General features: G+C 43.1%; 64 protein-coding genes, 5 tRNA genes, 4 rRNA genes and 1 pseudogene (1 of these 74 cut by a window edge). 22 read left to right on the top strand and 52 right to left on the bottom strand.

Annotation, left to right across the window (positions count from 1 at the left end; genetic code table 11):
• From MBUR_RS12505 to MBUR_RS12495, 3 genes are all read left to right on the top strand, one after another.
• Positions 1–81 carry the final stretch of a UDP-N-acetylglucosamine--N-acetylmuramyl-(pentapeptide) pyrophosphoryl-undecaprenol N-acetylglucosamine transferase gene (locus MBUR_RS12505; RefSeq protein ID WP_011500393.1) on the top strand. The gene continues 1,071 nt to the left of window position 1, outside the view, so 81 of the gene's 1,152 nt are visible here — the last part of the coding sequence; its start codon lies off the left edge, out of view; the stop codon is at positions 79–81.
• Positions 82–148: 67 nt separating this feature from the next.
• A complete protein-coding gene (locus tag MBUR_RS12500) occupies positions 149–748 on the top strand; it encodes a CTP--2,3-di-O-geranylgeranyl-sn-glycero-1-phosphate cytidyltransferase (RefSeq protein WP_011500392.1) in 600 nt (199 codons plus the stop codon).
• A 143-nt stretch (positions 749–891) separates the two neighbouring features.
• On the top strand, positions 892–1,224 hold the full coding sequence (locus MBUR_RS12495) for an ArsR/SmtB family transcription factor (RefSeq protein WP_011500391.1): 333 nt from the start codon (positions 892–894) through the stop codon (positions 1,222–1,224).
• A gap of 188 nt (positions 1,225–1,412) precedes the next feature.
• On the opposite strand, the gene MBUR_RS12490 is transcribed toward MBUR_RS12495, so the two are convergent.
• The 3 genes from MBUR_RS12490 to amrS all read right to left on the bottom strand — a co-directional run bounded on the left by MBUR_RS12490 (position 1,413) and on the right by amrS (position 2,778).
• Positions 1,413–1,487 (bottom strand) — tRNA-Ile (locus MBUR_RS12490).
• A gap of 21 nt (positions 1,488–1,508) precedes the next feature.
• Positions 1,509–1,581 (bottom strand) — tRNA-Asn (locus tag MBUR_RS12485).
• Between the two features lie 135 nt (positions 1,582–1,716).
• Positions 1,717–2,778: an AmmeMemoRadiSam system radical SAM enzyme gene (gene amrS, locus MBUR_RS12480; RefSeq protein WP_011500390.1), complete on the bottom strand. Its 1,062-nt coding sequence runs from the start codon at positions 2,776–2,778 to the stop codon at positions 1,717–1,719.
• A gap of 235 nt (positions 2,779–3,013) precedes the next feature.
• On the opposite strand from amrS, the gene MBUR_RS12475 reads away from it, so the two are divergent.
• Positions 3,014–4,129 carry a sensor histidine kinase gene (locus MBUR_RS12475; RefSeq protein WP_011500389.1) on the top strand — a complete coding sequence of 372 codons (1,116 nt, stop codon included), beginning with the start codon at positions 3,014–3,016 and terminating at the stop codon, positions 4,127–4,129.
• Positions 4,130–4,160: 31 nt separating this feature from the next.
• On the opposite strand, the gene MBUR_RS12470 is transcribed toward MBUR_RS12475, so the two are convergent.
• From MBUR_RS12470 to MBUR_RS13620, 22 genes are all read right to left on the bottom strand, one after another.
• The gene (locus MBUR_RS12470; protein WP_011500388.1) at positions 4,161–5,066 is read right to left on the bottom strand and encodes a hypothetical protein; all 906 of its coding nucleotides are present in this window, start codon (positions 5,064–5,066) and stop codon (positions 4,161–4,163) included.
• Between the two features lie 21 nt (positions 5,067–5,087).
• Entirely contained in the window at positions 5,088–7,031 is a 1,944-nt protein-coding gene (locus MBUR_RS12465) for a type II secretion system F family protein (RefSeq protein WP_011500387.1), read from the bottom strand.
• 6 nt (positions 7,032–7,037) lie between these two features.
• Positions 7,038–8,687: a type II/IV secretion system ATPase subunit gene (locus MBUR_RS12460; RefSeq protein WP_011500386.1), complete on the bottom strand. Its 1,650-nt coding sequence runs from the start codon at positions 8,685–8,687 to the stop codon at positions 7,038–7,040.
• Between the two features lie 274 nt (positions 8,688–8,961).
• Positions 8,962–9,930 (bottom strand): polyprenyl synthetase family protein, encoded by a 969-nt coding sequence (locus MBUR_RS12455; protein ID WP_011500385.1) that lies wholly within the window; start codon positions 9,928–9,930, stop codon positions 8,962–8,964.
• A 28-nt stretch (positions 9,931–9,958) separates the two neighbouring features.
• A complete protein-coding gene (locus MBUR_RS12450; protein WP_011500384.1) occupies positions 9,959–11,302 on the bottom strand; it encodes an RNase J family beta-CASP ribonuclease in 1,344 nt (447 codons plus the stop codon).
• A gap of 96 nt (positions 11,303–11,398) precedes the next feature.
• Entirely contained in the window at positions 11,399–12,487 is a 1,089-nt protein-coding gene (gene fni, locus MBUR_RS12445; RefSeq protein ID WP_011500383.1) for a type 2 isopentenyl-diphosphate Delta-isomerase, read from the bottom strand.
• A 25-nt stretch (positions 12,488–12,512) separates the two neighbouring features.
• Positions 12,513–13,286 carry an isopentenyl phosphate kinase gene (locus MBUR_RS12440; protein ID WP_011500382.1) on the bottom strand — a complete coding sequence of 258 codons (774 nt, stop codon included), beginning with the start codon at positions 13,284–13,286 and terminating at the stop codon, positions 12,513–12,515.
• Positions 13,283–14,194, bottom strand: coding sequence for a mevalonate kinase (locus MBUR_RS12435; protein ID WP_011500381.1), 912 nt, complete (start codon positions 14,192–14,194; stop codon positions 13,283–13,285). The genes MBUR_RS12440 and MBUR_RS12435 overlap by 4 nt, the downstream gene beginning before the upstream one ends.
• A gap of 21 nt (positions 14,195–14,215) precedes the next feature.
• The gene (locus MBUR_RS12430; protein ID WP_011500380.1) at positions 14,216–15,010 is read right to left on the bottom strand and encodes an MEMO1 family protein; all 795 of its coding nucleotides are present in this window, start codon (positions 15,008–15,010) and stop codon (positions 14,216–14,218) included.
• Between the two features lie 72 nt (positions 15,011–15,082).
• On the bottom strand, positions 15,083–15,727 hold the full coding sequence (rpsB, locus tag MBUR_RS12425) for a 30S ribosomal protein S2 (protein ID WP_011500379.1): 645 nt from the start codon (positions 15,725–15,727) through the stop codon (positions 15,083–15,085).
• Positions 15,728–15,740: 13 nt separating this feature from the next.
• Complete coding sequence (locus tag MBUR_RS12420) at positions 15,741–15,932, bottom strand: DNA-directed RNA polymerase subunit K (protein ID WP_011500378.1); 192 nt, start codon at positions 15,930–15,932, stop codon at positions 15,741–15,743.
• Between the two features lie 203 nt (positions 15,933–16,135).
• Positions 16,136–16,239 (bottom strand) — tRNA-Pro (locus tag MBUR_RS14000).
• A 1-nt stretch (position 16,240) separates the two neighbouring features.
• Complete coding sequence (locus MBUR_RS12415; protein WP_011500377.1) at positions 16,241–16,429, bottom strand: DNA-directed RNA polymerase subunit N; 189 nt, start codon at positions 16,427–16,429, stop codon at positions 16,241–16,243.
• A gap of 14 nt (positions 16,430–16,443) precedes the next feature.
• The gene (locus tag MBUR_RS12410; RefSeq protein ID WP_011500376.1) at positions 16,444–16,848 is read right to left on the bottom strand and encodes a 30S ribosomal protein S9; all 405 of its coding nucleotides are present in this window, start codon (positions 16,846–16,848) and stop codon (positions 16,444–16,446) included.
• A 13-nt stretch (positions 16,849–16,861) separates the two neighbouring features.
• Positions 16,862–17,281, bottom strand: a complete 420-nt coding sequence (locus tag MBUR_RS12405) for a 50S ribosomal protein L13 (protein WP_011500375.1) — start codon at positions 17,279–17,281, stop codon at positions 16,862–16,864.
• 10 nt (positions 17,282–17,291) lie between these two features.
• The gene (locus MBUR_RS12400; RefSeq protein ID WP_011500374.1) at positions 17,292–17,672 is read right to left on the bottom strand and encodes a 50S ribosomal protein L18e; all 381 of its coding nucleotides are present in this window, start codon (positions 17,670–17,672) and stop codon (positions 17,292–17,294) included.
• Positions 17,673–17,804: 132 nt separating this feature from the next.
• Entirely contained in the window at positions 17,805–18,275 is a 471-nt protein-coding gene (locus tag MBUR_RS12395) for a DUF2240 family protein (protein ID WP_232221913.1), read from the bottom strand.
• Complete coding sequence (locus tag MBUR_RS12390) at positions 18,272–18,655, bottom strand: hypothetical protein (protein ID WP_232221912.1); 384 nt, start codon at positions 18,653–18,655, stop codon at positions 18,272–18,274. Before MBUR_RS12390 ends, MBUR_RS12395 begins: the two co-directional genes overlap by 4 nt.
• 170 nt (positions 18,656–18,825) lie before the next feature.
• On the bottom strand, positions 18,826–20,397 hold the full coding sequence (gene serA, locus MBUR_RS12385) for a phosphoglycerate dehydrogenase (protein ID WP_011500371.1): 1,572 nt from the start codon (positions 20,395–20,397) through the stop codon (positions 18,826–18,828).
• A 242-nt stretch (positions 20,398–20,639) separates the two neighbouring features.
• Positions 20,640–20,915 carry a ferredoxin-thioredoxin reductase catalytic domain-containing protein gene (locus MBUR_RS12380; protein ID WP_011500370.1) on the bottom strand — a complete coding sequence of 92 codons (276 nt, stop codon included), beginning with the start codon at positions 20,913–20,915 and terminating at the stop codon, positions 20,640–20,642.
• A 36-nt stretch (positions 20,916–20,951) separates the two neighbouring features.
• Positions 20,952–22,166, bottom strand: coding sequence for an FprA family A-type flavoprotein (locus tag MBUR_RS12375; protein WP_011500369.1), 1,215 nt, complete (start codon positions 22,164–22,166; stop codon positions 20,952–20,954).
• An 18-nt stretch (positions 22,167–22,184) separates the two neighbouring features.
• Positions 22,185–22,601, bottom strand: coding sequence for a ferritin family protein (locus MBUR_RS13620; protein WP_232222167.1), 417 nt, complete (start codon positions 22,599–22,601; stop codon positions 22,185–22,187).
• Positions 22,602–22,946: 345 nt separating this feature from the next.
• On the opposite strand from MBUR_RS13620, the gene MBUR_RS12365 reads away from it, so the two are divergent.
• Entirely contained in the window at positions 22,947–24,050 is a 1,104-nt protein-coding gene (locus tag MBUR_RS12365) for an inositol-3-phosphate synthase (protein ID WP_011500368.1), read from the top strand.
• A gap of 97 nt (positions 24,051–24,147) precedes the next feature.
• On the opposite strand, the gene afpA is transcribed toward MBUR_RS12365, so the two are convergent.
• From afpA to MBUR_RS12325, 8 genes are all read right to left on the bottom strand, one after another.
• Positions 24,148–24,690, bottom strand: a complete 543-nt coding sequence (afpA, locus tag MBUR_RS12360) for an archaeoflavoprotein AfpA (RefSeq protein WP_011500367.1) — start codon at positions 24,688–24,690, stop codon at positions 24,148–24,150.
• A gap of 14 nt (positions 24,691–24,704) precedes the next feature.
• The gene (gene rbr, locus MBUR_RS12355) at positions 24,705–25,280 is read right to left on the bottom strand and encodes a rubrerythrin (RefSeq protein WP_011500366.1); all 576 of its coding nucleotides are present in this window, start codon (positions 25,278–25,280) and stop codon (positions 24,705–24,707) included.
• A 49-nt stretch (positions 25,281–25,329) separates the two neighbouring features.
• A complete protein-coding gene (locus tag MBUR_RS12350) occupies positions 25,330–26,028 on the bottom strand; it encodes a ferredoxin--NADP reductase (protein WP_011500365.1) in 699 nt (232 codons plus the stop codon).
• Entirely contained in the window at positions 26,029–26,658 is a 630-nt protein-coding gene (locus MBUR_RS12345; RefSeq protein WP_011500364.1) for a flavodoxin family protein, read from the bottom strand.
• Positions 26,659–26,673: 15 nt separating this feature from the next.
• Positions 26,674–28,047 carry a multiheme c-type cytochrome gene (locus tag MBUR_RS12340; protein WP_011500363.1) on the bottom strand — a complete coding sequence of 458 codons (1,374 nt, stop codon included), beginning with the start codon at positions 28,045–28,047 and terminating at the stop codon, positions 26,674–26,676.
• Between the two features lie 150 nt (positions 28,048–28,197).
• Positions 28,198–28,548, bottom strand: a complete 351-nt coding sequence (locus tag MBUR_RS12335) for a carboxymuconolactone decarboxylase family protein (RefSeq protein WP_011500362.1) — start codon at positions 28,546–28,548, stop codon at positions 28,198–28,200.
• 51 nt (positions 28,549–28,599) lie between these two features.
• Positions 28,600–28,818: a DUF2180 family protein gene (locus MBUR_RS12330; RefSeq protein ID WP_048063426.1), complete on the bottom strand. Its 219-nt coding sequence runs from the start codon at positions 28,816–28,818 to the stop codon at positions 28,600–28,602.
• A gap of 10 nt (positions 28,819–28,828) precedes the next feature.
• Complete coding sequence (locus tag MBUR_RS12325; RefSeq protein ID WP_011500360.1) at positions 28,829–29,065, bottom strand: DUF2180 family protein; 237 nt, start codon at positions 29,063–29,065, stop codon at positions 28,829–28,831.
• Between the two features lie 575 nt (positions 29,066–29,640).
• Between MBUR_RS12325 and mer the strand changes: the two genes are divergently transcribed.
• From mer to MBUR_RS12310, 3 genes are read left to right on the top strand one after another with little or no spacing between them, the layout of a single operon-like run.
• Positions 29,641–30,627 carry a 5,10-methylenetetrahydromethanopterin reductase gene (gene mer / locus MBUR_RS12320; RefSeq protein ID WP_011500359.1) on the top strand — a complete coding sequence of 329 codons (987 nt, stop codon included), beginning with the start codon at positions 29,641–29,643 and terminating at the stop codon, positions 30,625–30,627.
• A complete protein-coding gene (gene fpoF, locus MBUR_RS12315; protein WP_011500358.1) occupies positions 30,627–31,658 on the top strand; it encodes a F420H2 dehydrogenase subunit FpoF in 1,032 nt (343 codons plus the stop codon). The genes mer and fpoF overlap by 1 nt, the downstream gene beginning before the upstream one ends.
• Positions 31,659–31,669: 11 nt before the next feature.
• A complete protein-coding gene (locus MBUR_RS12310; protein ID WP_011500357.1) occupies positions 31,670–32,182 on the top strand; it encodes a nicotinamide-nucleotide adenylyltransferase in 513 nt (170 codons plus the stop codon).
• Positions 32,183–32,278: 96 nt separating this feature from the next.
• Here the strand turns inward: MBUR_RS12310 and MBUR_RS12305 are convergent, their stop codons facing one another.
• The gene (locus MBUR_RS12305; protein ID WP_011500356.1) at positions 32,279–32,734 is read right to left on the bottom strand and encodes an OB-fold protein; all 456 of its coding nucleotides are present in this window, start codon (positions 32,732–32,734) and stop codon (positions 32,279–32,281) included.
• A 112-nt stretch (positions 32,735–32,846) separates the two neighbouring features.
• Here MBUR_RS12305 and MBUR_RS12300 point away from each other — a divergent pair, with 112 nt between their 5' ends.
• A complete protein-coding gene (locus MBUR_RS12300) occupies positions 32,847–33,041 on the top strand; it encodes a hypothetical protein (protein ID WP_011500355.1) in 195 nt (64 codons plus the stop codon).
• A gap of 3 nt (positions 33,042–33,044) precedes the next feature.
• Here the strand turns inward: MBUR_RS12300 and MBUR_RS12295 are convergent, their stop codons facing one another.
• The 5 genes from MBUR_RS12295 to trpD are packed head-to-tail and all read right to left on the bottom strand — an operon-like array spanning position 33,045 to position 37,455.
• Positions 33,045–33,590: an adenylate kinase family protein gene (locus tag MBUR_RS12295; protein ID WP_048063688.1), complete on the bottom strand. Its 546-nt coding sequence runs from the start codon at positions 33,588–33,590 to the stop codon at positions 33,045–33,047.
• 26 nt (positions 33,591–33,616) lie between these two features.
• Positions 33,617–34,207 (bottom strand): aminodeoxychorismate/anthranilate synthase component II, encoded by a 591-nt coding sequence (locus tag MBUR_RS12290; protein ID WP_011500353.1) that lies wholly within the window; start codon positions 34,205–34,207, stop codon positions 33,617–33,619.
• A complete protein-coding gene (gene trpE / locus MBUR_RS12285) occupies positions 34,204–35,775 on the bottom strand; it encodes an anthranilate synthase component I (RefSeq protein WP_011500352.1) in 1,572 nt (523 codons plus the stop codon). The genes MBUR_RS12290 and trpE overlap by 4 nt, the downstream gene beginning before the upstream one ends.
• Entirely contained in the window at positions 35,772–36,440 is a 669-nt protein-coding gene (locus tag MBUR_RS12280) for a phosphoribosylanthranilate isomerase (protein ID WP_011500351.1), read from the bottom strand. The genes trpE and MBUR_RS12280 overlap by 4 nt, the downstream gene beginning before the upstream one ends.
• Positions 36,394–37,455: an anthranilate phosphoribosyltransferase gene (gene trpD, locus MBUR_RS12275; protein WP_011500350.1), complete on the bottom strand. Its 1,062-nt coding sequence runs from the start codon at positions 37,453–37,455 to the stop codon at positions 36,394–36,396. The genes MBUR_RS12280 and trpD overlap by 47 nt, the downstream gene beginning before the upstream one ends.
• 46 nt (positions 37,456–37,501) lie before the next feature.
• On the opposite strand from trpD, the gene MBUR_RS12270 reads away from it, so the two are divergent.
• On the top strand, positions 37,502–37,714 hold the full coding sequence (locus MBUR_RS12270) for an ATP-binding protein (protein WP_048063425.1): 213 nt from the start codon (positions 37,502–37,504) through the stop codon (positions 37,712–37,714).
• Positions 37,715–37,753: 39 nt separating this feature from the next.
• On the opposite strand, the gene MBUR_RS12265 is transcribed toward MBUR_RS12270, so the two are convergent.
• Complete coding sequence (locus MBUR_RS12265; protein WP_011500349.1) at positions 37,754–39,241, bottom strand: cobyric acid synthase; 1,488 nt, start codon at positions 39,239–39,241, stop codon at positions 37,754–37,756.
• 76 nt (positions 39,242–39,317) lie between these two features.
• Between MBUR_RS12265 and cbiT the strand changes: the two genes are divergently transcribed.
• From cbiT to MBUR_RS12230, 7 genes are read left to right on the top strand one after another with little or no spacing between them, the layout of a single operon-like run.
• Complete coding sequence (gene cbiT, locus MBUR_RS12260; RefSeq protein ID WP_011500348.1) at positions 39,318–39,869, top strand: precorrin-6Y C5,15-methyltransferase (decarboxylating) subunit CbiT; 552 nt, start codon at positions 39,318–39,320, stop codon at positions 39,867–39,869.
• A 54-nt stretch (positions 39,870–39,923) separates the two neighbouring features.
• The gene (locus MBUR_RS12255) at positions 39,924–40,535 is read left to right on the top strand and encodes a cobalt-factor II C(20)-methyltransferase (RefSeq protein WP_011500347.1); all 612 of its coding nucleotides are present in this window, start codon (positions 39,924–39,926) and stop codon (positions 40,533–40,535) included.
• A 13-nt stretch (positions 40,536–40,548) separates the two neighbouring features.
• A complete protein-coding gene (gene cobM / locus MBUR_RS12250) occupies positions 40,549–41,280 on the top strand; it encodes a precorrin-4 C(11)-methyltransferase (RefSeq protein ID WP_011500346.1) in 732 nt (243 codons plus the stop codon).
• 23 nt (positions 41,281–41,303) lie between these two features.
• Positions 41,304–41,786, top strand: a complete 483-nt coding sequence (locus tag MBUR_RS12245; RefSeq protein WP_232221911.1) for a cobalamin biosynthesis protein CbiG — start codon at positions 41,304–41,306, stop codon at positions 41,784–41,786.
• Positions 41,786–42,139: a cobalamin biosynthesis protein gene (locus MBUR_RS12240; RefSeq protein WP_048063424.1), complete on the top strand. Its 354-nt coding sequence runs from the start codon at positions 41,786–41,788 to the stop codon at positions 42,137–42,139. Before MBUR_RS12245 ends, MBUR_RS12240 begins: the two co-directional genes overlap by 1 nt.
• Positions 42,108–42,911: a precorrin-3B C(17)-methyltransferase gene (cobJ, locus tag MBUR_RS12235; protein ID WP_011500345.1), complete on the top strand. Its 804-nt coding sequence runs from the start codon at positions 42,108–42,110 to the stop codon at positions 42,909–42,911. The genes MBUR_RS12240 and cobJ overlap by 32 nt, the downstream gene beginning before the upstream one ends.
• Positions 42,901–43,650, top strand: coding sequence for a precorrin-8X methylmutase (locus tag MBUR_RS12230; RefSeq protein WP_011500344.1), 750 nt, complete (start codon positions 42,901–42,903; stop codon positions 43,648–43,650). Before cobJ ends, MBUR_RS12230 begins: the two co-directional genes overlap by 11 nt.
• A 111-nt stretch (positions 43,651–43,761) precedes the next feature.
• Here the strand turns inward: MBUR_RS12230 and MBUR_RS12225 are convergent, their stop codons facing one another.
• The 12 genes from MBUR_RS12225 to MBUR_RS12170 form a co-directional block, all read right to left on the bottom strand.
• Positions 43,762–44,406 carry a cytochrome c biogenesis CcdA family protein gene (locus MBUR_RS12225; RefSeq protein WP_011500343.1) on the bottom strand — a complete coding sequence of 215 codons (645 nt, stop codon included), beginning with the start codon at positions 44,404–44,406 and terminating at the stop codon, positions 43,762–43,764.
• Positions 44,407–44,454: 48 nt separating this feature from the next.
• Positions 44,455–44,952, bottom strand: a complete 498-nt coding sequence (locus tag MBUR_RS12220) for a thioredoxin family protein (RefSeq protein ID WP_011500342.1) — start codon at positions 44,950–44,952, stop codon at positions 44,455–44,457.
• 149 nt (positions 44,953–45,101) lie between these two features.
• Positions 45,102–45,782, bottom strand: coding sequence for a 2,5-diamino-6-(ribosylamino)-4(3H)-pyrimidinone 5'-phosphate reductase (locus MBUR_RS12215; protein ID WP_011500341.1), 681 nt, complete (start codon positions 45,780–45,782; stop codon positions 45,102–45,104).
• A gap of 70 nt (positions 45,783–45,852) precedes the next feature.
• Entirely contained in the window at positions 45,853–46,704 is an 852-nt protein-coding gene (locus MBUR_RS12210) for a CBS domain-containing protein (protein ID WP_011500340.1), read from the bottom strand.
• A gap of 23 nt (positions 46,705–46,727) precedes the next feature.
• On the bottom strand, positions 46,728–47,180 hold the full coding sequence (locus MBUR_RS12205; RefSeq protein ID WP_011500339.1) for a universal stress protein: 453 nt from the start codon (positions 47,178–47,180) through the stop codon (positions 46,728–46,730).
• 12 nt (positions 47,181–47,192) lie between these two features.
• A complete protein-coding gene (locus MBUR_RS12200) occupies positions 47,193–48,305 on the bottom strand; it encodes an amidohydrolase family protein (RefSeq protein WP_048063423.1) in 1,113 nt (370 codons plus the stop codon).
• 155 nt (positions 48,306–48,460) lie between these two features.
• Positions 48,461–48,581, bottom strand: a 5S ribosomal RNA gene (gene rrf / locus MBUR_RS12195).
• Positions 48,582–48,703: 122 nt separating this feature from the next.
• Positions 48,704–48,775 (bottom strand) — tRNA-Cys (locus MBUR_RS12190).
• Positions 48,776–48,967: 192 nt separating this feature from the next.
• Positions 48,968–49,088 (bottom strand): 5S ribosomal RNA (gene rrf / locus MBUR_RS12185).
• Positions 49,089–49,158: 70 nt separating this feature from the next.
• A 23S ribosomal RNA gene (locus tag MBUR_RS12180) occupies positions 49,159–52,086 on the bottom strand.
• Positions 52,087–52,232: 146 nt separating this feature from the next.
• Positions 52,233–52,305, bottom strand: a tRNA-Ala gene (locus MBUR_RS12175).
• 107 nt (positions 52,306–52,412) lie between these two features.
• A 16S ribosomal RNA gene (locus MBUR_RS12170) occupies positions 52,413–53,888 on the bottom strand.
• Together the 16S, 23S and 5S rRNA genes with 2 tRNA genes alongside form the textbook arrangement of a ribosomal RNA operon.
• 665 nt (positions 53,889–54,553) lie before the next feature.
• Here MBUR_RS12170 and hisS point away from each other — a divergent pair.
• The 5 genes and pseudogenes from hisS (at position 54,554) to MBUR_RS12145 (ending at position 57,530) form a co-directional block, all read left to right on the top strand.
• Complete coding sequence (gene hisS / locus MBUR_RS12160; protein ID WP_011500337.1) at positions 54,554–55,687, top strand: histidine--tRNA ligase; 1,134 nt, start codon at positions 54,554–54,556, stop codon at positions 55,685–55,687.
• Between the two features lie 12 nt (positions 55,688–55,699).
• A pseudogene (locus MBUR_RS14750) lies at positions 55,700–55,789 on the top strand (His/Gly/Thr/Pro-type tRNA ligase C-terminal domain-containing protein); the annotation flags it as partial.
• 5 nt (positions 55,790–55,794) lie between these two features.
• The gene (locus MBUR_RS12155; RefSeq protein ID WP_011500336.1) at positions 55,795–56,136 is read left to right on the top strand and encodes a hypothetical protein; all 342 of its coding nucleotides are present in this window, start codon (positions 55,795–55,797) and stop codon (positions 56,134–56,136) included.
• 47 nt (positions 56,137–56,183) lie between these two features.
• Positions 56,184–56,915 (top strand): hypothetical protein, encoded by a 732-nt coding sequence (locus tag MBUR_RS12150; protein ID WP_011500335.1) that lies wholly within the window; start codon positions 56,184–56,186, stop codon positions 56,913–56,915.
• A 156-nt stretch (positions 56,916–57,071) separates the two neighbouring features.
• The gene (locus MBUR_RS12145; RefSeq protein ID WP_011500334.1) at positions 57,072–57,530 is read left to right on the top strand and encodes a 30S ribosomal protein S15; all 459 of its coding nucleotides are present in this window, start codon (positions 57,072–57,074) and stop codon (positions 57,528–57,530) included.
• The last annotated feature ends 141 nt before the right edge of the window (positions 57,531–57,671 follow it).

Raw genomic sequence — 57,671 nt, 5'->3', positions numbered from 1 at the left:
CATGCTCTTAATGGACCTGAAACTATTACAGAAATGCTTGGATCAAAACATATGAACCAGAACTCACAAAAGAATATATAACCCAATTTTGACAGTTTTGAGTAGCTAACCTTGGATAAAAATAAAATCGGACATTGAGGGATAACAAATGCAATCAAATGCCCAAAGATCTATTTTTTTAAAAGAATTTGTCAGAAAAAGTATACATTTTATATCATTATCTATCGTTTTTATCTATTATTATATGGGAAAAGAGTTCACACTTAATTTTTTGACATTGGTCCTTTGCTGCATCTTACTGATAGATTATTTCCGAGTAGAAAAAAATCTAAAAATTCCAGTTGTTTGGAAACTTTATAGGGCAAAGGAAAAAGACAAACTGAGTGGAACTACATATTTTATGATCGGGAGTATAATAGCCATAAGCATCTTCTCAAAAGAAGTTGCATCTGCAGCGATACTAATGACAACTTTTGGGGATAGTGCAGCAGCGTTGATAGGAATAAGATACGGAAAAAGGTGGATCAAAAATCTTCCGAATAGGGCGTGGGAAGGTGTTATTTCGGAATTTATTGTGAACCTGATCATTGGTTATTTATTCCTTTCAAATTGGATAGTAGCTTTAACAATGGCTTTAGCAGCCACAATAATTGAAACTTTGATATACAAGTTAGATGACAATTTGATCATACCACTATTTTCAGGTCTTATTGGCCACCTTGTTTTAATAGCATATACTTTATTATGACGAGATCTATGTATAGCCTAAAATACAATAAAATATGTAATGTTTAATATCAAAACATATGAACCAAGGCTCACAAAAGAGATTATAAGTATTACAACATATTAGACCAAGCTTTACAGACCATACTTCCAGTGGTGTATTAAATGATAATCCCAGAACCGATCGAGAACGAAGTAAAGTTGCTCGGGGGCATAGAAGGTATCGCCCTTAGAATAGCGAACGAGGATAAACTTGCAGAACAAAGCGCTATCCATCATGCACTATCTTCGACCATACGATTGAAAATACTTAGTCTTATTCTTGTGCAACCTCTTTGTGTCTGTCTCATCAAAGATATAATGAAGATGTCAGATTCCAAATTGTCATACCACCTTTCGACCCTTGTTGACAGCGGACTTGTTAAAAGGGAAAAGAAAGGGAACTGGATAATCTACCACCCAACCGAAAAAGCGGAAAAGTATAAAGTGGAAGTATAAAGAAATATGAAGTTAAAATATAAAATGGAACTATGAGGTAAAGCCATAGACTCGATTTCCTTTTTTATATTGAGTATTCTACATTTTCAGATCAATAAGTAGATTTTCAGATAATCAATATAGAACAGCAATTCGAATAGGCTAAGCCAGAACAAAGCCTAACAGAATTAGATTATGAATAAGTTGAATGGGCCTAACCGGATTTGAACCGGTGATCGCCCGGTTATGAGCCGGGCGCTCTAACCTGACTAAGCTATAGGCCCTCAAAAAAAAGGATTAAAGAGCGCCGCCAACAGGGCTCGAACCTGTGACATTCTGGTTAACAGCCAGACACTCTACCAACTGAGTTATGGCGGCACTTGATTGCGCTTCAACGCACGATTTCTCCTAATGCACTTATCGAACTTAAACCTTTTGTTCGAAAACCGAAAATGGACGGCAACAAGCTTGGATTTTGCCCGATTAACAGATGATCAAATGCGAAAAAATTATTCAATCTCCATAATATTTACCATAAATGCTTATAGGTGCCCCACAATTGCGGCACTTATTATCAGGGGTCAGAGCTTGATCCTGAACATCAAAAACACCACGCACAATAACCGGTTTTCCACAAGAAGGACAAAAAGTGATCTCATATTCATGCCCGAACACATTTCCTATATAGACATACTTCAATCCAGCATCTAATGCTATCTGGTGTGCCTTTTCGAGAGTCTCGACCGGAGTCGGAGGAAGATGATTCATTTTGTAGTATGGCTGGAACCTTGTGAAATGAACAGGTGTATTCTCACCCAAATTCTCAAACACCCATTTGGAAAGTTCACGCAACTCATCCTCAGAGTCATTTAACGTGGGAATGACAAGGTTGACTACCTCAACATGCATCCCAAGCTCCTTTGCAAGCTTTGCAGATTCCAGAACAGGGGCAAGCCGGGCACCCACGACTTCCTTATAGAATTTTTCCGAAAAAGCCTTGATGTCCACCCTGAAAGCATCAAGATAAGGAGATATGTGTTCCAGTGCCTCAGGTGTGATGTAGCCGTTTGTCACATATACCGTGTCCAGCCCAGCTTCTTTTGCAAGTTTTGCAGAATCATAGGTATATTCATACCATATAGTAGGCTCATTATACGTCCATGCTATCGACCGACATCCTGTGGCTAGAGCCCGCTCTACGGCTTGTTCGGGAGTTATTTCAATTGAATTTGCTTCATCAAGACCAACCTGTGAAATTATCCAGTTCTGACAGTGTTTGCATCTGAAATTGCACCCAATTGTCCCCAAAGAATAAACTAACGAACCTGGATTGAAATGGAACAGTGGTTTTTTCTCGATCGGATCGACAGCTTCACTGGAAACCATAGCATAGATCAAAGAATAAAGAGTACCATCGCGATTTTCACGCACCCCGCAAATACCGGTCTTGCCCTTAGATATCCTGCAACGATGATTACACAGATTGCAACGTACGTTCCCGCCTTCCAGCTTTTCATAGAACATTGCTTCTTTTGACCCGGATATTTGACTTTTGTTTGTTGTATTCCCTGACACATTCTCGCCCCCACGATCACATTATTATATGCACATAAGTGGAATTTATATTAATCGCCTACCTCTAAAATGTTTATTGCCCCTATTTATTTATAGCCCACATCTCGAATTAATATATATACAAATATATATGAAAGATGATATTGCAAATTCCTTTTAAGAAATGTATATATTTACTGAAATCGATACACAATTAAGGAATTTATTTCAGTCTTCTGCGTGAGGAGGAAAATATTTGGATAAAATTTATGAAACTGTATTTAATTCTGTAAACGATGGAATTCTTATCATTACACTTGATGGACGTTTTTTGGAAGTGAACCAGATCACTTGTGATGATCTGGGATATCAAAGGCATGAATTATTACAAATGACAGTTATGGACATAACTCCTCCTGAATTTAGAGAAATGGCACGCGAAAATGTTATTGGAAAAATGAAGCAGGGAGGGGGAATTGTTGAAACGATAAGCATATGTAAAGACGGTTCATTGGTGCCAATTGAACTTAATATTCATCCAATCGAATATAATGGAGCTCCTGCAATTCTAGCCGTTGCCAGAAATATAACCGAACGCAAGAAAGCAGAAGAAGCAATGCTCAGTGCTAAACTTGCTGCCGAAGATGCTAACAAATCCAAATCTGAATTCCTTGCAAACATGAGCCATGAGTTACGCACCCCACTTAATTCCATCATTGGTTTTTCGGATGTAATTAGCAATGAAAGTCACGGTTCTTTGAATGAATTACAGAAGAAATTCATATCCAATGTCATCAGCAATGGCAAGCATCTTTTGAACATCATCAACGACATCCTATCTGCATCACAGATCGAAACTGGTAAAATGGAACTTCACATCAGTGAATTTCATGTCTCTGAATCTATTAATGAAATAGAAGTATTGATGATACCTATTGCATCAGAAAAAAATATTGAACTGAAATTTAACATCGATATTGGAATGCCCAATATAAGAGCGGACGCTACAAAATTCGAACAGATAATTTATAATCTAGTGAACAATGCCATCAAGTTCACCAATGAAGGCGAAAAAGTGGAGATCCGAGGTGAGATCTCAGATGACTTTGTCCATATTTCAGTAAAGGACAGTGGCATTGGCATTTCACCCGATGATCAGAACAAACTATTCACCCCATTCTTCCAGGTTGATTCTTCAAATACCCGAGAGTACGGAGGCACTGGCCTTGGCCTTGCAATTGTCAAGAAATATGTAGAAATGCATGGCGGTAAAGTTTGGGTTGAAAGTGAAGTTGGAAAAGGAAGTACATTTGGATTTAGAATGCCAACTTATCCTGAAAGCACATCCTCTAAAATACATTGCAAAGGATGATCAAAAATAATCTTTAAGAAAGGGTGCTTTATCAATAAGGCACCCATACTGAATTCAACCGAGTATCAATTATGTGTTCCTGCAGGTAAAGACCAATACTCTCGTTATTGCCAGAGTAAAGAGAGAGAGTGACATTGTTATTAGAAGTTGTCACATTGTACTCAGCAGGAGATACAAGACCGGCTTTTGCGGCCATGCTGTCCAAAAGTTCAGACCATGCGAGTGGATATGGACTGATTATAGTGACACTCATATTTTTGAGAAGATGGTCCTTATTAAAAAGTACATTAGAAGAATTGGATTCCATCCTCACATATTCCACATCATTACTTGCCACACTACCCGTAGTTCCAAAAATATCAACAACAGATATGCGAACATCTGTATGGGACCCATTAAGAAGATCGATTCTCATAGAAGGTGGAAGCTTCATAAGGCTGCGATTACCTTGAACTATGAACAAGGCTCCATTCTCCAATACGAATGACTGATCCATAAAATATCTATTATTGGAACTGTATCTAATTGAACCAAGATCATCGAGCACATAATTATAGATAGTGCCATTGGATTGATCCTCCGCAGTTATGTACATGCCAACAGTTGCATCATTTACAACAAGGGTCGAACTGGACCGGTCCCTGCCAATTATAGGAATATATCCGCCACCCATCCTCACCGGCATATCCATGCTAAAAAATATATCATTATCAATCGCCATTGCGATAGTCATTATATCCCCATTAGATTTTATGCGTGACATATCCTCATATACATCACCCATATGATCAAATTCAGCAGCAGTTTTCATCTCAGGAATATAAGTGACATTGAAAACTGCCATCATTGCAACTGCTAGACCAAGCAATAATATTACAGATACAACAGTCGATATTGCATGTTCGGAATTTTTCAGTTTATTTCGATCCCTGATCAAGTCATCACCATATTATTCATTTCAGATCAACAACGTAAATATAACGTAAGAGGTCAACATCATTATCATCGAGTGCTTCACACCTGCTGCCAGATTTCCACTACCCATCTGACCTGCCACAAGCCCTGAACAAAAACCTTGAATCAATGATGCGTGGAAGAATAACATGAAAAATTCATCCGGATCAAAATTAATATTCAGAGGCATTCCTGCTGCCATGTCAGTAGTGTTTGGGATAGAAGGTATGAAATAAGCAGTCAGGACGTATATAATGAAAAGGAAGACTGCAAAGGAGATGTAAACAATGAATAAATATACAGCCATCTCTGTTGAGCGTTCTTTCCTTAGATTCTGCTGAAGCTCAGCATCTTTTGCTGCAATGTGTAAAACGCCAATAATATCACTTGTGGATTCACTTGCTTTAACAAGCAAAGTGATAATTCGACTATTCATAGTAGTCTTTACCCGGGATTCAAATTCCATAAAAACAGAACTAAGGTCCTGACCCCATGAAAGACCTTTTTGCATCCTCCGTACTTCGGATTGAAGAACACCGATCTTGGTCTGTGCAACCATGTTAATAGCATCGATGAGAAGAATTCCAGCTTCATTGATACTTGCAAGACGATTCAAAAATTCCGGGAATTCGTCCTCCATACTTCTTATGCGTCTTGCCTTAGACTCATAAAATATCACGAACGGTACAAAAACAAGCAATGTTGCGAACATCACATAGTCGTCCAGTACCATTGCACCCTCTATATTCATATTATGCAATTTGAACCCTATAAGGCTCAAGTTCAGGGTAATTGAGTTTGTATCAATGATATATAAGAGATAGATAATCCCCACAGGAATAGTTATGTAAAAAATACAGGATGGGTCTTTTTTCACCGATGCGAATGGATGAGCTAGGAAATGTTTTAGCCGGAACACTTTTTCATTATGGAGAAGCCTCCCAATAAGAGCATCATCTACATCAGTTTTTTCATTTATCCGCACATCAGGAAAAGAATTAAGCTTATTTTTTACAATTGTAGAATGGGTATCAACTGAATTGTTTGAAATTGTTGATAAGAGGACCAGATAAAACAAAGTGCCTACTGGTATAAGCAGATATATCAAAGTATAAAGGATCGGCATTGATCCGGAACCCATAAAACCAAACACTACCAGAATAATTATCATGAAAATTGGCCCAACAACAAATACCGCTACATACGCCTCTGCGAGTACACCGAGCATCTCTAGAAAAGTCTTCTGTTGTTTTGTAGCATCAAGATGGAATTGATCTGTCTTGCTCCGTAAGTATGAATTAAGGTCCCCACCACTTGAGATCACAAATAATATACCATCGAGGAATGCCTTTAGATTAGTTGATGATGTTGTTGAACTACAATTTCGAATGGCAGACAACACATCCATTCCAAAATAATCCATATCCCTTACAATATAACCAAATTCATCGGCTGCTAAACCATATACATGCGAATGTTCACTTAAAGAACGAAATGCATCATGGACCGTTACTCCTCCACTTTTTGTGAGTGCATACATGTATGCTACTCCATGGGGTAATGACTGGTCAATATACGATTGTCTGATATTTGCCTTTATTAAAGGATAATGCAAAAACAATCTGAAGGTGATCCAAGCAGTCCCTACGAAAAGAATTAAACTGAAAATTACAGAAAATGCTGGTAAGACATATGGCATATGATCAGTGGATATAAAAAAACGCTGTATTTCAAATATATTTGCTACATGCCCACCAATAATCAAACCAACAAATGCACCAAAGATGCCAGAACATAGTGAATACAAATAAGCTGAACAGATATAGTAATCCACCGGCACAGCTATCCTCGCTTTACGAATATTACCCCTTAGCAGCTTGTGGCCTTCAATGTTTGAAGATACTTTTTTTCCAAAGAGCCTGTATGCCAACATGTCAAGTGAGTTCATGGACCATTATTCCTTATTATGAGCCTGTATCTTGTCAGCCAACGTTCCATCTTCCATGGAACTTATTACTGACCGTGGATCAATTATGTACATACCCACAAGGACTGAAACATTTACGTAATCACGGATCCCGGCATCTCGCAAATACTCAAGTAATCTAATACGATCATTGAGTTCTTCCTTCAGTTTCACTCCACCCCAGCCACGTCTCTGCATTATCTTTTTCAATATATGAGACTCAGCCATACGTTTGAAATCATCAGTTGCCGGATCCCATGTATAGAGCTCATTTATTCGAATATACCCGGATTTCGGATCAATACCTGCAAATTCGACCACTGAATTAGTCCTTCTTACCTTTTTATCTCCAAGGAAAACAAGCTTCTGTATGCAAAGCAGATCAAGAGCCTGAAGCATCACATGCGGTACATTAATGGGTTCGTTCTCAAGACGATTTACAACTGTTTGCACATCGCCTGCATGCATCGTCGAGTAGGTCGTATGACCAGTAGATAGCGCCTGAAAAAGGGTCAATGCTTCTTTGCCCCTTACTTCACCCACAAGAATAGATTCGGGGCGCTGCCTCAATGATGCTTTTAAGAGATCGAACATTGTGACCTCCCCTGCACCAGAATCCGTAACAGATTCACGCGTAAGTCCCGCAATCCAGTTATCGTGATGGAGCATTACTTCACGAGTATCCTCGATCGATACGATCTTTGAAAGGGGAGGAATGAAAAGTGATACAGCATTAAGAAGCGAGGTCTTACCTGATGCAGTCCCACCGGCAAATATTGCACTAAAACCATTTTCAATCGCGAGCCAGAAATACCCCAGCATTTCTGAACTACATGTGCCGAATTCCAACAGATCGATAGGAGTTATAGGATCGGATTTGAACTTGCGTATATCAAATGAACTGCCCCTTGTGGTAATCTCTTTTCCAAGGGTTGCTTGCAATCTTGAACCATCAGGTAAAGTGGCATCGATCATAGGATCGCCTATAGAGATATGTTTCCCACTTTTCTGACACAAATTAATAACAAATGAATTTAGTCTGCTTTCTTCAAATGATATATTTGTCTTGATATTTCGGTATTTGGAATGATAAAGAAAAATAGGGACCTCAATACCATCACATGAGATATCTTCTATAAAGGAGTCAAGCATAAGTCCATTGATCGAATCAAAGCCAAGATAATTTCTTTTGAGATAATATAAGATCTTGTGCTTTGAGGCTGTAGCAAGTTCAGCCTTATAAAGATCAAAAAGATAGAGGGTCTTGTTCACAAGAACATATTCCCTATCAATATCAGGTCCTGTGTCTTCGATTGTCAGAATTTCATGCAGGTCACTGTAGACGCGTTCCAACACTTCTTTTTCATAGACAGAAAGAACCGGTTCTATAAGGTAATATTCCCTCACACCATTTTTTTCAAGAATGCTTATAAAAGCAAAAGGCTCGTCCACCCAGTACCTTTCAATTTCCCGGAATCCGGGAGGAATCGTATATTCCACAATATCCCCATGTATTTGAAGTTGATATGGCTCAAGCTCAGGGAGGCTACGACCCCATACTTTCAATTTTTTATAGATTGATCTAAGACTCTTTTCACGAGTATTATCCTCTTTGTTTAGCAGGGTCTTGTCGGGCATAAAAACTCCACGAAGTATTATTATAAGTTAAAATGTAGAATGAAATCATATGCGCATAATCATAATTATAGAGATTTATCTATAAAAGGGTGTTGTAAAGATAAAAACAAAAGTGCAAAAAAATTATAATTTGATATGTAAATATTGAATAAAATCGAGATACTTAATCAATAAATTATAGAATATGGGTAGGAATATAAGAAATGAAGCTCGATCAAAAAGAATAATAATAAGTGACCCCATTGAATAAAAGGGATATTAACTATCGATCCAATCAATAATTTCGGGTCACCATATAATCTGCAACAGCAAGAAGAATTTCCTTTGCTTCGGAATCACCAAGGATATCGAGCATTCTCTTACCCCTCTCAAGTGTTTCTGTGGAAAGGTCCTGTGCATATTTTATTGAACCAGAATCTTCGAGGATAGAAACCGCTTCATCTATCTGTTCTGGAGAAACTGAACCGCCCTTGCCGAATATTTCCAGTTCGACACCATGATTGAGTGCATGGATAGCTATCAGAGTCCTCTTTCCTTCAATGAGATCACTGCCCCTGACCTTACCGAGGATATCTTCAGGGGTTACCATATCGATGACATCATCCTGTATCTGGAAACTGATCCCAACAAGACGACCGAACTCATACATAGCATCAGCAACCTCATCGGAAGCTCCTCCCAGAAGTGCACCTACTTTAGCTGCTGCACCATAAAGCACCGAGGTCTTCTTTTCGACCATTTCAAGATACTCTTCTTCTGAAACTGTATCGCGGTTCTCAAACTCGATATCCATCCACTGACCTTCACATATCTCAGTGCAGGTCCTGGAAAGAAGTGCAACACATTTCAGAATCCTTTCAGGATCTTTTTCCATTACGGAAAGGATCTCAAAAGCTTTTGAATAAAGAGTATCTCCTGCAAGGATCGCACCTTCACTTCCCCACTTTACATGGACAGCAGGCATTCCGCGTCTTACATCGTCATTGTCCATGATATCATCATGAACAAGGGTGAAATTGTGGACCAGTTCCAGTGCAACGGCTGCCGGGATAACCGACATAGGGTCACCGCCGACTGCTTCAGTTGAAAGCATGAGAACCGCTGGGCGAAGACGCTTTCCACCAGCATCCGGCAAATATCTCGAAGCTCTATAGAGCTCTTCCGGATGTGAGATCGGAAGAAATTCGCCTATACCTTTATCAACATATACACTTCTTTTTTTTATCTCATCCATAAGATCCATATGTTCACACCCGATTTAATTTAAATGATCATTCTTCAATATACAGTTCTTCACCATTTCTAAGCATGTGGACCGTATCACCAAGGATATAGCCTGCATCTTCTGCCATTTCAATATAAGCACTATGCATACCAATGTTTCCGTGTGCAGGGATCACATGTTCAGGATTTATCATCCTCAGAAGTTCCCAGTGGTCTTCACGGTAAGCGTGACCTGAAACGTGCACATCGTCATAGATACGGGCACCCTTCATCTTAAGTTTGGTCTCGAGTGCATAGCGGTTTGCTTGCGTCATAGGGCTTGGTATGATATTTGCAGAGAATATTATACGGTCACCGGATTCAACTTCAAATGGTGTGTCACCACTTGCAACACGTGAAAGGATAGCACCTGGTTCCCCCTGATGACCTGTAACGATAGGCAAGTATTTTTCTTTGCCTTCTGACATGATCTTCTTGAAAGCCCGGTCGATGTCCTTACGTTTACCATATATCTCAACATTCTTCGGGAAATCGATATATCCCATGTTCTTTGCAGTTACTACATATTTGTCCATGGAACGTCCCATGAGCACAGGGATACGGCCCATCTCTCCTGCAACCTGAATGATAGAGTTGATACGTGCAATGTGAGATGCAAATGTAGTGACGATCATGCCTACATCGGATTCCTCGGTACCCAGAAGCACATCGCGCACCATATCATGAGCGATCTGTTCTGATGGAGTCTTACCTTTGCGGTTTGCATTAGTACTCTCCACGATCATACATATGACTCCTTCCTTTCCGAGCTCCCTGAGCCTTTCAAAGTCAGGTGCCTCACCAAGTGTTGGTGTGCGGTCAAGCTTGAAATCGCATGCGTAAAGAACAGCACCTACAGGTGTATGTACTGCAACGAACACCGCATCGATGATACTGTGCTGTACACGAATAAGTTCAATGGAAACATCATCATTTATCTGATAGGTACCACCAGCCTCTATCGGAATGATCTTGTTCTTGACACCGAACTTACGTTCGGATTCGATCTGCTGCTTAATAAGGGCTGCCGTATAAGGCGTACCGATGATAGGAGCAGTGTACCTGTGAGCAAGTTTTGGTATTGCACCGATGTGATCAAGGTGACCATGTGTACAAACAATAGCAGCAACGTTGCCGTTTACCTGCTTCATGATCGTGTCGTCAGGTATTGCACCCATTTCTATAAGCTCAAGGGAATGCATCTTATCAATTTCCACATCCTCATGGATCTGGACCCTATCTAATCTCAGGCCCATATCAACGATAATGATGTCTTCGTCAACTCTTATAGCAGTCATATTACGACCCATTTCGTTATAGCCGCCTACTGCTATGATTCCAATATCTGTCATATAATTCCTCCAATTTATCTGTATTTTCTAATTCAATGATAACTTTTGGTCATCTTGACCAAAAAATGACTGTGAATTTCGGCTTTATTAAACCTATCAAAGGTCAGACCTTATGTCAAGGTCCTTTGGATCAAAACCACGCTGTGTGATGTATTCTTTTGTCCATCCGGTTACAGTGACCTTTGAACTTGTACGAAGCTCATTAATATTACCACATCCGCAAAGGAACATTGCGACCCTCAGTTCATTGAGCATCTTTGACAGGCTTGAGACAACCTCATCCGCCCCAATGAGCGCTGGCCCCACAAAAGGAAGGGCTGCACTTGCAGCATACGCACCAAGAGAAAGGGATTTTGCAATATCGAGACCTGTTCGCACACCACCCGTTGCCACAACGGGAACAAAGCTTCGGCATTCGAGAACACTGGAAACAGTAGGTATACCGAAGTCCCAGTAGAGATTGCCCAGATCCTCGGAAATTGCATCGCCGCTATCATGTGCCCTATATACTTCCACACCTGACCAGCTTGTACCTCCGACACCACCCACATCAATTGCACTTACACCTGCTTCTTTCAACAATGCAGCATCTTCTTTAGAGATACCAGCACCAGTCTCCTTCGCGATAATCGGGACATTGAGAGAACAAACCTCTTTGATCATTTCGAGTACACCTGTAGCGTCTCGATCACCTTCAGGCTGTATTGCCTCCTGAAGGAAATTCAAATGTACTGCCAGAGCATCCGCATCCAGCATATCAACGAGCTTCTCTATTGCTTCGATACCATATTCCTTAATCTGAGCTGCACCTACATTTCCATAAACGAATGCATTTGGTGCTTTATCACGGACCACACTAAAAGAACTTTCCTGCTCAGGGTCCTCGATCGCAGCCCTTTGACTTCCCACACCGATCCCTACACCCAATTCCTCAGCAGCTTCCGCAAGAGCGGCATTTACCGGAGTTGTGTCTGGATGCCCGCCTGTAATAGATGCTATAAGGAATGGAGCCTTCAACGATTTGCCTAAAAAATCGGTGGACAGATCGATCTCATCCATATGTATCTGTGGCAATGCTTTGTGAATAAGCATAACATCATCGAATCCGGATGTTACGTTCCTGGATTCCACCGGACGTTTTGCACAAAGTTCAAGGTGTTCGATCTTTCTCTTGGATGTACTCAAATCTATCAAACCTGTTAATGTATTATTATGAATCTTTTATTGCGGTACCGATGTTCTCACCATTTAGAAAACTCGACACGCTTCCCACTACAGTTGCATTGAATATATAGGAGGTTATACTTGATGTTTTGCCAAGTTCCAGCATTTCAAGCACTTTCCCGAGCATTCCACCGGTCACATCAGTTCCTGCCGAGCCACCGATATATGCCTTTATCTCATCGAAATTCATAGAAGTGATCACTGGAATGGTTACGCCCTTATCATCGAACACACCATCTGCTGCACTCCCAACTCCAATTCTGGAAGCCTTCAACTGTGTTGCAAGATAGGGTATCACCTGATCACCGGAGATGATGGATACGCCTTTTACCTCATCCATTACAACATCACCATGTAATACCGGAACAAGCCCTTTCTCAAGCATCAACCTGATACTTCCAAGATACATGTCCGAGATGCGACCGTTCTTTGCGACCGTGCAACACATTGGATGTACTGATATCGCATTCACACCTTCATCATTGAGAATTCCAACTACGATACGGTTCAATGCCTTTACTGCATTGTGAGTGACAACAGCCCCTTCTGCATGGAAGCCTTCCGTAAGAGCATATCTTTTTGCCTGAGGGTGACCGTAGGAACCTGCACCATGCACAATGATAAGTTTACCTTCAAAACCGGATATTTCACGAGCTATCCGGACTATCTCTTCTTCCCAGGCAAGCCCGTCTTCCGATCTCTTATCGGTAATTACGCTGCCGCCTATCTTCAATATAGTTATCCCGTTATTTGAGTTCACTGGCATTCCACCCTGACACCTATATCTGTCGCATTGGCCACAACAACTTTCCCGCCGGCCATACCAATTGCCTCTGCCACCGAATCCACATTCTCACGCGGAGATATAGCGACCATACAACCACCGCCACCTGCACCGGTTATCTTTGAACCATACGCACCACTTTCACGTGCAGCATAGATGAGGGAAGACAGTTCAGCACAACTTACACCAATAGCATCAAGCAGACCCTGATCGATGTTCATAAGTTCACCAACAGAAACATAGTCCCTATCGTTCACAAGTCCTTCACCAATAACAGACAGCTTTCCAATGGATGATAATACAGGTCCCACAACGTCAGGGAACCTTTCATTAAGATCAGCCACATTACCCACGAGCTCTTTTGTGGATGAGAATATATTTGTGTTACCTATAAGGATCCCACAATCAATAAGTTCAAGTTTTTTACGTTGTGGTATCAGAACCACGCCACCCATGGTACATACATACGTATCTGTGGGACTTGCTGTACCCTGTATATTCTGCTCGACCTCATGCCCCATCTTTGCGATATCATCCAGTTCAAGTCCGAGGTCCAGCAAAGTATCCATTGCCTTGATCGTAGCCACAGTAACTGCTGCAGAAGAACCTAGCCCGGAACCTACCGGAATATCAGAACTTATGCGCAGGTCCACTCCATCAAAGGATGAGATATCCTGAAAGCGTTCGAGGACCGCTGAAACATAGGGATGGACTTCAAAATCGATGCCCGTAGTTCCAAGGGATGAACTTATGGTGATCGTGTCCGCAGGAGATACGGTGACCCTGGTACGAATATCCACTGCACAACAAATAGCAGGCTCTCCATAGACCACTGCGTGTTCGCCGAACAGATATACTTTACCAGGTGCAGAACAGGTGATCATGATAATGTCTCCTTTAGATGATCATTTAACAATAATGGCAGCATACCCTACAACCATCGGATCCCCAGTAACATCCCCACTGGTACCATATTTGACCAGCTCGGTGTTCTTAGCACCACATTCCTTTGCAGCTGTCAACATTGCTGTTATTGGACCGTATCCGCAAGCTGTGATGTCTTTCTCGTACTTTCTCCGATAAATTTCAGGTACATCCATATCAAGAATGGCATCAATAAGATAATTGTCAGACTTTTCGGCTTTTTCCTGAGGCACATAATGTGAAAGATCACTTGATGCAATGAATACGACCTTTTTACCCGATTCCTTTACAGCACGAGCTACCTCCAGACCTACCTCGACAGCAGTATCTTCATCCTGCATCCCCATGCAAATTGGCAGGACCTTAAAATCGCTTCCGAATAGGTATTGTAGGAAAGGTATTTGCACTTCCACAGAATGCTCATATCGGTGCGCAACTTCATCCATATCGATGATGGTCCCTGCAAGCAGTTTGCCCAGTTCCCTATCGGTCTCGACATCTCCGAAAGGTGTATTCCAGACATCCTGGGACATTGCGACCGGTGAACCATATCCTGTATGGTTTGGTCCAAATATCACATATGTGTCTGCTTTCGGAAGCCTTGCAAAAGCATGTGCTGCGACTGGACCGGAATAGACATAACCTGCATGTGGAACCACTGCACCTATCACGTCTTCAGACATTATCTCAAGACCATGAAAGCATTTCACAATTTCCTTGCGCAGTGCCTTTGTGCTCAGCGGATAGAACTTACCTGCAACGGTTGGTTGTCTCATACTACTGTTCCCCCTGTTACAAACGGGATATATTATGTATGAGTGAGGTTAAGAAAAATGAGAACAGGTCAATTAAAGACCTGTTTCAAATTCACTTGCTTCATAGTTGAAAGGAATATCCCTTTCGTTTGCGATCTCTCTTGCCAGAAGCCAATATACGAGGGAAAGTGCTTTTCTACCCTTGTTGTTGGTTGGAATGACAAGATCTACATTGGAGGTCATGTTGTTAGTGTCACAAAGTGCAACAACAGGAATACCTACATTTACAGCTTCCCTGATGACCTGTGCATCTCCTGCAGGATCGGTCACAATTACTACATCCGGCTCAAAGAAACCTTCCTGTACAGGGTTTGTAAGACTGCCTGGAATGAACCTACCGACCTTTGAAACTGCTCCAACTGACTTTGAGAACATAGTTGCTGGATACTGGCCATACTGACGTGCGGATACGACAAGTATTCTGGATGGGTCATACATTGAAAGGAAATGTGCAATAGATCTGATCCTCTCATCGGTTGACTGTATGTCGAGTACGTAAAGTCCATCTGTCCTTACACGGTAAACGAACTTCATCATGTTCTGTGTCTTCTGCTGGGTACCAATGTGTACACCTGCTGCCAGATACTCATCTATAGGGACAAGTGATGTGGACTCTGTGTTCTCTGCTGCTGCGCTTGTTTCAGCTGTAATCTCAATATTTTGATCCGTATTTTCCATAAATTCACCTCAGTTATCGTAAATTTCTCTTGACTGTAATAGGTATAACGCCTTTCTCAAACTCAAGTGTAGCTAGATATAATGCATCCGTGTTATCGTCTTCGATCAATATAGGAGCTCCCATTGCAATCTGAAGTGATCTTGCCCCGATGATCCTTGCACGTTCATATCTAGTGTATTTTTCATTGCTCAATTGATCACCCATATCAAAAAAATCCTTAATGAAATATTTTGAACAAACATAGTCAGACGATATTATATATTAACAAATAATCAAATCCAGAAACAGTACTCATTTGGTTTCGTTCTGACTTATTAAATATATGAAAGTTGAATTCGGAATCCCTCCGAATGTGGTTATCTATCTTACTGCAGGTTGATATTATCAGTTAGCCCACAATGGGCTAATGGAACCGCTGAGATGTGAACTCAGGTACCGGCGTCTTTCACACAGATTCAAATAAAGGGCCGTGTCCCGAACGCTGAAAGTGTCCGGGCTACCCTACGATCCCTTTACTGATACGGAGCCATTGTGTCCACAAGCTCGACATGAGCGAGGAACATTCTCCTGCAGCAGTACCTAACGAACTTAAGGTCATCGAGTACTGTAGCAGGATCTTCTCCTTCACCTGTACGACGTTTGTACTCTTCCCAGCTTCCCGCAATAACCTTTCCACATGTGAAACAGCGAACTGGAATCATTGTAACTACCCGCCTTACCTGTAAGATTTCTGATATTTAGCACGTGCACCTGGTCCACCGAACTTCTTGGTCTCCGTCTGTCTGGAGTCGTTTACCAGAAGATTCCTGTCGTATGCCATGAAAGCATCCCTGAGATCGGTGTCGTTGGTCCACTCTACAATTCCTCTTGCGATAGCTGTTCTGATCGCATTTGCCTGGCCCATAATTCCGCCACCACTGACCTTTACATCAATGTCAAGGCCAGAAACAGCTTCTTTTGCCAGCATAAGGGGTTCGATGATCTTAAGTTTTGCAAATTCAGGTTCGTAGATATCAACAGGTTTCTTGTTGATCCTAGCTTTACCTGTTCCTACAGAAACTGTTGCTCGTGCAATTGCAGTTTTGTTTTTACCGGATGTATTAACAACTTTAGTAGCCATGGATAAATCTCCCTTAGAATTTAGAACCTAACTGACGGCTTACATCGCCAATGGTCACATACTTGTTAGAACTAAGACGTGTCATTTCTGCACCTTCGACACTAACAAATTCGGCATCCTGGTATTCATAAGGAATGCCTACATACACCTTCAGGCGACCCATTGCGTCTTTGCCCCTTGCTCGTTTGTAAGGAAGCATACCCCTAACGGTCCTCTTGAGAATCCTGTCTGGTCTCCTAGGGAAGTAAGGACCGAATTCACGTGTGCCCATATTTCGAATAACGTCATATTCCTCAAAGGTAGTTACCTTTGAACCGGAGATCACTGCACGCTCTGCATTCACAATGGAGACTTCTTCTCCTGAAAGCAACATCTTTGCAACGTTACTTGCAAGCCTGCCCATAATCAAACCATTTGCATCGATTACTGTCATTTGAAACACCTCATTGCATGATCCTTATGCCAGAACCTGCTGGATTCTCTTCCAGAATCTGTTCAATGGTCATGCACTTTCCACCAGCATTTGTGATCTTGTCCACAGCAGTTGTACTGAATGTTAGTGCTGCGACAGTTACAGCGTGACCGAGCGCGCCTGCACCCAATACCTTACCAGGTACAAGTACGAGGTCATTCTCGGCTGCATGCCTGTTGATCTTGCTCAGATTCACCTCAGCATAGATCCTGCTAGGTTTCTCGAGCCTCTTTGCCATATCCTTCCAGATAGGTGCATCATTCTCACGTGCAGTATCCTTAAGCACAGAGATCAATGCAGGAATCCTTGGATTGGTTTTCCTTGTAATTTTCATTTGTGTCTTTTTACTCATAATGTCCCTCCGCAAGTTTTCTTACTCACGCAGTTAATGCGTTCGAACATTTGAACACTTTCCAGTCGATAATTAACTGGAGTTGCCATAATTATATTAATAGTACATAAAGATTGTGCGGATTCTAACTCCTCAGACAGACATCCCTGAAACCCTTTCATAGACATCATTGAACAACGACCCGGCATCACAACCCAATTCATGCGCCACCAGTAAAGCTGCAACCTCTGCATCCAGAAGACCACCTAAAGTCTCTTGCTTCTGGTTGATACGAGAAACGACCTCCCTCTTATCAATCCCACCGTTTGAAACAATAGTATCCATTATCATATCAATGGTCCCCTTCTCCCGGAACAGATCGGATGAAGGCTTGAACCCTGCAGGAATATCAATAGAAGATGCATCCATATTTAGTACAAGCTCACCTTCATCGAACTTCAGGATACCAGACATTATTCCCTGATCCCTCACTTTTGAAGCCTGTGCAGGAGACATCCATTTAAGATCAAAGGATAACGAGAACTCAAAATCCTTTATCGAAAGAGAGGTCGTAGCATTATTCTTAAAAGGTGATGCTACCACAAAGAAAAGTTCATCCATCATGCACCACGCCTAAGCTCGTCGATAATAGTATCTGCAACCCTGCCACATTCAGTCCGCTGCGGACCATCGATGTGATTTATCCTCAAAGTAAGTACCTCAGACTCGAGGATTGAACGCACCAGATAGGTATCACCCCGAATAGGAACACGATTATATTTCCCATCAAGATAACTGTAGGAAAGATTCATCCTGAAATCGATTATACCCTCAGGTTCAATAGTATCGATGATCGAATCCACATTATTATAGTTCAGTGATGTGAATTCCATACCATTCATAGCGATCTCAACATTTATCCCTCGCTTCGCCTGAATACGATGTCCTTTCTTTGTAGCAGATTCGGTCACGAACATACCGAACTTACCATCCATACCCGCCATTACCTTCACAAAATAAATCAGATCTGAATAATAGCGATGCTTCTGTTCAAATTGGACTTCCCTGTGTGGGAAGCGATGGTATACCCGCTTTCTCATCATATAGATACATGCCCCCGATACAAACCAGGAATGTATGCATGGGCCCTCACTGCCCATACATAAAGACAATTTCAAAGTGTAACTAATTTCGCATCCAATATGCCATTAATAGCACGGATCTCATCAAGAATTCCCTCAGAGACCTCATTATCAACATTTAGCGCCATTATGGTATTGCCACCAACTTCCACACGGCCCACCTGCATACCGGAAATATTAATATTATTCTCACCAAGCACGATACAGCATGGTCCAATGACATTCGGTCTATTGACATGATTCGACACGATCATAAATCCATTCGGAACAAGGTCAACATACTGGCCATCGATCATAACGATCTTAGGCTCGCGACCGACAACTGCACCTGAAACGGACTTTGTGTTCGTACCCTGGAAAAGAGTTATGCGAATGGTTGAAGCGTGATCCCCGGAAGTTTCGGATTTACTCTCAACTACCTCAACATTTCTGGACTTAGCCAACGAAGGAGCATTCACATAGTTTACAGCCGAACCAACTGCATCCTCAAGAATACCCTTTAAAGCTGCAACCGTTACAGCCCTTGTATCCTTATCAGCGATCTCACCATTGTAAGATATCTCGATCTTATTATAATTTGCATCAAGAAGCTGTGCTGCCACACTCCCCAACGTCTCAGCAAGTCCGATATAAGGAGCAAGTATTGCCATTACTTCCGGCTTCACAGCAGGAATATTGATAGTATTACGTGCAGAACCACCATTCAGAACAGAGATGATCTCTTCAGCAACAGACACTGCAACATTGACCTGGGCTTCTTCTGTCGATGCACCCAAATGAGGTGTTACGATCACATTATCAAGACCAATGAAAGGACAGTCAAATGGAGGCTCACTGGTGAACACATCAATGGCAGCACCTGCGATCTTCCCATTCCTTGCCGCATCAGCAAGAGCTTCCTCATTGATAATTCCTCCACGTGCACAATTGATGACCCTTGTGGAACTCTTCATCATATCAAACTGTGCTTTATCGAGTATATTACGCGTCTCTTTTATGAGCGGAGTATGAACCGTAATGAAATCTGCCCTCTGAGCAATATCATCAACAGTCGTAAGTTCAACGCCCATATCCTTAGCACGGTCCTCAGTAACGAAAGGATCATAGGCCAGAATTGACATTTCAAGACCCTGTGCACGTTTTGCCACCTCAGCACCAATACGTCCCAGACCTATTACACCAAGTGTTTTGCCGTTAACCTCAACCCCCATGAAGTTCTTGCGTTCCCATTTCTTGGCCTTTAAAGAAGCATTTGCCTGAGGAATGTTCCTTGCCATCGACATCATCATAGCGATAGTGTGTTCTGCCGCAGAAAGCATGTTCCCTTCAGGAGCATTTACAACAATGATACCTTTTTCAGTAGCTGCATCAACATCAACATTATCGACACCAACACCAGCCCTGCCTATAATTTTAAGGTTGTCAGCGGCCTCGATTACCCTTTTTGTGACATGTGTACCACTGCGAATTACAAGAGCATCGAAAATACCGATCTTCTCTACAAGCTCGTCCTCAGAAAGACCCGTTGAAACATCAACGTCAAAATGCTCACTTAACTTTGAAACTCCTTCCTCTGATAATGAATCGCTTACCAATACTTTCATATTTAGAATCTCCGGGTATGATAATAAAATGTGATATTATGAATAGGACACAAAAAACTGTTTAAATATGTCCATTAATAACAGATTGTGCACTTACCTATCATAAAACACATCCTTCTAAATATAGCTAACTATCCTTACAGAACAAATACATCGTGCATACAGCATCGCATTCAATTTCTGTAAAAAGAAAAAAGTGAAAGGACCATGTGTCCTTCATATATTGTATTATTAATCAGTCTTTATTTAATGTACAATCCACACTTACAGGAACCACGCATCTCCACATCCCGTGACCGAGCAGCACATGGACAGATGATCTTCTTATCTTTTTCCACATCCCCCGTCCTCTTTTGGCAAAAACAGTACCATTCACCATATTCACGTTTATTATTACAGATACCTTTGACTGCGATTGTTATGACATCGTAATCAGGATTCAGCCTATAACCAGTGGTCTCTGCATTCTTCTTAGATCTATTATAGAATTCTTCTTCAAGTTCGCCTTCGAATTTCATTAATCATCACTTCCTTGTATTCAATTAAAATCAATATCATTCAGCTTTATCCAATGCAAGCTGTGCGAGCCTGACTCCGAGTTCCCGACACGCCTTAAGATCATCTTCATATGGCCGATACTTTGCCTGAAGTCCTGGTTCAATTACCTCAAGCCCAGCAGATGCCATCATTTCCTCAACATGCTTAACCGCACCGCCACCCCAGCCAAATGAACCGAAAGCAACAGCACTCTTACCCTTCGGGCGAAGCCCTTTAAGGTATGTAAGGAAACCGGATATCGTAAAGAACATGGTACCATGCATGGTAGGAGAACCAACAGCAATGACAGGAGAAGACAGGAGTTCCCGTAACATCATACTCCAATCATTTTTCCGAAGGTGGAACATTCTGGCTTCAACACCACATTCAGAGACACCTTCAACGATCTCCTTTGCCATGATCTCAGTACTACCCCACATAGTGTCATAGATAACCAAGACCTTTGGAACAGCTTCTCCTTTAGCCCATTTGATATAAGCTTCTACCACCCTCATAGGTTCCTTTCGCCATATAACCCCATGAGAAGGAGCTATCATATCGAATTCAAGCCCAAGTTCTGCGATCTTATCAGCATACTTTAGCACCTTAGAACCAAATGGAAGAAGGATATTCGCATAATATATTGCAGCATCTTCCAAAGCACCACATTCCACCTCATCCTCGAACCTCACCGAAGTGGCTAAATGCTGGCCAAATGCATCATTGGAGAACAATATCCGATCTTCTTTCAAATATGTCTGCATACTATCCGGCCAGTGCAACATGGGAGTCTCAAGAAACATAAGTGTCCGTGAGCCGATGTCAAGCTCATAGCCAGTATCAACTATTTCAAAATCCCACGCACTACAGCCGTTAGCTTCATAGTGCTCTTCAAGCCCGACCTTACCACGCTTAGTACAGAAGATCTTCGCATCCTTTGCTAACTCCATGATAGCAGGCAAACCACTTGAATGGTCCATCTCCACATGATTACAGATGATATGATCTATCTTCGAAGGGTTTACGACCTTTCGGATCCTCTTGATCATCTCCGGTGCAAAGTCACCCTTGACAGTATCAATAAGAGTGACCTTATCATCAACTATCAGATACGCATTGTAAGTGCCACCCCGTGGAGTCGCATAGCCGTGGAAATCGCGCAGATTCCAGTCAACTACACCTACCCAGTAGATACCTTTGGCAATTTCAAGAGTATCATTTATCAGATCCATGAACAGAACCTCGTAGCTTTACGTCTGCATCCTGAAATCAGTAGCAGATTCAAGGAAACCATCTATAAGATCATAATGACCGCGTTCAACCGAAGAAAGCCTTTCGAAGAATTCTTCCTGTTTTGAATCAGAAGCATTCCTTGCAAGCATACTGTAAAGATCCTCAGTCTTACGTTCAAGCCTCATTGCAGCAAGAAGTATACCCACCTCACCAAGATCGCCACTGGCAAACTCTGACGAAAAAGCACTCTTGAAGTTATGAACATCAGGATCACTCTCTAACAGAAGAACTTCCCCTTCAAGATAGTTCATTAAGTATTGAGAATGCTTTTTCTCCTCATCAGCAAGATAAAGGAAAAGCTCTTTTGCAGCAAGATCCTTCGTTTTCCGGGAGAACTCAAGATAAAATTCCCGGCCCTGATCCTCAAAGGATATACCGAGTTTTACTGCATCTTCAATGGAATCTATATCACCCAGTCCATAAGATTCATTTTCTGCTTCTGAAATAATATCATCTCCATTATTTTGTTTAAAGACCAGACAAGCCCTTTGGTAGCGCTTGCATTTATTTCTCCATCAATACAGAAACAAGATCTCCAAAAAAAGAACAGCTTTCACACCTTAAAAACCTTTCTAACCCAAACGCTCCTCTAAAGACATAACCGAATCCAATAACCATTATATTAGAAACCTTTTTATTTACTGGTAAACATTAGGACATTGCATAACGATTATAGAATATACATAGTCAATCGTTCACTTTAGTTAAGAGGAAGCGTTATGGACAAGATAAAAATCGCAATCGCAGGACTTGGCAACTGTGCCAGTTCACTGATCCAGGGCCTTGAGTACTATAAAGACAAAGAGGAAAAAGATGCGATAGGACTTATGCATTGGGAAATTGGTGGGTACAGACCTTTTGATATTGAAGTAGTCGCAGCATTTGACATTGATGAGAGGAAGGTTGGAAAGGACGTATCAGAAGCCATTTTTGCACATCCGAACTGTACGACCGTATTCTGTCCAGAGATACCAGAGACCGGAGTAAAGGTCACAATGGGAAACATTAAGGACGGTGTGTCCGAACACATGGTGAACTACGAAGACCAGTATAAGTTCATTCCAGCAACAGAACCTGAATCTACAGAAGAAGATGTCACATCCATTCTAAAGGACTCCGGTGCGGAGATACTTTTGAACTTCCTTCCAGTAGGATCTGAAGAGGGAACTAAATTCTATGCACAATGTGCACTCGATGCAAATGTCGCATTTGTCAACAATATGCCAGTATTCATTGCGAGCAACCCCGAATGGGCACAGAAATTTGCGGACAAGGGAATTCCAATAATCGGCGATGATATTAAAGCACAGCTTGGTGCAACCATAACACACCGTACCCTTGCAGACCTTTTCAATAAAAGGGGAGTTAAACTGGAGCGAACATACCAGCTCAACACTGGTGGCAATACCGATTTCCTCAACATGCTCAACCGCGACAGGCTTTCTTCAAAGAAGACCTCAAAGACAGAAGCGGTCCAGTCAGTACTTACAGAAAGGCTTGACGATCATAACATCCATATCGGACCAAGCGATTACGTCCCATGGCAGCAGGACAACAAGCTATGTTTCCTGAGAATGGAAGGAAAGCTCTTCGGAGACGTACCAATGAACATCGAACTTCGTCTTTCGGTAGAGGATTCACCAAACTCCGCAGGAGTTGTCATTGATGCCATACGCTGCTGTAAACTTGCACTGGTCAGAGGAGTAGGCGGAATACTCTATTCACCATCATCATACTTCATGAAACACCCACCTCAGCAGTTCACTGACGATGTGGCACACCTCATGACAAATGAGTTCATAGAAGGCAAAAGAGAGAACTGAGCTATTTTAAGATCGAGATCCAACAGAGGATACAGAATATTGTTAGAAATAAAATAATAAAATGATGGGACTTCCGGAACTAGCCGGAAACCATCACTTATTTTTCTACACCGAGGATCTGGTAAATATCTTCCGGTTTTTCGATGAGCGTTATATTTTCCATCTGTGAAAGTTTCTCAGAATTGGAAACATCTATTTCACGCATCTTCAACGTCATCTTCCTCCCACTGGGTGCATAAGTATCCACAGTTCCACGTTTCTGATCAACTGCAAGAATATAGATAGGCGTATCACCTTTTGCGGTCTGTGCAACTACATTCGTAACAAGCGTATCGGCGATGCCGTGAACGATCTTAGCCACACTGTTAGCCGTTGCAGGTGAAATAATCAAAGCATCGTAATGACCCACCTGGAGAGGGCCTGCAATGAAAGGCGAGTTCGGACCCACACCGGTCTTGAAATTAGGGAAATCCCTCTGAATATCATCCCAAATACGATACCATTTCATAACGGTCTCCCCCTCCTTTGAAAGGAAGACCATGAACTCAAGATCAGTACGCTTCTGAATGTCCTTCATGACCTGATACGTCTCAACGATCTGGTCACCAGAACCTGTAATACCCCATGCAATACGTTTCATATCATAAACCCCCATCAGTAGTTCTCTGCCTTAACCTCGAAATATCCCATTGGGTGATCACATGCAGGACATTTATCCGGAGCTGCAGGACCTTCATGAATATAACCACAGTTGCGACATCTCCATGCAACGGTACCATCCTTTCTGAATACCATCTCGAGATCCAGATTGGCAGCAAGTTTAAGATAACGCTCTTCATGTCCTTTTTCTGCAACAGCTATATGCCTGAACACAGAAGCGATCTCCAGGAATCCTTCACTTTCAGCGATCTTGGCAAATTCCGGATACATAGTAGTATGTTCGTAGTTCTCGCCAGCAGCCGCAGCTTCAAGATTATCCCTTGTACTTGATATCACGCCTGCAGGAAAAGAAGCTGTGACCTCAACATCTCCGCCCTCAAGGAACTTGAAGAGCCTCTTTGCATGTTCCTTCTCATTATCTGCGGTCTCAGCGAAGATAGCGGAGATCTGATCATACCCCGCTTTTCTGGCAACTGAAGCAAAGTACGTATACCGATTCCTTGCCTGTGATTCGCCTGCAAAGGCTTTCAATAGATTTTTTTCAGTTTCAGTTTCTTTGATACAACTCATTGATATACCTCATATTTTTATTTCAAAAAACATCATTAATAGATAATACTTAGAATCCCACAAGTGCTTCTTTCTTGATCTGTTCTTTAGGAATTCCCATATTAAGAAGTAGTTCTTCAACGGACTTCATCATTGGAGGAGGGCCACAAACATAGACAGTACGTTCCAGGATATCAGAAATATAGTCCAATATCATTGGTTCACATATACGCCCAGTACAACCCAGCCAATCAGTATCTGCGCGTGTCAGCGTATGTACGACCTTCATGTTAGGATGTGAACGCCCCATCTCGTCCAGTTCATCCCCGAATGCAATATCAGATTCCACCTTATTGCTATCAAGGAACACGATGTCCGTACCAGTCTTACTATCGCTGCAATACCTGCATATACTGATCATAGGAGTAATGCCAATACCACCGCTGATGAGGGCGATCTTATTATACTCGCCTTCAAAAGTGAACCTGCCATTGGGACCGTTGATAATAAGAACATCACCCGGAACCATTGCATCAAGTGCATCAGAGTATTCATGACCGGTAAGTTTTTTAGTGAATTCCAGATGATCTTTTTCAGTAGGACTGCTGGATATTGTCAAGGGCTTACGCTGCATTTCACCATTTACGGGAATACTAACAAACAAATACTGTCCGGCCTTGTACTCAAAATCTTCAGGCCTTTTGAAACGGAAACTTTTCACATCGTGCGTCTGTTCTATAATTTCAGTGATAGGAGCTTCGAATTCCACTTAAATATCCTCCGATGGTATTTTTTTTAACATTTGAGCCGTCTGAATAAGCCTTCGAACCGTCTTTCGCATACTTCTTAAACCTTCATCATCCACTTCAATGCCATCGGCACCTTTATCCTGTGACCAGAACGTACCTCCGAGATTAGAACCAAATGAACCACCTGACACAGGGATCATTTCGCTGATGATATAAAAATTATGTATAACCTGTAAAGCCGGTTCCTGCCCGCCCACACGGTCACCGCCGTCAGCCATACCGGCACCCACCTTATTCATAAAGACCTTCGGGTCACGGGCAACAACTGCACGGCACCTATCCATTATTGTTTTAGTCTGACCACTGACCGTACCCTGATAGACAGGGGTGCCAATTATCCAGGCATCTGCCCACTCCATTTTCTCATAAAGTTCCACAATATCATCTTTGTGGATACATCCCTGTTTTGTTCTTACGCAATGGTCACAGTGGATACAGAATTTCAGATCCTTGCCTTTAGCAGAGAAATATTCAATTTCCACACCATATTTTTCCTCAGCATACTTCAAAGCCTCCCTGACCATTCTATCAGTGGCTTTTTTTCGAGGGCTGCCCGAGATCCCAAGCAGCTTTATCGCATTATCAGACATATCATTTCTCCAATATCATTTTAGGATCCTGCCAACACAACCAGCTGCGATCAGTGAAAATATAAGCAATATTACACCAAATCCCGGTGTTGAACTTGAAGGCACTTCAGCCTCCCCATTAATAGAACCATAGGCTTTTGCCATATCAATCACAGGAACTTCATGAGTACCCTTCCCGAACAGTTCATCAACAATACTCTGAGGTGCGGAGCGGTATAATAGTTTTGCTTCAACGAGAATAGGATCCGCAGCTCCCTCCGGCATAACGAACGAATGGGATTCGACCGCTGTATCGCCTGGAAGGATTCGATTATCGGAAACAATAGCCTCAGCTTGCCATAGTTTAGTTGTCACATCCCCATCAGCATCGGAAAGGACCGTATGATAGATAATACCCTCTTCGACATTCCCCTCACCATCAAGCGTTCCGGAACTGTATAATAGTACCCCATCGGCATCAGTTACTGAGACAGATACCCACATCTGCCTTATTTCAGAGATCCCCGTAGGCAATTTATGACCGGCACCGGAATTGGTAACAGAGACTTTGATAGAAACATCATCACCGGAAATTGCATCTTCCGGTGCATCCACTTCAAGCGTTGCAGCCTTTTGGAGCCTTTCCACAGCAGCATCACCGGCTTTTCCATCAGTTAGGATATCAAGCATGAAGTAGTTGCCACCAACGATCTCATGTACAGGAATATGGTCCCTCTTAGGAGAACTGGACGCTGATCGGCCAGGGTCTGCTTCGAAATGTGTTATACCCGGGCTCATGTGACAATCCTGACAAACCACACCTTCTTCTGCATAAGAGCTCTCGGACCAGAAAGTGTAAGTATCATCAAGAGGCAGGCCATTAAAAGGGCTGTTCACATTATGACACATACCGCAATATTCAGCCTCCGTGTAAAGACCATTGAACTCGGACTCATGGAAAGCCGAAGGTGCATCATCACGCGGGCCCCATTTAACATCGCCAGGACTTGAAACGAATGAACCGTCACCAATACCTGCACTTTCGGATACTGTGTGACAGAAATCACATTGGACACCTTCCGCAGCCACATCACTTATCATAGAGCCATCGATGGGAGGAACTTCACCACTGACAACACCTATGGGCGTGTGGCAGCGGGAACAGAACTCATCGGTCTGACCGTTGGTATCTTCACTTGCAAGCAGAGCCTCTTTCTGATACAGAGGGTCGGAATAAGCAAAAGCATGCATGCTACCTTCATGCTGACTACGCAATATAGCATGGCAATTCGCACATTTAGAATTGGTCACGAAATCTTCAGAGTTCAACTCATCAAATCCTGTAGGATCAACGGCTGAGGCAGTACATGTGACAAACAGGATCGCAGCTACGAACAATAAGAATGTCAAAGCTAAATGAATGGACTTAATATGAGAAACCCCCTGAGATCATTTTTAAAAATTAATGAACAAGGGAACAAGCCCTAAAAAAAGAAGGTCGATGAGAATTTATTCGACCCAGATGGTATTGTGCCCTTATCCTTCGACCGAACGATTGAGTTATTTCAACATTTTTAGCGCATCCCGGCATGCTGCCACAGCAGGTGCACCGGATGTTACGGAAATAACTTCCATGGTTTCCATTATCTCCTCTTTTGTCGCACCATTCTTCAATGCACTTTTCATCTGTGCCACCGTACAGGATTCACACTGCTTGGAAGCTACAACAGCAAGTGCCATCAATATTTTTACTTTTGCCGGGAGGGCACCGTCTGTAAGGATCTTATGATCGCATCGGGTGTACTTCTTTACAAAATGAGGATCCAGTTCATGTAAGGTCTCAAGTATTTGAGGGGTGAACCCCATCTTATCGCCAATATCGTCTATTATTTTTCTGCTTTCTTCACTCATATTATGTCACTCCCTAATTAATAATTTATAAATTTATAAACATCAATGTGATCAGTCAAAGGCATCAACAATGGTGTTGCTCAGGCAATACTTGCACAGGATCTTTGTAAGGCCGTTGTGCATACGCTTAGTATGAGGTGGTGCCCCTGCTGAGACCGAAAGAAGAAGTTCTTTCGAGTGGTTCACACAAATTCCTTTTCCACATAAAATACAGACAGCTGCAGCTTCAGTGTCGTTGCCCTCTTCCATACAATCATAACATTTCATCATGGTATCCACCTCACTGGTTCCCTATTAGAGCATCATGGCATGGTGTGCACACAATCTTGAGCATTGGCTGCATGTCCTTTATCTTGCAGGAATCGCCCATACAACTTAGCTTGATGTCATATTCTCCATCCCATTTTGGAATTTTCTCACGCATAAGATGGTCTTTGCAAACCCCCCTGCCACATACAATGCAGATGCCTAAAACATCCGAGTCTTTTTCGTTCTTTGCACATTCATAACATTTCATTCGATCACCCAATGTAGTATTTAGAAAAAGTGTTTGTTTGTAAATCGTTTCAACAGACATATGGGACAAGATTCCAAGATCGTCAATTTGTACATGCTCCCAGCATCAGCTTCTATCACTATTGCCATTGGGAGATGCATTGAGGAATATATTAAGAGACACCTGAAAAATGTAACAGGCAACCCAGAGTTCCTACTTAATTGAATGATAGACCAAGGAAATCCCCCTTGAATTCCATAAATGGAACCATTACTACTCTTGAAAATAGGTCAGATGGATATTTATGCATATCGGTATTTCAAAAGTGACAGAAGAACAGTGGGATGAAAAAGCAATTAAATATACAGGGAAAAAGAGAACATTTCACACATATTAACAGACTAATCAAACAAGAAATATAAGCTTAGCACGGATAATGTATTCCATTCGAGATAAACCAATAAGGTTTTAATATATGCACGTAATCCTAAATAGCATTATTAAATAGCATTATTAAATAGCATTATTAAATAGCATTATTAAATAGCATTATTAAATAGCATTATTAAATAGCATTATTAAATTGGAGGATTTAAATGACATTCGGAATAGAATTCGTGCCAAATGATCCAGTGCTTAAGATCGCACATTACGCAAAGCTCGCAGAACAGCAGGGATTTGACAATGTGTGGATCACTGACCACTACAACAATCGTGACGTTTACTCAACACTGGCAGTTCTTGCCATGAACACAAACAGCATCAAGATCGGTACCGGCGTTACAAACCCCTACACAAGGAACGCAGCCATCACAGCTTCAAGTATTGGTGCAATTAACGAGATATCCGGCGGACGTGCTATCTTAGGTCTTGGCCCTGGCGACAAGGCAACCTTCGATGCGATGGGAATTGAATGGGAAAAACCACTTACTACCACAAAGGAAAATATCTCTGCGCTTCGCTCATTCTTCGCAGGTGAGAAAGTAACAATGGACGGAGATATGGTCCAGTTCAGCGGTGCAAAGTTAGCATTCAAGACCGGTGACGTACCTATATACATGGGTGCACAGGGTCCAAAGATGCTCGAGCTCGCAGGAGAGGTCGCAGACGGTGTCCTTATCAATGCATCACACCCAAATGACTTTGAAGTAGCAGTAAAACAGATCACATCCGGTGCAAAGAAAGCAGGCAGAGATCCAAAGGACGTTGATGTTGCAGCATACGCATGCTTCTCAATTGACAAGGATGCTGCAAAAGCAAGAAGCGCAGCAAAGGTCGTTGTTGCATTCATTGTTGCAGGTTCACCTGACATGGTCCTTGAGCGCCACGGCATTGATGTCGCTGCAAAGGCAGACATCGGCGGAGCTATCGCAAAGGGCGACTTCGGAGCACTCATGGGTGACATGGTCACAAACAACATGATGGAATCATTCTCCATATCCGGTACACCAGACGACTGTAAAGCAAGGATCAATGAATTGCTTGACATCGGTGTCACTCAGATCGTTGCAGGTTCACCTATCGGACCTAACAAAGAAAAAGCGATCAAACTCATCGGAAAGGAGATCATCGGTGGGAACTGATGGTTAATCCTAAAATAATGGACGTCATTAACTTTGACGTCTGTACCGCTTGTGGGGCATGCGTTTCAGCATGTCCTGCCGGTGCAATAACAATGGGTGACAAGAAAGCTGAGATCCGCGACCCCGATAGCCTCGAACTGTACACACATGGTGCTGCCCCTAATGTATGTGAGGGATGTCTTACATGCAGCAGGATCTGCCCGGTCGTTGACGGTTACTTCGAGGACGAGTTCGCTAACGTCAGAAGCTTCCTTGCCGCAAAGAGCAACATTGCCGGTCAGGACGGTGGTGTTACTTCCGCTATTGCACGATCACTCCTTAGACAGGGTGAGATCGACTGTGTTGTCGGTATCACCAGGAATGAAAAATGGGAAACCGAGCTTGAGCTCTTCACAAGTGCAGAAGATGTCGAAAAAGCAAAGGGTACCAAATACACATACGATTCAGTCCTTTCAGTACTAAGAGATCCATTCAGCAAGTATGAAAAGATCGCTGTGATCGGAGTACCATGCCAGGCACACGGTGCAAGACTCATTTCAGAGAACGTCAACGACAAGATAGTCCTTATCATAGGTCTGCTCTGCATGGAAAGCTTCCACCAGGAAGTCATGACAGATAAGATAATACCTGAGATAATGGGCGTCAAAGCCGAGGATGTTGTCAAGATGGACTTTGGTAAAGGTAAGTTCTGGGCATACACCAAAGATGGTGAAGAGCACAGCGTACCTATCGCAAAGGTTGCCCCTCATGCAAGGAACCCATGCCACCACTGTAATGACTACACATCAGTCTTTGCAGACATAGCAGTAGGTTCAGTAGGCACACCAGATGGCTGGAACTCTGTACTTATACGCACCGATGCGGGTGAAAAGTACTTTAAGATGGTCGAAAGTGAACTTGAGTTCATGGAAGATCCAAAGCCGGGAATGTTCCTTATTGAGAAACTGACGAAAATGAAACATGACAACAACTCTGCACACTACCTGGAAGTGTGTGAGAAATTCTCATTCGATGATGGCGGTTTCCGTTAAAATTGTTGAGCATGAATATGAAAAGGGCATTTTACATCGGGCGCTTCCAACCATTCCATCTGGGGCATCACTCTGTGATAACCAGCATCGCCAAAGAGGTCGATGAACTTATAATAGGAATCGGAAGTGCCCAAACAAGCCATGAAGTGAATAATCCATTCACTGCAGGCGAAAGAGTTATGATGATCAGGCATGCTCTTGAAGACATTGACGTTCATTTTTATGCATTGCCCATAGACGACATACAGCAAAATCCTATATGGGTCTCTTATGTAACGTCCAGAACACCACCTTTTGATACAGTCTATGCCAATAACCCTCTTGTCATCGAACTTTTTGAAGAGACAGGAGTAATGGTAAAGCAGCCACCCATGTACCACAGGAATGAATATTCGGGTACAGAGATACGAAGACGTATGCTTGAAGGGGAAGAATGGAAACACCTTGTACCAAATGCGGTTGCTGATGTCATTGAAGAGATCAACGGTGTAAGACGCTTAAGACGCGTTGCGGGTACGGACTGAACCTAAATATCCAAAAATAAAAACAGTGATGGTGAAAGACACCATCAAATATAATTAATCAGATCATCTTTTTTAAAGCGAATTTATCTTACACCCTTAAACAACAAGGGAAGCTTCTTCAACCCAGATACCAACACTCTTCTGATAGCGTGTGATCCTGCCCAGGTAAGTGATCTCCTGACCTTTTATGAGCTTTGAAACAACATCGTTCTGATCCTGACTGAAAGTGACACCTGCATCAGAAAGTGAACCCGGGCAGTGCTGAACCTGAACTGTATAGGAGTCGCCATTATTAGTAACAGCAAATACAGTCCCTGTCCACTGAACGAAATTACCTTTATACCCTTCATCGATCAGAGTTGCGATTTCATCCTGAGTAACTTCAGGATCGCAATAAGCATCATCAAGATCATCAAATGATGTACTTATCACATCTACACCAAGATCGTCTGCAACTTCTGATACCACATCGGATTCCTCTGAATCAGAACATCCGGATACCATCAACACTAACATTAACAACAGAACAATTCCTATTTTTATAAATTTCATAATATACTCCCTTATGAAGATATAATTAAAATAGATAGGCAGTAAGTATATTTACATTTTACTAACAAATACATATTTAATAGAGATTGAACAAAGTGGAGAAGATAATAATATGACAACTACAAAAGAAAAAGCACCGGTTTTCTGTGAAAAATACTGCCCTGTTTGCAGAGGTGCAAGAGCAGGGATTGGAATTTGCAAAGCATTGCAAAAGATAGAATTGAGGATATGCGGGAAGAACGGATGTCCATGGGGTAAAGCCAGAACAGAATATTATGGCATCACCCCTGATAAGAAAATAGAGTGAGTGTCAGAGTATCCCCCCACTCCAGTCAAACGAACCAGGCATATACTTTTGATAGACCTCGGCATCATTGCCCGACAGAACACCCGAGATGATCTCTTCCACATCAGACACAACATCTTCTGCCATTCTTCCGGTAGTATCGATCTCATAGACTTTCTGACACCATTCCACAGACTCCACCAGAATAACGTCCAGACATTCGGCCTCCACATTCTCTTCGATCTTAGCATCAGAATAATCGCGCAGATTGAGACGTTCCCTAAGATCGGAAGGAGCAGTACGCAGAACTATGACCACATCGGCAATGTGATGGGCCATATGACTATCGATAATGTTCACCCCTTCATCATCACCGACCAGCTCACATACACGGGAAAAAACGCGGTCCATATCCGCAACCAGTGTATCCCGGCCCTCATCCACCTCAGAGTAAAGGCATTCATCTTTGATCAGATCGGTCAGGTAAAGCATATTATAGCCATGCTCCTGAAGAAGCCTGCTAACAGACGTTTTACCAGTACCCGGAGTTCCAGTTAATCCAATTATCATATTGGAAAAGATAGCACCAATGAACATTAATCCTTCGTTCGCATACCTGCCAACTTCAGGAAATTACCAACCAATTTCAACCCTTCAGGTGTCAGTATGGATTCCGGATGGAACTGCACCCCATAAACAGGATAAGATCTGTGTTTGATGCCCATTATGAGACCATTGTCATTCTCTGCTATCACATTGACATCCTTAGCCAGCTCATGGATAGAAAGGGAATGATACCTTCCTGCGGCAAATGTTCCAGAAATACCTTCGAACAGCTCAGATCCATCATGCGAGATCATTGAAGCCTTACCATGGACAGGACCATCAGGAGAATGACCGATGGTACCCCCATAAACAGTATTGATCGACTGGTGGCCAAGACATACACCAAGTATAGGCACATTAACACCAAACTCACGGATGATATAAAGACAATTTCCAATATCACGTGCATTGCCAGGATTTCCCGGACCCGGTGAGATAACTATTGCATCAGGTTTGATGTCCCGGACCTCCTCCACAGAAATAGTGTTGGGCACCACAACTGTATCGGATTCATACATGGACACATAGTCAACAAGATTCCATACAAAAGAATCCCTATTGTTAATGAAAAGCACTTTCATTTTTTGACCCCCATGGCAGTAAGCATAGCAGCCATCTTACGCTCTGTTTCCTCATATTCATATGTCGGATCGGAATCCGCCACAATTCCCGCACCCGCCTGAATATAAGCAGTATCACCATTAATAACAACGGTCCTGATCACGATAGCAGTATCCACATCACCGTTCCACGAATAGTAGCCGACACCGCCACCATAGACACCACGTGCGGATGTTTCGAACTCATCGATAATTTCCATTGCCCTTATCTTAGGTGCACCTGAAAGTGTACCTGCCGGAAAGATGGCACGGGTCGCATCGAACTGATCACACTCTGGCCTTAACACCCCGCAAACAGTACTTTCGATATGCTGTACATGAGAATACTTCACGACACTCATCAGGTCCTTTACTTTCACCGACCCGGACTGAGAGACCATACGGACATCGTTCCTCCCAAGGTCCACAAGCATAACATGTTCTGCACGCTCTTTCTCATCCGCCATCATATGAGCAGCATATTTCGCGTCCTCAGCCTTGTCCTTCCCACGAGGACATGTCCCAGCAATAGGATTCGTAATAACATTTTTCTTATGTACGGTCATAAGCGTCTCAGGACTTGCACCCACGATACTAAGATCATCGAAACTGAAAAGGTACATATACGGACTTGGATTTATTTCCCTTAAAGTACGATAAAGTTCAAGAGGGGACTGTTGCAGTCTGACAGAATATCTTCTGGATAAGACCACCTGGAAAATATCACCATCGATGATATGCTGCTTTGCAGTCATCACTGCTTTCTCGAAAACACCCTTGCCCATATTACACACTGGTTCGCCTGCATCCATTACCGGTGGCAAGATATCTTGTTCGACATCGCCTGCCAGACAGAGGTATTTATGCATTCTCTCTGCGTCATGCAAAGCACCAGCATATATAGCACCAGCATCACACCCGATATCCATGAACGGAGTCAGTACAATATACGTTTCCTCTGTGAGATGATCGAAAACGAATGTCTTCGTTGTGAGAATGAACTGCATATCAGGAATATCTGAATTATGACTTCTTTCAGCATCTAACCAACAGTCATACACAATGTCGTAACCATTGTAACCAATAGCACCGCCAAGGAAAGTCTGTCTGTCAAACCTTTCGCCGTTAAGCAAGACAGTCCCGTTCGCAGTAGGGAACACGGCCCTCAATGCATCAAGCACATCATGACCATCACGTATGACCGCTTTTAACAAACCATCAGTATCTTCAATAATGTCACATTCAGAAGCTATATTCTGCCGTACATTACTGATCAATGGTGAATCTGTCGTGCATTCCAGTACGAGGGTGCGACCACTTATCTTAACAACACCATCAGGGTAAGCACCTACAAATGAAAAGCGAGCATGACGTTTTTCCTTTTCCACTGATTCCAGCAGGTAGGAATATCTGTCCTTTTGTAATGTAGTGTAAAGCTGAAGTGGAGAGCAGTCTGACCTCACTTTAGCCATAAGCTGAACAATAGCAGGTTTTCCTACACCATATACAATATCCGTAAATTCCTCTTTTGTAAGATCGAACGAGATCATCTAACACACCTCACCGCATTCACAAAAGCAGCGACCTTATCAACATCTTTGAGTCCATCCGTTTCGACTCCCGAAGCAGTATCCACTGCAAAAGGAATGACCTCATTCACACAGGCTTTAACATTATCAGGGTTCAGACCGCCTGCCAATATGGCAGGAACATCTACAAGATCAACTACACGCTTACTTACGGAAAGGTCATGCAATTGACCGGTGCCTCCCACTTTGCCTGACACATATGAATCCAGCAGAACCCCATCAATAAGGTTTTCTGAAGTGAACATATTTATATTATTGCACAGATCGTCAGCAGACACATCCCCTTGAACATGGAAAGTGCGAATTATACTGACATCAGTATTATCCCTTAAAATCCTCATTTCCTCAATATCGAGTTGACTGTGAATCTGGACAACATCCGGTTTAGCAGTCCTGATCATATCGATAGCCTCCTGCGCTGAACCTGGCATTATTACCAGCACAGAATCCACAAAAAAAGGAACACTAGCTATAAGCTCTTTTGCCTTTTGGAGATCTATCTTGCGAGGAGTGTCCACGGGCACATCGGTTATAAAACCAACCGCATCCACCCCGGAACGTACTGAAAGATCAACGTCTTCAGCAGACTTCATTCCGCAGACTTTGACCCGTGTTAAATGCCTCATTATCCACCTTATTACCAGATGTAAATTCCACTAATTCTTTAAGCTTATTCAGTGCCTTCCTGCTATCAATAGCCTCTTCCGCCAAAGGAATAGCATCCTTTATCGAGATTGCCAGTCCTGCAACATATATCGCTGCAGCAGCATTGACAACGACTATATCGCGTTTTGCACCTTTTTCCCCATTGAGAATATACAGAAGGTCATGGGCATTTTCTTCAGGAGTGCCACCTACAATATCAGTAGCTTTTGCCCTTGCGACCCCTAATTCTTCAGGAGTGAGCGTGTAGTTTGAGATGATACCATCTTTAAGTTCAGCTACAAATGTTTCAGAAAGTGTTGAGATCTCATCCATGCCATCCCCGTGGAAGACCATTACATGTTCCTTTCCGAGTTTTTTGAGGACCTCAGCCATAAGATTGCAAAGATCTTTGTCAAAGACCCCGATAACCTGTGCCTTTGCACCGGTTGGATTTGTCAGAGGACCGAGAATATTGAACATTGTCCTTACAGCAAGCTCTTTTCTTGGACCTACCATCCGTTTCATTGCAGGATGGAATTTGGGAGCCAACATAAACCCTATCCCAATATCCTCAATTGAACTTTTAACAAGATCAGGTTCCAGATCGATCTTAACACCCAACTCTTTGAAAACATCTGCACTACCGGAAAGTGATGTGAACGAGTGGTTCCCATGCTTTGCAACGGTCACACCTGCAGCCGCAGCAACAATTGCAGCAGCTGTTGAGATATTAATAGTATTGTGCCGATCCCCTCCCGTGCCACATGTATCAACGAGTATACCATCAACCTTAGGACGGATCATGTTTGCAACATTTAGCATTCCTTTTGCAAACCCTGCCACCTCATCAGAAGTTTCACCTTTCATTTTCATACCCATCACAAATGCACCGACCTGTGCATCCGTAGCACTTTCGAGTATCTGTCCCATGGCAGCTTCAGATTCCACCATGGAGAGATCATGACCATCAATTAATTTCTGTAGATAATATTTCATGTAATCACCTTTGCATTTGTGTACAAGTATGTACATTAATGTATAATTGTGTGACTTCTATATAAACGTTATCCTTTTCAATACATTAGAACAACTCGATTCATCAAGCACAAGGAAATTTGGAGGAACAGGCATCGGCCTTATTCTTGTGAAGAAATACCTTGATATGCTGGACGGGACAATCCTGGTGGAAAGTGAACCGGGACAAGGCTCAAGGTTCACATTCACAATGAAACCTGAAAAATCCTACGAAGAATAAAAAAAGAGAATAAAGAATTAAAGGAAGGAAATGACCGGATCAGACCTTTTCAGGCTCCAATCCGATCATACCATATATTTTATTCATGTCAAGATTTTCACGAGCAACATCTGCAAGTTCATCATAGGGATCCTTATCAGGAATCTCTTCTTCCTTGAACTCGAGACCCTTCTTTTCGAGAAGATAACTGATAAGTGCACGCCTTATGTTGACATTATCAAAGAGACCATGCAGATAGGTGCCTATAACAAGACCACTATCGTCTGCACAGCCATCATCGCCAAACACCGGTCTTTTTGATGAAGAAATGCCCATATGTATCTCATACCCCTTCACATCCTCACCTTTGATACTGTCAAAGATAGGACCACTTTCCTTAACGGTCTTGGTTACCTGAACCGTACGCTTTTCGTATGCATCGAAAACGGTCTCTATATCCAGAAGTCCAAGTCCATCCAAGCGAGCAGATTCACCACCTTCGATACCGGAATCAACAATGGATTTGCCTAACATCTGATAACCACCGCAGATACCAAGTATGGGAACCATGCCGTAAAAGGACTTGATCTTGTCAGCCATCCCACTCTCTACGAGGTCATTCAGATCACTGGTCGTGTTCTTTGTACCCGGGATGATGATCGCATCGGGGTTTCCAAGGTCATCAGAAAGGTCGACATACCTTACCTTTGCCATATGCTCAAGGGGTTCAAAGTCCGTGAAATTCGATATCCTTGTCAACCTTATTACTGCGATGTCAACATCATAGTGTTCACCGTCATCTGCAGATTTGTCACCGATGGATACCGAATCTTCAGAAGGTATACGAAGTTTGAAATAAGGCATTACACCAAGGACAGGGATCCCTGTGAGCTCTTCGAGTTCAGTCAATCCTGACTCCAATATAGCGGGATCGCCCCTGAACTTGTTTATGATCAGACCACGCACATTCTTGCGAACATCCTCTGGCAATAACTGGATCGTCCCATACAAACTTGCAAAAACACCACCTCGTTCAATATCACCAACGAGGATGATAGGAGCATCGGTTATCCTTGCTGTCCCTATATTGACAATATCACGGTCATACAGATTAATCTCGGCAGCACCACCTGCACCCTCCATCACAATAAGATCATATTCAGCCTCAAGTCTTTTAAGAGCACCTTTTAATACATCGTGGGTCTCTTCAATGGAATCATAGTATGCACCCGCACTTTTATCAGCATAGGGTTCGCCAAGAAGTATAACTTGTGAGACACGATCGCCTTTTGGTTTAAGAAGAACAGGATTCATATCTGCCGTAGGTTCAACTCCCGCAGCTTTTGCCTGTATCGCCTGTGCAATACCGATCTCTTTACCATCCACCGTAATCCATGAGTTCAGGCTCATGTTCTGTGCCTTAAAAGGTGCGACTTTGTGATCAGCAGAGAATATGCGACACAGAGCCGTCACTATTGCACTTTTACCAACATGTGAGGCTGTACCCAATACTAACAGATGTTTTTTATTAGCGTTATTTGCAGTCATTCACAACAACCTTTTATGTGACAACGTTTATTATGCTATATCTAATTAACTCCAATTTACTTTAGTTAGGTGAAAAATGTCAGAACTATTGCACATAAGCGGAGGCCCTACAAAGCCAGAGGTCATTGCGATCTCATTATCAAAACTTGACCTGAAAGATGGAATCACGTTCTATGATGTCGGTTGTGGAACAGGTGCCGTGTCCATCGAAGCTTCAAAGACTGCACGGAATTTCAAAGTCGTTGCTATCGATGCAAGAGAAGAAGCTATTGAGGTTTCAAGGACGAATTTCAGGAATTTTGGCATTGATGATGTCACATTAATACACGGAGAATCATCAGAAGCCATAGACAAGAATGCTGATATTGGGTCTATTGACTGTGCATTTGTTGGCGGCACCAAGAACATATCCAAAGTGTTGGATGTGCTCTATGAGAAAAAGACAAGAAATATTGTTGTCAATGCTGTAAGGATAGAAACCGTGGTAACCACAATGAACAAGATGAAAGAACTTGGCATATTTTCAGAAGTTGTTCATGTGACCATTACAAGAGGATATGAGCTTACTGGCGAGACCATGTTCAAGCCTGAAAATCCTGTATATATAGTAGTAGGAAAACTTTCTTAATGCTTAATAAAGTTGACATTAGGTACGATATATTAAATTTATGGAGATAGAAATATGTTGATAGGAGTAGGACTTGGACCAGGTGACCCGGAGCTTCTTACACTTAAAGCGGTGAATATTCTTAAGAATAGCGATAAGGTGTATGTGCCAGGGAACATGGCTGCAAAACTTGTAAAGCCATATGCAACCCCAGAAATATTGGATTTCCCAATGCTCAGGGATTATGATGTGCTGAACGAAGTGTGGAAGAAGAATGCAGACATTATTGCAGATGAAGCAAGGAACGGTACTGTGGTGTTCGGCCTTATTGGAGACCCTAATTTCTTTTCTACGTTCACACATTTAAAACGTGTCATGAACAAACATTATCCTGACGTAGAGACCTCTACAGTCCCGGGGATCAGTTCGATCACATCTTTTGCCGCAAGGGCCGATGCTGAAGTTGACACTTCGTTCGAGGTCAGCGATGGTTCTGAAACAAAGCACAAGATCAGGCTTAAAGCAAACCGTCCAAGGCAATTGATCGAGGAATTCAGCGAGGAAGGATATACAGATTTCATCTTTGCAGAGAGATTATTCTCCGACAAAGAGGTCATTATCAAGAACCGCGAAGACATCCCCGAAAAAGGAAACTATTTCAGCATTGTTTATGCTAAGAAAGATTAAAACAGGTGTTTTCATGACAGATAAAGTTGTTACTTTTGTGGGTGCCGGTCCGGGTAACCCAAAACTTATCACATTACTCGGCAAGGAAAAGCTGGAAGAGGCAGACCTTGTGGTATATGCAGGTTCACTTGTGAACCCTGTTGTCGTGGACTACTGCAAGGGAGAAAAGGTTGACAGCTATGGTCTTACCCTTGAAGACATATCCAAGAGGATAGCAAATGCCCTGGAGGAAGGAAAGAAAGTAGTTCGCCTCCACAGTGGAGATCCATCCCTTTACGGTAACGTTGTTGAACAGATGGAAGAGCTGAAGACGTACGGTGTTACAGTGGAACGTGTTCCAGGAGTTTCTTCCGTGTTCGCAACTGCTGCAGCACTCAATACACAGCTTACCCTCAATGGTGTTTCTGACACACTTATTATTACACGTCCTGCAGGAAAGACCCTTGAAGAAGATAAACTCAAGGAACTTTCAAGGCACAACGCAACAATGGCGGTCTTCCTTGGAACTCAGAAAATAGAGGAGATCATGGAAAAGGTAGAGTATTCAGATGATACTCCAGTGGCTGTTGTTTTCCACGCATCATGGCCAGACCAGAAGATCATTTACGGAACTGTTGCCGATATTGCAGAGAAGGTCAAGGAAGCAGGCATCATACGCTCTGCCATGATCCTCATTGGCGGCGTAGTAGACCCTATCGATTACAGGAGGTCACACCTATACGGAGTGGCACAAGAACCGCTGTAATCACATTTGAACGTAACCTCGATGTGGCAAACAAACTTGCAGACCACATCGAGGCAGATGTGATAATTTACAAGAAGGATATCTTCAAAGACATATTTGAAGAATATCAGGCAATAGTAGCTGTGTTTGCAACAGGTATCGTTGTGCGGGAGATAGCACCACTTATAGTAGATAAGTGGGAAGATCCTGCCATAGTGGTAGTCGATTCTAACCTGAACTTTGCCATTCCACTGCTAGGAGGACACCACGGTGCCAATGAGCTTGTGAGAAAGATCTCCGAGATAGGAGTGATACCTGTTATCACAACAGCTACTGAAGTACACAATCGCAATTCTGTCGAAGGTATTGCGGCAAAGCTCGGATATGACATAGTCAACAGGGAATCTACAAGAGATGTGAATTGTGCCCTGCTCGATCAGGATGTTGAAGTCCTGGAAATAAAGGGACCAAAGATCGTTATTGTGGATAATGATGTATCTGTCCTGAAAAAAAAGGCGGAGCATTAATGTACTTAGGCATAGGCGCCCGCAGAGGAGTGTCATCCGAAGAGGTCATCAATGCAGTGAACTGCGCATTGGAAGAAGTGGAAAGGGACATGAGCGAAATAAAGATGTTCGCTTCATCTATACTTAAAGAAAACGAGACCGGACTGATAGAAGCCATCAAAGAAATGGGATTTGAGATCAAGTTCCTGCCTGATGATGTTCTGAACAGTTTTGATGTCCCGTCTGATTCACAGGCGAGCCGCTTTGGGCTCAAAGGTGTTGCCGAGCCGGCAGCGTTAGCATTATCTGATAATAAGAAATTGATACTGAAAAAAAAAGTATATGGAAGGATCACAATTGCAATCGCAGAATGAAAATGAAAATGGGAAATTATTCATCATCGGCATCGGACCAGGCTCTGTAGAACAACTTACCATCCGTGCCAGAGATGTCATACTGAACTCCGACTACATTGTCGGTAACGGCACTTATCTTGACCAGATGGCAGAACTTCTGGACAAACAGAAGATAATCCGCAGTGCAATGGGAAAGGAAGTAGACCGTGCTAAGAAAGCAGTGGAACTTGCAAAAGAGAACAAGGTCGTTTCCATGATAAGCGGCGGCGATGCCAATGTTTACGGCATGGCAGGTCTTGTAATGGAAGTTGCTGAACATGCTGATCTTGAAGTTGATGTGGAGGTCCTTCCGGGAGTCACAGCAATTACCGCCGGAGCAAGTGTGCTTGGTGCACCTATTGTAAATGACTTTGCCGTCATAAGTCTTAGTGACCTGCTGACACCCTGGGAAGTTATCGAGAAACGCTTGAATGCAGCCGCATCAGCAGATTTCGTTATCTCGCTTTACAACCCAAAGAGCAGACAAAGGCATTCCAATTTCTCAAGGGCTATCGACATCATCAAACAGCATAAAGACGGAAGCGTACCCGTAGGACTTGTCAAGAACGCACTTCGCGGAGAAAGTCAGGACTACATCGTTACAACTCTTGAAGAAGTGCTTGACCACAACGACTGGGTTGACATGAGCACAATGATAATCGTCTGTAATGCTGATTCACGCATCTGGAAGAGCAAGAACGGCGAAAAGATAATAACACCTAGGGGGTATCAGAGGAAATATGACTACTGAAACTAGCAGTAAGAAGGACATACCTGAACTTGAAGATCTGGTAGAGATGACGGTCAAGATCGACCCAGAGCTCATAGAAGGATGTTCAGATTCAGGCGCTCGCACCGATGAAGCAAAGACCATCTACATGACCAGTCGCCGCATTGCGCATGACCTGATCGTGAAAGGTGAAAAAGAAACACCCGAAGAACGTGTCACCCAGCGTTGTGTGATCTCCACAGGCGACCCATCTATTGCTGATATCATGCGCTATACAGACGATGCAATAGAAGCTGGTGTTAAAGCCATCAAGAACGGAGCTCCGATCTTTGTAGATATCAATATGGTCAAAGCCGGAGTTACAAAGAAAGGGCATGATTGCGAAGTGATCTGCGTCCTTGATGAGGACCAGAACGCAGAAGTTGCTAAAAAGTATGGCATTACAAGAACTGCTGCTGGATTCCTTTTAGCAAGGGACAGGATTGAAGGTTCTATTGTGGCTATCGGAAATGCACCTTCCGCAGCTCTTGCTGTGTGCAGGATGATCGAGCACGGCATCAAACCGGCACTTATAGTCGGAACCCCTGTCGGTTTCGTCAACGCCGCAGAATCCAAGGAAGAGATCCGTAAAATGGAGGTCCCATCCATCACATGTGTAGGTACACGTGGCGGAACGCCCATGGCCGTAGCTTGTGTCAATGAACTTGTGGCTCTTGCAAAGGAAAGAGATGAGTGCAAGTGCTGTTGTGAGTGTGAGTAAATCTACTCACATCTCTTATTAATTTTAAAATTTATTATTGGTCAATTAACACATTGATCTTCCTAGATTCTATTTTTAGCAGTCATATGAGTGGATTAGATCCATCTAGGCTCATAGCCTTATGAGCACATTATTGTAAAGCATCCACATACCGACTAATACCAGGATGAATCCAACTACTTTTTTAAGATACATATCGTACTTTGCGATCATGCCCAGCTTTGACGAGGAAATATTCGCAGAGTAAGCAATTAATAACATTGGGATACCAAGACCCATTGAATATACGAACAACAGGAAGGCACCGTAGAGAAGATCACCCTCAATCGCGACCAGAGATAAGATCGAAGCCAGTATTGGACCTACACAAGGTATCCATATGATACCTAAGGAGATACCAAGGAGCAAACCACCCATTAAGCCGTTCTCTTTGAACTGTTTTCCCGAAAGTCCGCCAATTGAGTTGAAAGTCCCAAGATCAAAAAGCAAGGTCAACCCCATCAATATGACAATTATACCTGCAAATGCAGTAAGGTAGATGAGATATTGCTGAAAAAGCGAACCAAAGACAGATGTTATTATCCCCATGAATACGAATGATAAGGATAGACCGGATACTATCGCAAGAGGTCTTAGTTTACCTTTTGAAGTAGAGTAAGCAAAAATAACAGGCAATAAAGGAAGAACGCAGGGAGATAATATGCTGATCACCCCTGCTATAAATGCTGCTAATGGTGTAGCTCCTCCAAGATCCATAAAAATCATCCCCATAAGTAAAAGATAGGTTATCTGAAATAATTTCACTTATTCACTCGTATTTGCATGATACTCGATCGCATGATCAAGTACCGTTTCAAGAACAGATATATCGACATATCCCAGAATCCTTGCTTTGTTACGAGAAGTATCGATCACACCATCACGCCTCATGAACAAATAACTTCCATCTTCGATACCTGCTATCACCGTGGTATCAGGAATTGAATAATATTTGAACTGTGCGGCAAGACCAGATGTAATCCCTGAATCAATGTACATTATGGTCGCTCTGCCTTCATAGTCCATTGCAAGCTCATCGAGAACAGGGTCAAGTTGAGTGCATGGAGGACACCATTCAGCACCGATCTTTAAAAGCACAGGCCCGTTTACCAGTGCATCATCTATCTGTTGCTTTTCGGTTACAAGGATAGCATCGCGGTCATTTGCATCATATTCCGCATCAATAGGAGTGACATCTGAAACACATCCTGCAAGAAGAACTGACAGAGTAAGTAAAGTAATAACGAGAGCTTCTAATTTCATAGATACCACCAACCAGGATCAATTATTTTGTAGAACATTTTTATTGAATACAATAATTATGAACATTTTTTCATTTAAAGGTTATGCATAGTTCACACACGTGCCCCCAAAACCGTGTGGATAAAAAAAAGCATTGATGCTCCGAAGAGTCATTTATTAAGTACTTTCCATTTGAGCAATACGCCTTCTTCAATGGTTTCAGAACTTATCAATTCCAGAGGCAGAAAATCACCTTTGAGGAAACCTTCCCCATCAACGAGAGTTGGAGAGCTATTGCCACCTATGAAGATATTACCTATAAAAGAGAATACCTCATCCACAAGACCATTGGAAAGCAAACCCCAGTTGAGAGTTGCACCGCCTTCGACCATCAATCTCTGAATGCCCATTGAACTTAGCTGGCCCATGAGCAGGACAAGATCGACCTTTTCATCCCCTGCGGTGATAATTGTTGCTTTTTTTGAAAGAGCATCTACCTTTTCTTTAGGTGCAGAGCTTGAGACGGCAACAATGCGCATACCAGTTCCCTTTTTAAAGATATCAGCATTCAGAGGTGTTCGGGCTTTACTATCCACAATTATACGAACAGGATCCTCATCAAGTCCTTTGTTCTTGCGTGTGTCGCGACGATATCGAGATTTTACAGTCAGACTGGGATCATCTGCGAGAACCGTACCTATCCCCACCATTATCGCATCTGATGATGCACGAAGCTCATCCATCCTATCAAAGTCGATATCTCCAGAGATACGTACCTGTTTTCTCTCTTTGGTAGATATTTTACCATCGGCAGACATTGCAGAATTTATGAATGTAAACGGTCTGTTCATGTAAAGCACATCCAATTAATAAATTAAAAAAGTATCGAAAGGAGAAAACCTCCTTTCAAAATATCTAAGATCACGCGTTAAGGATGGCTTTTAAAAGATAGCGATCCCTCAAAAGACCTATGAATTTCTGGTTTGCACTAACCACTGGAACCTGATCGATCCTATTCCTTTTCATCTTAAGTGCACATTCGCTGACACCCATATTACTTGATGCTGAGATCAACTCCTTGACCATGACATCTTTAACAGGCACTGAAGGAACCTTTATCCTTGAGACACTGTAATAAATGCTCATGGTATCCCTCATACTTTCCCAAGTCCATTCATCATCATCTGCACCTGCAGACATGTTGGACACTTCCACAGAGTCTTCAATGACACTTGCACTTATGATATCACGGTCGGTGATAAGACCTACGATATCGAGATTGGTGTCAATAACAGGAACTGCTTTTACATGTGCCAGCTCCATGTTCCTTGCCACAACGTGGAGAGGGGTCTCATACCAGACCGGACCTACCCCGGAATTGAGATATTCACTTATAGGAGTGGTGATATTCAAATCCACCAGACTGCCCACTACATCAGCAACAGTGATAAGTCCTACAAGTTTTTCATTTTCCACGACAGGTAACCTTCTAATACCGTGCTTCAAAAGGATGTGTGCTGCTACAGATAGGTCCTCATCAGGACTTATTGAAATTGGATCGCGCACCATTAAAAGGGCTAATTGTTCCTCTGTTGGTTTTTTCAAAAGATTGGAACGACTTACAATTCCAACCAATTTGTTATCCTTGATGACTGGAAGTCCTGAGACCTTCTTGTCTTTCAGAATAGAAAGAACCTCATCTCTTGAACCAGGAAGAGAGATGCACGCAACGTCCTTAACCATAATATCTCTGACCAGTGTTTCCTTAGGCATGTTCAATTAACCTCAATATAAATTTATTCGTTTTTTTCTCCACGTACAACGAGTACGGGCACTTTAGAATTACGAGTTACTTTTTCAGCAACACTTCCAAGGAGGAACCTATCAATTCCAGTTTTACCAAGTGTACCGATCACAATCATATCGATGCCATTTTCTTCTGCAAATTTGATTATCTCATTGCTAGGATGTCCTTCCAGAACAGTAGATTCTAATTCCAGTCCTTGAGATCTAGCAAACTCTTCAACTTGCATTGATGCATTTTTACCTTCTGTTTCCAAAAGTTCATACATCATTTCCCATCCGGCATCCATTGGTATAGAAGCAAACGCAGCTGTATCCACAACATATACAACATACAACTTTGCCCCACTCAATTTCGCAAATTCAACACCATATGATATTGCTTTTTTGTTCTGTTCAGAACCATCGGTTGCTACCATTATCTTCTTGTACAGTTCGCTAGTCATGTTACCTCACCATCATTTGTTTGTATGTATAATGGATAAAATATCGTCTGGTCTACCCCTTCTGACCATTCCGCTTATCGGATCACTTATACCAACCAGATTGTTGGAATTGCCATTCAAGATCATAAGATCTGCTTTATTGCCTTTCTTAATGGAACCTGTATTTTCAAGTCCCAGAAGTGATGCTCCATTTAGCGTACACATCTTAAATACTTGTCTATCCTCAAGACCGAAAACCTTGGATAAGACCTCCATTTCAGAGAACATATTGACTGAATTGAGCATTACATTGTCAGTTCCAACACCTACATTCACTCCTTCCTCCAACATTCCACAAATTGGGGCCATACCCGCATCAGTTATAAAGTTGGAACGTGGACATACAACTATAGGAATATTGGATTCGGATATTGCCTGCAGATCGGAACGCATTGCCTTTGTCATATGAATTAGAATGTCGGGATCCAGTGAAATTGCTTTTTCGATATCAGTGTTGTCTTTTTCTCCTGCATGTATCGCAAACAACTTATTGAAATCCTTTGCTTTTCGTTTGGACTTGATGAGGATATCCATATCGAGGTCGTTTGTCCCACTCATCCCAAGACCATCTGCATGTTGCAGTATCCTGTCAAGTTCAGACATAATTTCATCAAGTGGTCGGTCAGTGCATTTTGGTCTTCCAAATATGAGATGGTCTATATCCTGATCAGAAACTGCCTCTTCCAGTGCAAGAGCACCGAGAACACCACCCTCCCTGAAATCTGCAAATGCGGAAGTGCCTGTTTGTAACATATCTTGTATGGTCATTCGCATAGATCGGACCAGATCAGGATAAGATGTATTTTCAAGTATCTTATGTTTTAGTCCACCCGGTGGCCGTACAAGAGCATCAAGATCTTTGGATACTTTAAAATTATTACATTCCCCGAGTACAGGGTCCTTACAAATAGAATCACCAATATGCGTATGGGAATTTATAAAACATGGGGCTATGATGTTATTGCTATCCGTGGGTTCTTCGCCGATTTCGGAAATGACCCCATCTTCGATACAAATATACCCATCAATTGATTCAAACTCATCCCCATATATTATGGTACCAGAAATTATCCGTTCACATGACATTGTAAATGATAAATATATAGATAAAAGTAGATATAATCTATGATTGAAGTTACGCATATGTATTTACAGAATACACTGTTTTGATTTTGCAAGGATTGATCTATAGCTGTTGCTTTTTAAGCTAAACATTAAGAAAAGCAACTTAATAAGAGTGAGCATAGCAGCGATGCAGATTTCCCGAAGACTCTCGTACTTCAGTACAATAAACAACGTGGGCAGACTTATCTTCTGTGTTCGGATGGGAACAGGAGTTGCCCTGCCACTATGCCCGCCATACTCTTATGTTAATGAATAAAACCAAGGTCCAAATCCAGATTAGCGCTTCTGGAGCGCGCGACCTTTGAGCTTTGCTCAAGAGGTCAGGATTTTAAGTCAGACCCTCTTATTTTAATGAATAAAGCCAAGGTCCGGATTCGAACCGGAATGGTATCGCTCTGCAGGCGATTGCGTAGCCGCTCCGCCACCTTGGCAATTGGGATGTATTCCCTAGTAGGTAAAACATGCATATAAACTTTTACCTTGTGACAAATATAGGTACTGCGAAGTGATTCTGATAGACATGATGTCTGTTAGAATGAGATCAATTACCATTGTAAATGTTGTCAGACAGAGTTACAACTATTGAGTTAAAGATCAGTCAAGAAAAAAGTTGAATAGAGTGAGCATAGCAGCGATGCAGATTTCCCGAAGACTCTCGTACTTCAGTACAGTAAACAACGTAGGTAGACTTATCTTCTGTGTTCGGATGGGAACAGGAGTTGCCCTACCACTATGGCCGCCATACTCATTCAAATTAATGGAATGGAATCATGTATGATCATATTACATATCAGATTTCGCCCGGACAAAGCGAGAAGGATGAGGCACGGATATTAGTAAATGCGGACTGAACACCTCGTTGCCTTGGTGCTTACATCCCATTCCTATCGATCCGGTCTTTTACCGGAACCCTTAAAGTGGTCTCTTTTTAGGTTAGATTTCGAGCTTAGATGCATTCAGCTCTTATTCCTTAGCGCGTAGCTGCTCGGCAGTGCCTTGTCAGACAACCGATCGACCAGTGGCGCCGTTGCTCTGTTCCTCTCGTACTAAAAGCAACTTACCCTCAGACCACATACACCTCTAGTAGATAGTAACCGACCTGTCTCACGACGGTCTAAACCCAGCTCACGATCTCCTTTAATAGGCGAACAACCTCACCCTTGGCTGCTGCTGCACAGCCAGGATGGAAAGAACCGACATCGAGGTAGCAAGCTGCCGGGTCGATATGTGCTCTTGCCGGCAACGACTCAATTATCCCCGGGGTAACTTTTCTGTCATCTTTAGCCCGCACCAAGCGGGACATAAAGGTTCGCTAGAACCGACTTTCGTCTCGTGATCCACTACTGTGCTGAATCACGTCAGGCTAACTTATGCTCTTGCACTCTTCAGTAGGTTTCCGACCCACTTGAGTTAACCATTGCGCGCCCTTGATATCTTTTCAAGGGCGTCCCGCCCCAGGCAAACTGCCCACCTATCGGGGTCCTCCTCACGGAGTGAGGGTCGTAACTTTGGAAGGGTAGTGTCCCAATTGCGACTCCACCGATGCTGGCGCACCGGCTTCGACGTCTCCTACCTACACTGTACATCCAAAATCACAACCCAGCGACAGGCTGCAGTAAAGCTCCACGGGGTCTTCACTTCCCCCTAGAGGTCTCTAGACTCTGCACTAGAATGTAAGCTTCACCGGACTCTGGCTAGGGACAGTAGAACTCTCATTGATCCATTCATGCAAGTCGCCAATTAAGCGACAAGGTACTACGCTACCTTAAGAGGGTCATAGTTACCCCCGCTGTTTACAGGCCCTTCATTCCGTTGAACCGAAGTTTCAGGTACCTGCACTGAGCAGGATTCAGAGATCGTACTAGCCCTTACGGGTTTGCGATCTCCTATGTTGATATTAGACAGTTAGAGTTCCCTGGTCACTGCGACCTGCCGTCTTCACGGCAGGCACTCCTTCTCCCGAAGTTACGGAGCCAATTTGCCGAATTCCCTTAGCCAAATTATTCCGACACGCCTTAGCCTTTTCAGCTAGGGGCACCTGTGTCAGATCTCGGTACGGATATTCAACTCCCTTTTCACGGGTTCCGGGGTGCAGCCGACTTTCGTCATAACATATTCGTCTGCTTCTCGCCATTACGGCTCTCCACAGATTTAGATGCTTAAACGGCGCGACAGCGCCGCTCAGCCTGCCCCAAAACGTCAGTTTTATTGTTGAATAGTACAGGAATATTAACCTGTTTCCCTTTTGATGTACTCGAATTACGGTACAACTTAGGACCGACTAACCCTCGGCTGACGATCATTGCCGAGGAAACCTAGCCCCTTCGGCGGTTAGGATTCTCACCTAACTATGCTGCTACTATTACCAGGATTTTCGTTTCCGCTCGGTCCACAGGACTTCACAGCCCTGCTTCTACCCAAACGCAACGCCTTCCTACGAGATTACCTTACGGTACTCCGTGGTATCGGTGGTCGACTTGAGCCCCGTCCATTTTCGGGGCCCCAAACCTCGACTGGTGGGCTGTTACGCACTCTTTAAAGGATAGCTGCTTCTAAGCTAACCTTCCAGCTGTCTAGGGCTTGGGACGCCCTTTAGTATTAACACTTAGTCGACACTTAGGGACCTTAACCACGGGCTGGGTTGTCTCCCTTACGGACTACAGGCTTACCCCAGTAGTCCGGACTCCAACCTTCTACGACGACGGTGGGTTCGGAGTTTGACAGACGGATGAGGAATTTCTTCCCCAGGGCCATCAATCAGTGCTCTACTCCACCGACTATCTCCAGTTAGGTCATGCTACGACATGTTTCGGAAGGAACCAGCTGATGCCGGGTTAGATTAGCCTTTCACTCCGAGACGCAGGTCACACGAATGATTTGCAGATCAATACCGCTTGCGGTCCTCCACGTAGCTTTCGCCACGCTTCAACCTGCCCACGCCTAGATCACCCGGCTTCGGGTCGTAACTTAGTGACTCCACGCACTTGTATACGCCGCGTCTCACCCGTAAAGGTTGCACGCATGTTGCTTTCGCTTCGGCTTCCCAGATAAAAGGTTAGCCATCGCCACTTAGTTACACTCCCTGGCCCGTTCTTCAAAACGTATGATATGACATCGGCATTAGAACTCGTACTACAACCTCGCGGTTGATTCCTTCGAACTAAAGATCCTTTCATGCCATATCGCTCCATCACCATCAGGTTTCAGGCACTTTTAACCTCCCTTTTGGGGGTACTTTTCAGTTTTCGGTCACCCTACTATTTCGCTATCGGTCTCAAGACGTATTTAGTTTTGGAAGTTGGTGCCTCCCAAATTCTCGCGTGATTTCCAACACACGATACTCAGGAACATTTCCAATTCCTCTTTTCATTGCTTACGTGACTATCACACTCTATGGTCTAACGTTCCAGAAAAGTTCAGCTAAGAAAAGATAGGAATCTTAGAAAGTTCCTATAACACCACATCTCCCTCACATTACTGGAGGGATTCAGTTTGAACTGTGCCGTGTTCATTCGCCATTACTAACGGCATCTCTTCGATTTCTCTTCCTGCCCCTACTAAGATGTTTCAATTCGGGGCGTTCCCGATCATTACTGATCAGCACAAATGTGCTAAGAGGTCTCATTAGGAAATCTCAGGTTCATAGGTTCCATGCACCTACCCTGAGCTTATCGCAGCTTGGCACGTCCTTCATCAGCGCTTGAGCCGAGCCATCCACCTGACGGCATAATTACCAGAGTCCATCTCACTTTGTCCAGTGAGCGTCTGATATGTAATATGTATACATGATCTCATAGTACCTGATATGGGGTATCAGGCACATCCATCCTTCCCAAGCAACATTACTTGCTCGGTGCACTTGATGATTGTGAATCTTAATTGATCCAATGGACTTGTAGGGATTCGAACCCTAGGCCTCCGCCTTGCAAAGGCGGCGATCTTCCAACTGATCTACAAGCCCCTGAGAACTTTCCAGCGAATCTCAGTTCATTGAAAGTGGTTTGTTGAATTTGGCAGTTTATCGATTTCTGACTGATAGCGGTGATCCGCTTTGTGCGGATCTTGCTTAGGAGGTGATCCAGCCGCAGATTCCCCTACGGCTACCTTGTTACGACTTAACCCCCCTTGCGAAATTTAGGTTCGAACACGGCACTAAGTCCGTGCCCTCACCCATACCTCACTCGGGTGGTTTGACGGGCGGTGTGTGCAAGGAGCAGGGACGTATTCACCGCGCTATGTTGAAACGCGATTACTACGGATTCCAGCTTCATGAGGACGAGTTACAGTCCTCAATTCGAACTACGGTTGGGTTTAGGAGATTGCCATCACCTTTCGGTGTAGGAACCCATTGTCCCAACCATTGTAGCCCGCGTGTAGCCCGGGAGATTCGGGGCATACTGACCTACCGTAGCCCGCACCTTCCTCTGGTTTAGCACCAGCGGTCCCCACAGAGTACCCATCATCCCGAAGGACATGCTGGCAACAGTGGGCACGGGTCTCGCTCGTTGCCTGACTTAACAGGATGCTTCACAGTACGAACTGACGACGGCCATGCACCTCCTCTCAGCGATTCAGGTAAAGTCTTTAGCTTGACCTACATTTTGCTGTCGCCCCCGGTGAGTTTTCCGGCGTTGAGTCCAATTAAACCGCAGGCTCCACCCGTTGTAGTGCTCCCCCGCCAATTCCTTTAAGTTTCAGCCTTGCGGCCGTACTTCCCAGGTGGTTCGCTTCACGGCTTCCCTACGGCACCAGAAGCGGTCGCACCGCCCCTGACACCTAGCGAACATCGTTTACGGCTGGGACTACCCGGGTATCTAATCCGGTTCGTGCCCCCAGCTTTCGTCCCTCACCGTCGGACCCGTTCTGGTAAGACGCCTTCGCCACTGGTGGTCCCACAGGGATTACAAGATTTCACTCCTACCCCTGTAGTACCTCTTACCTCTCCCGGTCCCAAGTCTGACAGTATTCCCCGGAAGCCTAACAGTTGAGCTGTCAGATTTCCCGAAGAACTGATCAAACCGGCTACGGACCCTTTAGACCCAATAAAAGTGATTACCACTCGGGCCGCCGGTGTTACCGCGGCGGCTGGCACCGGTCTTGCCCGGCCCTTGCTAACACATGCCGTTTACACATGTGGACAGCCAACATAAATGCTGGCACTCGGTGTCCCCTTATCGCGGTTTCCCGCATTGTAAAGATTTCGCGCCTGCTGCGCCCCGTAGGGCCTGGATTCATGTCTCAGAATCCATCTCTGGGCTCTTGCTCTCACAACCCATATCCGTCGTAGGCTAGTAGGTACGTTACACCCACTACAACCTGATAGACCGCAGATCCATCCTTAGGCAACCGAAGTCTTTTGATCAAAAAGCATTCCAGCATATTTGACCTATTCGGAATTATCTCCAGTTTCCCGGAGTTATGCCAAACCTAAGGGCAGGTTATCCACGTGTTACTGAGCAGTCCGCCATGTTCACGAAGAACATATGACTCGCATGGCTTAGTCGAACACCGATAGCAGTAACCTCTGGCAGGATCAACCAGAGTTTGTTGTTAAAGCACACTAATTGGAAGTTAAACTTAAAAATTGTCGGAAAAGAACACTCTAAAGTGAATTAGAGAGTTACTTATTCATGCACAATTTCGATTAGTTCTCGATAGATAGATTTACACTATCAGTCAGAATTAATCGAACTGCCAAATTCAACGTCAGACCAAAAAAGCTCCGGTCTCCACTAAATAATATTAAATTGAAGGTGATTGAAAGTCCACCCATTGAGTGGATTTCCTTAAACTCCTCCATGCTATATATACCTTCCGAATAGGAAAGCACAACCACATTTTTGACAAATGTGAGTCCAGTCATGAAAGAGCATAAACGTTTTTTGAACCCTCATCCTGATCGTACCGAAAACGGCACCAATCAGCTCAATGAGAGCACCCCTAACACTACGCTCTCATATTTATAGATTGTGTGTCAATGGATAACATGGGTTTATATGTAACCTGTATATTGTACATTACACAAAATATATATTTATAGAAGTGCTGCTAAATTATCGATTTCAAACAATATGAAGCAATAATCGAAAATATAAAATACATCATTCAGTTACTATAGACACAACCATTATTGGTCCTACATACTATACACTAACAAAGAACGTAGTACCACACATAACACAATTACTATTCATCAGGATTCGATCAAAATGAAAGTCAGCAAACCAAGAGGGACAAGGGACTTCCTTCCAGAAGAGACCGCTCGCAGAAGAAACATCGAGAACATAATGAGAAATGTGGTCAACAAATGGGACTATAAGGAAGTTATCACCCCCACCTTTGAGAATCTGGAGCTATTCACCCTCAAATCAGGAGAAGGTGTTATCGGTGAACTCTACAATTTCAACGACAAGGGCAACAGGAACATGGCATTACGCCCTGAACTTACCGCACCGGTAATGAGAATGTACGTCAACGAAATGCAGGCGACCCCAAAACCACTCAAGCTATTCTATTTCGAGAATTGCTTCCGTTATGAAAGACCACAAAAAGGAAGGTTCCGAGAATTTTGGCAGTTCGGTGTCGAAGTTATCGGTAGCAACCGCGCTGATGCAGATGCTGAGATAATTGCCCTTGCAACCACCATGCTCAACGCAGCAGGCATCAAAGGCGACCTTCACGTAGGTCACTTAGGAATAATCCGCCATATACTCAGAGAGCTCGAACCAGAGCAACAAAGCAAAATAATGCGCCTTGTGGACAAAAAGGACGACTCCGGTCTCGAAGAATACTTTGAAGAAATAAACGCCCCGGTAGAGCTTAGAAGAAATCTACTTGAGCTGATATGCATCACAGGCACCGATGCAATAACAAAAGCAAGAGAAATATTAGGAGACATCGAAGAAATAGACAAATTTGAGCAGCTCCTGACATTCCTCAACGCATACGAGATCGATTATTCTATCAACCTAGGCATAGCAAGAGGCCTTGACTACTACACCGGAATGGTTTTCGAAATATATGCAGAAGGACTTGGCGCACAAAATCAGGTCTGCGGAGGAGGTTCATATCAATTGATCTCATTATTCGGCGGCGGAGATGTACCATCTACCGGATTCGGACTTGGATTCGACCGTATAATGGAAGTGTGCGAAATAATGCCTGAAAAACAGAAGAGCGTAGTTGTAATATCCACCGATGAAACGCGTATCGATGCCATCCAGGTCACAACAAGCCTGCGAAAAGAACTAACCGTATATCTAGATATCATGCAGCGTAACTTCAAAACACAACTATCCCATGCCAACAACATTGAAGCAGATTACGCAGTCATAGTAGGATAGAAAGAGGTCGAGTCCGGCAAGCTAACCGTAAAGAACATGGAAACCGGTGACCAATCACAACTACCACTAGATGAAGCTATCGAATTCATCAAAAACAACTAAAAATAATGTTGCCGACAAAAATATCACTAAAAGAACATGAGAGGGCGGACGATTCCCTGCCCCTTCGATTTGCAATAACCGCTATTCTGGTCTTGCTGATAATGGCCCTTGCAATCACTGCAATGGCCGACTTGAAAGAAAAAGCGAATGAAGATAGCGCACTCATAGAGATCAGCAAGATCGTGCATAACTCAGAACAGATATATTTCCGCGGCACAGGATCTACAATATATGTAGACATCGATATCCCGGATGACGTGAACATACATATGGGAACATCACCCGACAACACCCCCTTGGCCATCCAACGCCAACAATTACTACATCCAGACAGGAAGTCATTATAGAACATTCCAGCACCAATGGAACGAGTAGTCTGCTAGATAAACTAATAGTGGGATCATCTGCCAAACCATATTATAAGCAGCATAATCACCGCACATTTGCAGAAATAATAGCAGAAGATCTTATCCTAACGTTATCGATCGACAATAGCAGCACCATACAAACGGTCGATCCAATAGCCATATCTCACAAAGAACAGACTCGTATTGCAATCGATACATACCTAGACAAATGCATAGCAGGAAGATATAGCTACCAACTTCATACAACGTGGGAGCCAGTTGAGGGATATCCACTCAAAAGCTCGATCTCGGTCGGCATCAAGCCGCAAATAGATGCAGTAAAACAAAGTTCAAGGGTGACACTGCCAACAAATAACAGACCATCAAAAAGCTACTTACTGGGTACAATTAACGACACGACCCTCACGACACATATCAACTCCTCGAACACAACTAAATTCGGCACATATTATGATGGTTTCAACAAAACTATCGATGCTGCCGCACTGTCATCAGCACAGATGATACCCCATACAGCGTACCCTTTTGAATTCAACAACACAATAACAATTACAGAACAAGATATGATCCGAGCAAACCAAAAGAATATTGCGAACTATCTGAAAAACAGCATGTCAGAGGAAATAAATGATACAGTATCCCAAATGGCAACTACCAATGATATCAATAAGATTAGACAACTCCGGGACGAAAAGATAGAATCCATCTATAATAAGATCAATAAAGGATACGTTGATATCACCCTGTCCATATGGTAAAAAAGACAATAACCTTTATATTAAATGTCAAGCGTATTAAGGTCACTTCGCCAAAGTACCGATTCAAGTTAATGTTCCCAACGTTCCTTTAACTTGAGCACAAACTCAAACCAATAATATATTGAATATCACATTATAATTATCAGGAGGAATGCTATGGCTAAAATGCATACCCGTACAAAAGGAAAATCCGGTTCAACAAAACCGATCAGATCAGAATCACCAGCATGGTCCACAGCAACAACAGAAGAGATTACAAAAGTAGTACTTGACCTCTGGAAACAGGGCAACTCTACAAGTGTAATTGGAATGGTACTCAGAGACAACTATGGTGTACCTGACGTTAAACTCGCAACAGGAAAGAAGGTAACAGAAATCCTGAGAGACAACAGCGAGGAACCAAACGTACCTGAAGACCTCTACAACCTAATTGTAAAGGCTATCGGATTGCGTAAACACCTTGTAGTTAACAACAAGGATGTACACAACAAGAGATCATTGCAGTCAGCTGAATCAAAGATCAGAAGGCTCGTGAAATATTACCAGTCTACAAAGGTACTCCCTATTGACTGGAAATACAAACCAGAAACTGCAGAAATGTTGATCACAAGATAAGTGGCCTGGCCACTCTTGTCAATTTATTGATGTTCGGCTCATGCCGAGCATCTAATTACTTTTTTAAACTTATCATATTCATTATACAGTATGCTCAGCATAGCACATCCCATCACCCTCGCTACACAACTACCTCACCCG

Source organism: Methanococcoides burtonii DSM 6242 (genome assembly GCF_000013725.1).
GTDB classification, from domain to species: domain Archaea; phylum Halobacteriota; class Methanosarcinia; order Methanosarcinales; family Methanosarcinaceae; genus Methanococcoides; species Methanococcoides burtonii.
The sequence above is the reverse complement of the archived record's forward strand: the minus strand, read 5'-3'. Positions and strand labels throughout refer to the sequence as shown.

Coding starts and splice junctions, on each gene's coding strand:
- MBUR_RS12500 (WP_011500392.1), top strand. CDS start 149: ATGCAATCAAATGCCCAAAGATCTATTTTTTTAAAAGAATTTGTCAGA.
- MBUR_RS12495 (WP_011500391.1), top strand. CDS start 892: ATGATAATCCCAGAACCGATCGAGAACGAAGTAAAGTTGCTCGGGGGC.
- MBUR_RS12465 (WP_011500387.1), bottom strand. CDS start 7,031: ATGAACTCACTTGACATGTTGGCATACAGGCTCTTTGGAAAAAAAGTA.
- MBUR_RS12460 (WP_011500386.1), bottom strand. CDS start 8,687: ATGCCCGACAAGACCCTGCTAAACAAAGAGGATAATACTCGTGAAAAG.
- MBUR_RS12455 (WP_011500385.1), bottom strand. CDS start 9,930: ATGGATCTTATGGATGAGATAAAAAAAAGAAGTGTATATGTTGATAAA.
- MBUR_RS12450 (WP_011500384.1), bottom strand. CDS start 11,302: ATGACAGATATTGGAATCATAGCAGTAGGCGGCTATAACGAAATGGGT.
- MBUR_RS12435 (WP_011500381.1), bottom strand. CDS start 14,194: ATGATCACCTGTTCTGCACCTGGTAAAGTATATCTGTTCGGCGAACAC.
- MBUR_RS12430 (WP_011500380.1), bottom strand. CDS start 15,010: ATGAGACAACCAACCGTTGCAGGTAAGTTCTATCCGCTGAGCACAAAG.
- rpsB (WP_011500379.1), bottom strand. CDS start 15,727: ATGGAAAATACGGATCAAAATATTGAGATTACAGCTGAAACAAGCGCA.
- MBUR_RS12420 (WP_011500378.1), bottom strand. CDS start 15,932: ATGGGTGATCAATTGAGCAATGAAAAATACACTAGATATGAACGTGCA.
- MBUR_RS12415 (WP_011500377.1), bottom strand. CDS start 16,429: ATGATTCCAGTTCGCTGTTTCACATGTGGAAAGGTTATTGCGGGAAGC.
- MBUR_RS12410 (WP_011500376.1), bottom strand. CDS start 16,848: ATGGCTACTAAAGTTGTTAATACATCCGGTAAAAACAAAACTGCAATT.
- MBUR_RS12405 (WP_011500375.1), bottom strand. CDS start 17,281: ATGACAGTAATCGATGCAAATGGTTTGATTATGGGCAGGCTTGCAAGT.
- MBUR_RS12400 (WP_011500374.1), bottom strand. CDS start 17,672: ATGAGTAAAAAGACACAAATGAAAATTACAAGGAAAACCAATCCAAGG.
- MBUR_RS12395 (WP_232221913.1), bottom strand. CDS start 18,275: ATGATGGATGAACTTTTCTTTGTGGTAGCATCACCTTTTAAGAATAAT.
- MBUR_RS12390 (WP_232221912.1), bottom strand. CDS start 18,655: ATGGCGGGTATGGATGGTAAGTTCGGTATGTTCGTGACCGAATCTGCT.
- serA (WP_011500371.1), bottom strand. CDS start 20,397: ATGAAAGTATTGGTAAGCGATTCATTATCAGAGGAAGGAGTTTCAAAG.
- MBUR_RS12380 (WP_011500370.1), bottom strand. CDS start 20,915: ATGAAATTCGAAGGCGAACTTGAAGAAGAATTCTATAATAGATCTAAG.
- MBUR_RS12375 (WP_011500369.1), bottom strand. CDS start 22,166: ATGGATCTGATAAATGATACTCTTGAAATTGCCAAAGGTATCTACTGG.
- MBUR_RS12365 (WP_011500368.1), top strand. CDS start 22,947: ATGGACAAGATAAAAATCGCAATCGCAGGACTTGGCAACTGTGCCAGT.
- afpA (WP_011500367.1), bottom strand. CDS start 24,690: ATGAAACGTATTGCATGGGGTATTACAGGTTCTGGTGACCAGATCGTT.
- rbr (WP_011500366.1), bottom strand. CDS start 25,280: ATGAGTTGTATCAAAGAAACTGAAACTGAAAAAAATCTATTGAAAGCC.
- MBUR_RS12345 (WP_011500364.1), bottom strand. CDS start 26,658: ATGTCTGATAATGCGATAAAGCTGCTTGGGATCTCGGGCAGCCCTCGA.
- MBUR_RS12335 (WP_011500362.1), bottom strand. CDS start 28,548: ATGAGTGAAGAAAGCAGAAAAATAATAGACGATATTGGCGATAAGATG.
- MBUR_RS12330 (WP_048063426.1), bottom strand. CDS start 28,818: ATGATGAAATGTTATGATTGTATGGAAGAGGGCAACGACACTGAAGCT.
- MBUR_RS12325 (WP_011500360.1), bottom strand. CDS start 29,065: ATGAAATGTTATGAATGTGCAAAGAACGAAAAAGACTCGGATGTTTTA.
- mer (WP_011500359.1), top strand. CDS start 29,641: ATGACATTCGGAATAGAATTCGTGCCAAATGATCCAGTGCTTAAGATC.
- fpoF (WP_011500358.1), top strand. CDS start 30,627: ATGGTTAATCCTAAAATAATGGACGTCATTAACTTTGACGTCTGTACC.
- MBUR_RS12310 (WP_011500357.1), top strand. CDS start 31,670: ATGAATATGAAAAGGGCATTTTACATCGGGCGCTTCCAACCATTCCAT.
- MBUR_RS12305 (WP_011500356.1), bottom strand. CDS start 32,734: ATGAAATTTATAAAAATAGGAATTGTTCTGTTGTTAATGTTAGTGTTG.
- MBUR_RS12300 (WP_011500355.1), top strand. CDS start 32,847: ATGACAACTACAAAAGAAAAAGCACCGGTTTTCTGTGAAAAATACTGC.
- MBUR_RS12295 (WP_048063688.1), bottom strand. CDS start 33,590: ATGATAATTGGATTAACTGGAACTCCGGGTACTGGTAAAACGTCTGTT.
- MBUR_RS12290 (WP_011500353.1), bottom strand. CDS start 34,207: ATGAAAGTGCTTTTCATTAACAATAGGGATTCTTTTGTATGGAATCTT.
- trpE (WP_011500352.1), bottom strand. CDS start 35,775: ATGATCTCGTTCGATCTTACAAAAGAGGAATTTACGGATATTGTATAT.
- MBUR_RS12280 (WP_011500351.1), bottom strand. CDS start 36,440: ATGAGGCATTTAACACGGGTCAAAGTCTGCGGAATGAAGTCTGCTGAA.
- trpD (WP_011500350.1), bottom strand. CDS start 37,455: ATGAAATATTATCTACAGAAATTAATTGATGGTCATGATCTCTCCATG.
- MBUR_RS12265 (WP_011500349.1), bottom strand. CDS start 39,241: ATGACTGCAAATAACGCTAATAAAAAACATCTGTTAGTATTGGGTACA.
- cbiT (WP_011500348.1), top strand. CDS start 39,318: ATGTCAGAACTATTGCACATAAGCGGAGGCCCTACAAAGCCAGAGGTC.
- MBUR_RS12255 (WP_011500347.1), top strand. CDS start 39,924: ATGTTGATAGGAGTAGGACTTGGACCAGGTGACCCGGAGCTTCTTACA.
- cobM (WP_011500346.1), top strand. CDS start 40,549: ATGACAGATAAAGTTGTTACTTTTGTGGGTGCCGGTCCGGGTAACCCA.
- MBUR_RS12240 (WP_048063424.1), top strand. CDS start 41,786: ATGTACTTAGGCATAGGCGCCCGCAGAGGAGTGTCATCCGAAGAGGTC.
- cobJ (WP_011500345.1), top strand. CDS start 42,108: ATGGAAGGATCACAATTGCAATCGCAGAATGAAAATGAAAATGGGAAA.
- MBUR_RS12230 (WP_011500344.1), top strand. CDS start 42,901: ATGACTACTGAAACTAGCAGTAAGAAGGACATACCTGAACTTGAAGAT.
- MBUR_RS12225 (WP_011500343.1), bottom strand. CDS start 44,406: ATGGATCTTGGAGGAGCTACACCATTAGCAGCATTTATAGCAGGGGTG.
- MBUR_RS12220 (WP_011500342.1), bottom strand. CDS start 44,952: ATGAAATTAGAAGCTCTCGTTATTACTTTACTTACTCTGTCAGTTCTT.
- MBUR_RS12215 (WP_011500341.1), bottom strand. CDS start 45,782: ATGAACAGACCGTTTACATTCATAAATTCTGCAATGTCTGCCGATGGT.
- MBUR_RS12210 (WP_011500340.1), bottom strand. CDS start 46,704: ATGCCTAAGGAAACACTGGTCAGAGATATTATGGTTAAGGACGTTGCG.
- MBUR_RS12205 (WP_011500339.1), bottom strand. CDS start 47,180: ATGACTAGCGAACTGTACAAGAAGATAATGGTAGCAACCGATGGTTCT.
- MBUR_RS12200 (WP_048063423.1), bottom strand. CDS start 48,305: ATGTCATGTGAACGGATAATTTCTGGTACCATAATATATGGGGATGAG.
- hisS (WP_011500337.1), top strand. CDS start 54,554: ATGAAAGTCAGCAAACCAAGAGGGACAAGGGACTTCCTTCCAGAAGAG.
- MBUR_RS12155 (WP_011500336.1), top strand. CDS start 55,795: ATGTTGCCGACAAAAATATCACTAAAAGAACATGAGAGGGCGGACGAT.
- MBUR_RS12145 (WP_011500334.1), top strand. CDS start 57,072: ATGGCTAAAATGCATACCCGTACAAAAGGAAAATCCGGTTCAACAAAA.